Origin of the sequence: Aeromicrobium sp. Root472D3 (assembly GCF_001426485.1) — a bacterium.
In the GTDB taxonomy this organism is placed as follows: Bacteria; Actinomycetota; Actinomycetes; order Propionibacteriales; family Nocardioidaceae; genus Aeromicrobium.
Map to the genome: position 1 here is coordinate 352508 of NZ_LMET01000001.1, position 56420 is coordinate 408927.

Here is a 56420-nt window from a genome sequence, read left to right on the forward strand (position 1 = left end):
CCTCGACGATGCCGGCGCCCTCGTGCCCGCCGACCATCGGCAGGTCGACGGCCAGGTCGCCGGTGACGAAGTGGTCGTCGGAGTGGCACAGGCCGCTGGCCATGACCTTGATGCGGACCTCGTTGTCGCCGGGCTCGTCCAGGTCGAGCTCCTGGACCTTCCACTCCTCGCCGACGGCGTGGATGACAGCTGCGTTCGTCTTCATGATGGTGACCTTTCGAAGGGGGTTCGGGGAGGGGGGCGGGACTGTGGTCAGGCCGGGACGTCCGGCCGGACCTCGGCCTGACGGCGACGCTCGCCGCGCGTCTTGACGAGCTTGGACATGATGACGGCCACGACCAGGGCACCGCCGTAGAACAGCTGCTGGACGTACTGCTGGGCGCCCATCAGCTGGAGACCCGTGATGCCGGTGACGAGGAAGTAGACCGCGATCAGGGTGCCCCACGGGTTGAAGCGGCCGATCTTGAGGACCGTCGAGCCGAGGAAGCAGGCCGCGAACGCGGGCAGCAGGAACGCGGCACCGGACGTCGGGTCGGCGCTGGCCGTGGTGCCGGCGTAGATGACGCCGGCCACGCCGGCGACACCGGCCGAGATGATCATCGACACCCACCGCAGGCCTGACACGTTCACGCCGTTGAGGCGGGCCACGTCGCGGCTCTGACCGGCGAACAGCAGCCGCTGGCCGAAGGCGGTGTGGTCGAAGACGTACCAGACGAGGACGCACAGGGCGATCGCGTAGTAGAAGTCGACGGGGATCGCGAGGAACGGCTGCGTCAGCATCGTGTCGGACAGCTTGCGGTCGACGCCGGTGATCGTCACCGAGTTCGAGATCTGGTAGATCAGGCCCTGCACGACCGTGCCGACACCGAGCGTCACGATGAACGGGTCGATGTCGAAGCGCGTGATGATGAACCCGTTGACGACGCCCACGACCATGCTCACGAGGATCGCGGCGATCACCGCCGCCCAGATGTTCCAGCCCTGGTTGACGTTCAGCACCGCCACGACGACGGCCGACAGGTTCAGCGTCGACGCGACCGACAGGTCGTAGTCGCCGGCCCGCAGGGGCACGATCAGTCCGAGCGCCAGCACCAGCAGCACGGCCTGCGAGCCGAGCATGTTGGAGATGTTCGCCGTCGTCGGGAACGTCTCGGGGACGATGAGGCTGAACACGAGGAACAGCACGGCCCACACGCCGAGCAGCGCGAAGCGCTCCGGCTCGGCCGGCCGCTTCGTCGTCCTGCGCGACGCCTTCGGGGTGGCGGTGGTCTTCACCGGATCAGTGGTGGTCATGACGCTTCCTCTGCATAGACGGCGGACGCGAGTGCGTCCTTGGTGATGTCGTCCCCGTGGATCTCGGTGCGGATGCGGCCCTCGTCGAGGACGATGACCCGGTCGGCCATCTCGACGAGCTGCTCGTAGTCGGAGGTCGCGCACAGGACCGACATGCCCTCGGCCACGGCGGCGCGGATGAGCTTGAAGATCTCCCGTCGGGCACCGATGTCGACGCCCTGCGTCGGCTCGCTGAGCAGCATCACCCGCGGCGCGGTGTCGAGCCACTTGCCGAGCAGCGCCTTCTGCTGGTTGCCGCCGCTGAGGTGGCCGAACTGCGCGGCGGGCCGGGGCGGGACGACGTTGAGCCGGTCGCACGCCTCCTGCGCCTGCACCTGGATGGCCTTCCAGTCGATGCGGAAGCCGCGGGCGCGGCGGGTGAGGAACGGCAGCGACATGTTCTCCATGACCGTCAGGCCCAGCACGCCCCCCTGGCCCTTGCGGTCGGCGGGGATCAGGATGACGCCGCGCGCCATCGACGCCGCGGGGCGCAGGTCGGTGATCGTCGTGCCGTCCTGCACCACGGCCCCGGCGCGGGGCGCCGTGACGCCGTAGAGCAGCTCGGGCAGCTCCTCGAAGCCAGATCCGGCCAGACCGGTGATGCCGACGACCTCGCCGGCGTGCAGGTCGAGGTCGAGGTCGACGATGCGGTCGCCGGTCAGCCCGCGGGCGGACAGCAGCGGCGGACGGTCGTCGCGGATGACGGCCGCGCCCTTGGCGACGTGCTCGTCGCGCGCGCCGAGGATCAGCTGCACGAGGTCGTCGCGGGTCGAGCCCGCGGTGTCGCGGGTCCCGGCGGTCTCGCCGTTGCGGAACACCGTGATGCGGTCGGTGACCTGCAGGATCTCGTCGAGGTCGTGGCTCACGAGCAGCACGGCGTCGCCCGCTGCGCGGAGGCGGTCGAGGAGGGCGAACAGCATGCCGACCTCGTGGCGGGGCAGGAAGACCGTGGGCTCGTCGAGCACCAGGATCTGGCCACGGCGCTCGCCCCCGGCGATGCGCTCCTGGCCCCCGACGGCGCGGACGACCGCGACCATCGCGCGCTGGACCGGCGTGAGCATGTCGATCGTCGCGTCGACGTCGACCTCGACCTCGAAGCGGTCGAGCAGCTCCCGCACGCGGGTGCGCTCGGCGGACCAGTCGACCCGCCGGAAACCGCTGGCGTGGCCGACGTTGTCGAGGGCCATGTGCTCCAGCACGGTGCCGGCCGGCGCGAGGCCGAGGTCCTGGTGCACGAAGCCCATGCCCTCCTCGCGGAGGCCGCGCGGGCCGAAGGGGCTGCTGAGCTCGCGGCCGTGGATGCTGACCGTGCCGCTGTCGGCGTCGTGGAAGCCCGCGAGCACCTTGATGAGGGTCGACTTGCCGCTGCCGTTGGCACCGAGCAGGCCGTGCACCTCACCGGGGCGGACGTCGAGGTCGACGCCGCGCAGCGCGGGCACCCCGTTGAAGGACTTGTGGAGACCGGTGACCCGGAGCAGCGGGGCGGGCGTCGCCGCCCCGCTGCTCGCCACGGTCGTCGTGGGAACCGTCATGGACTACGCCAGGCCCCAGAGCTTGAGGAACGCGGTCGGGTACTCGTCGCCGAAGCCCTTGCCGCTCTCCGGCGGGTTGCCGGTCTCGTCGACGTTGGAGGCGTCGATCAGGCGCAGCGGCCCGGTCTCGCCCTTGATCGGCGGCGCGCCGAGCATGGCGCGGAACGCGACGTCGAGGTTGACGTACGAGACCCAGTCGGGGTTCTCGGCGACGTTGACGGCCACGGAGCCGTCCTTGACCATCTTCAGGATCGCCGGCGTGCCGTTGAACGAGTAGATCTTGACGTCGCGGTTGGGCGCGGCCTGCTTGATGCCGGGTGCGGCGTACAGCGCGATCGAGTCGTAGATCGGCAGGACCGCGTTGATCTTCGGGTCCTTCAGGAGGGCCGACTGCACGAGGCCCTGGACCTGGGTCGACCACTGGGCGACCGGCGCGTTGACGACCGTCGCCTTGGAGCCGGACGGCGCCTCGTTCTCGAGGGTGTCCTCGATCGTCTTGACCATGCCCTCGGACGGACCGGTCTCGGAGACCTGGATGACGAGCGCGTGGACGGGCTCACCCTTCAGGTTGGCGATCGCGTACTGCGTGAACAGGCGGGCGGCCTGGTTGAACGGGGCGAAGGCCTCGTAGTCGAGCCCCGGGGTGCCCTCGCCCTCGCTGTCGCTGAGGTGCAGGGGGATGACCGGGATGCCGGCCTTCTTGGCGGCGTCGATCTGGGGTCCAAGGGTCTCCGCCAGCGGGCCGTTCAGCATGATCGCGCCGGCCTTGGCGTTGATCGCCTGCTGGATGCCCTGCTGGAACGAGGTCTGCGTGCCGTCGGACGGGAAGGTCACGAAGTTGATGCCCGCCTCGGCGGCGACCTTCTTCATCGCCTTCTCGCCGACCGAGTAGAACTCGGCCTTGCTGTCGATCGGGATCGAGTAGATGGTCTTGCCCTTGAGCGACGCGACGTCGATCGGGTCACCGAGGTCGTCGGTGCCCGGGATGGCCTTGGCCTCGTCCACGGCCTTCTGCGCTGCCGCTACCTCGGCCTTGCTGTCGCCGGACGACCCGGATCCGCCGTCCGAGGAGCTGCTGCCGCAGGCTCCCAGCATGAGCAGGGCGGCCGCGGTGACCGCGACTGCCGAGAACTTCTTGGTGATCATCAGTACTCCAAAGGGGGTGGGGGTGGGGGTGAGGCGGTGACGCTGCGTGCTCGCTCGGGTCTCGGATGGTCTGCTATCGGTTCGCGAGGCTGGGGTCTTCCATCAGGTCGTCGTAGATGACGGTGATCGACCGCCGCTGGAACATCTCGACGAGCGAGTCGGGGTAGCCGACGTAGTCGTCCGTGTCGACGTGGATGTTGTCCTCGAAGCGGATCTCGTCGCACGCCTGGTCGCGGTCGTGACCGGCGGCGATCGCCGCGGCCACCTCGGCCACGACCTCTCGGCCGAGCTGGCGGTAGTGGTCGACCACCGCGCGGTCGGCCACCTCCCCGTGACCGGGGACGAGGAACTCGAAGTCGTGCTCGGCGACCGCGTCGATGGCGTCGAACCAGTTCGACAGGCGCGAGTCCTGGAACGACGGCAGGCCGGCCTCGCACACGATGTCGCCGGTGAAGATCACGGCGTCCTGCGGGAACCAGGCGAGGAGGCTGTTGGCCGTGTGGCCGGGGCGGAACGTCAGCTCGAGGCTCGCCCCGCCGACGTGGACGTCCAGGCGGTCGCTGAACACGACGTTCGGGACGCGCACCGTGTAGTCGTCCACGAGCGCGACGGCGTCGGGGTCGATGCGCGAGAACAGGTCGCGCAGGTACTCGTCGCTGGGGGCGTCGGTCAGCAGGCGCTCGCGGGTGCCGCGGTGCGAGACGACCTCGCCGCCCATCCAGAAGTTGCCGATCGTGTGGTCGGGGTGGTGGTCGGTGTTGACGACGAAGCGGGTCTCGCCGAACGCCGAGACGGTCTCGTTCCACCGCATGGCGTCGGTGGGACGGTGCGGCGAGTCGACCAGGACGAGTCCGTCGTCGCCGACGACGATCGAGTTGTTGCTGCCCAGGTGTGCGGTCTCGACGTGGACGCGTGAGGTGATCTGCTGGAGGGTCATGCGGTGGTCTCCTGCTTCGGCATGGACGGTCCGCCGAGGAAGCCGACGAGGTTCTCGATGCGCAGGGGCGCGAACACCTCGACGAACACGGCCTCGCCCTCGATGCTGTGGCCGCCGTGCACGGAGCCGCGCGGCACGATGCAGACGTCGCCGGCCGTCAGCTCCAGCTCGGCGCCGTCGATCGTGAACGCGATGCGGCCGCTGAGCATGACGATGGCCTGCTCCGCGTCCTCGTGGGTGTGCGGCGGGAGCTCGGTCGGGTGGACCCAGCGGATCTGGTTGACGCCCATCTCCCGGCCCGCGACGGCGGTGCGGAAGTTGTTGGGCAGACCCTCGACCTCGGGGAGCTGGTCCCATGCGCTGGCGTACATGCATCTGCTTCCGGTCGACGGACTATGACGCGAGTCACGCTAGCCGCGTTAACTGCAAACTGTCAACAGTTCTCAGTAAACGTTGTGTAACGGTCTCTCGCACCGTCCGGACACGACGAAACGGCCGCCCCTCGAGAGGGGCGGCCGGGTGTCCGGCGACGTCAGGACTCGACGCCGGCCAGGTGGTAGACGTGCGACTCGGCCGAGTCGTGGCGCAGGCCGATCACGGCCTGGTAGTCGGGCGAGTGGTAGAACTCCGTGACCCGGTCGAGGCTGTCGAACTGCACGATCACGAGGCGCTCGAACGTGCGACCGCCCTCCTTCACGACCAGCTCGCCGGCTGCCGGGAAGGCGTGCGCCAGCAGCCGGGCGCCGTACTTCTCCAGCACGGGGCCGCTCCGCTCGACGTACTGGTCGTACGTCTCGGCGTCGTGCACCGTGACCTCGGCGACGATGTAGCCCGGCCCGGACGTCACCGGTCGCCGATCTCTCGCAGCGAGGCCAGCAGGTCGGCGGTCGTCGACACGTCGGCGTACTTCTGCCCCATGTCGAACAGGTTGACCTCGTGCACGAGCGGGCTGCGGTCGTAGACCGCGTCGGACGGCACCGCGACCTTGTAGTTGTACGAGAACGCGTCGACCGCGCTGCCGCGGACGCAGCCCGACGTCGAGCAGCCCGTCACGACGAGCGAGTCGATGCCGGCCTGCACCAGGTAGCTCAGCAGCGGCGTGCCGAAGAAGGCGCTGGGATGACGCTTGGGCAGCAGGATCTCGCCCTCGAGCGGCGCGATGTCGGGGTGGAACTCGTACCCCTTGTCGGGGATGTCCATGATCCCCGGCACCTTCGCACCCAGCGCTCCGGCGTCGAACGCCTTCTTGGGGGCGACGTACGGGTAGAGGACCGGCCAGCCCTTCTCGCGGAACAGCGCGAGCAGCTGGGCGATGTTGCCCACGGCGTCCCACGCGACGTCGCCGCAGCTCGTCGTGAACTCGCCGATGGCCTCGTCGAACGGCACGGGAGCCGTGCCGGTCGTGCGGTACTGCACGTCGATGATGAGCAGGCCCGGGCGCTTGCCGAGGCCGACGGGACGACCGAAGCCCGCCGCGTCGTAGCGCTCACGCGTCAGGGGGTCGATGGGGTCCGTGTCGATGGTCTCGGTCATGCGTCGGCATCCTTCTCTGCGGCGGCGAGGGCGTCGGCACCGCTGCGCTCGCGGCGCAGGTACCGTCCGGTCGTCCGGTCGGCCAGCTGACCGTCGCGCACGGCGAACACCCCGCGGACGATCGTGTGCACCACGCTGAGGGGCACCTCCGTGCCCTCCCACGGCGTGTAGTCGGCGCCGGAGTGCTGCGTGGCGGCGTTGATCGTGTAGCTGCCGTCGAGGTCGACGATCGCGAGGTCGGCGTCCGAGCCCACGCGGATCGTCCCCTTCTGCGGGTACATCCCGAACAGCTTCGCCGAGCGCGTCGACGTCGCGTCGACCAGCCGCTCGAGCGGCACCCCGCGCCGCAGGCCCTCGGTGAGCGTCAGCGGCAGGACGCCGCCGGTGCCGGGGAAGCCGGCCGACGCCGTCCACACGTCCTTCTCCTTGAACGAGCGGTGGCGTGCGTTGTGGTCGGACCCGACCGTGTCGACGCGCCCCTCGGCCAGACCCGTCCAGAGGGCCTCGAGGTCGGCGCGCTCGCGGATCGGCGGGTTGACCTTGCCGTAGGTGCCGCACTGCGCGTCCGTCGTCAAGGTCAGGTACTGCGTGCAGGTCTCGACGAAGAGGTTCTCGTACGAGCGACGCTGACGCTCCATCGCCTCGAGCGCGAGCTGGCTGCTGGTGTGCACGGCGTAGACCGAGGCCCCCGTGATCTGGGCCATGTAGGCGACGCGCTGCACCGCCTCGGCCTCGACGAACGAGGGACGCGACTGGTTCCACGCGCTGAGCGGTCCACGCGACTCGTCGATCGGCCGGTTCTTGAGCTTCCAGACCAGCTCGATGTTCTCGGGGTGCGGGTTGATCATGGCGCCGTTGTCGGCGGCCATGCCGAGCACGTCGTACATGTACCCGTCGTCGTTGCCCGGCAGCCCGAGGTACTTGCCCTCGTCGCCCTTGAAGTTCATGAAGAACTTGAAGCTCGAGATGCCGAACTCGCGGATGTAGGCCGGGATGTCGTGCACGTGGTCGTCGGTGCCCACGCAGATGTGGAAGCCGAAGTCGACGTAGGAGTCCTGCTCCATGACGGCCTGGGCGCCCGGCACGACGGTCTCGTACGGCTCGCCGCTCATCAGGTAGACCAGCATCGAGGTGATCCCGCCGGCCGCGGCGGACGCGGTCTCGAGCCGGGCGTCGTCGGGGTCGCGCGGGACGCGGATGTCCTTGCCCAGGTGCACGTGGGGGTCGATCGCGCCGGGCAGCACCAGCTTGCCGTCGAGCTGGACGGTCTCGCGCGCCTCGGCGTCGGAGTCGCGCGAGACGATGCCCGCGACCAGGCCGTCGGTGACCAGCAGGTCGACGTCGGCGGTCCCGGTGCCGTGCAGGTAGACGCGGCCCCCCGAGAGGCGCAGGTCGTGGATCGTCATGCGGTCACCCCCTGCGCGGGCAGGTCGGCGGCGTAGCGGCGGTCGAGCTCGTCGAACTCGGGCTTGCGCACGAGCGCCTGCCGGTCGGACCAGCTGATCATCAGGTCGGCCGCGGCGAGGGTGTCGCCGTGCACGCGCAGGTGGTCCATGACCTGCCGCATGCCCGAGACCGCTCCCCGCATCGCGGCGTTGGCGTACAGGGCGATCGAGAAGCCGAGCTCGCCGAGCTCGTCGCGGGACGTCAACGGCGTGAGCCCGCCCTCGACCATGTTGGCCATGTGGATGCCGGGCACGGTGCGCACGATGTGCGCCATCTGCTCGGTCGTGGTGGGTGCCTCGATGAACAGGATGTCGGCGCCGGCCTCGGAGTAGGCCGCGGCGCGCTCGCAGGCGGCGTCGAGGCCCTCGGTCGACAGCGCGTCGGTGCGCGCGATGATCAGCAGGTCGTCGTCGAGACGCGCGTCGACCGCGGCCTTGACCTTGCCGACCATCTCCTGCATCGAGACGACGTCCTTGCCGGCGAAGTGCCCGCACTTCTTCGGGCTGACCTGGTCCTCGAGCTGGATCGCCGAGGCGCCCGCCCGCTCGAGCTGGCGCACCGTCCGCTGCACGTTGAGCGCGTTGCCGAAGCCCGTGTCGGCGTCGACCACCAGCGGGATCGAGACCGACTCCGCCATCGCGGCGACGTGGCCGACCAGCTCGGTGACCGACATCAGCCCCAGGTCGGGCATGCCCAGGTAGGTGTTGGTGACCCCGGCCCCGGAGACGTAGACGGCTCCGAATCCTGCCTGCTCGATGACGCGGGCCGTGAGCGCGTTCGGCGCTCCCGGCAACAGGATCGGTGAGGTGGCCTGCTCGATGAGCGCGCGGAGGCCGGGGGTGTCGGTCATGGGGTCTCATTCCCCTTTCGAGGATCGTCGGTGAAGCCGAGGGCGGCAAGGGCGCCGCTCCGGGCGTGCTCGAGGTGTTGCTGGACCAGGCGCACCGCGACGTCGGGCTCGCGGCTGCGCAGCGCGTCGACGATCGCCTGGTGCTCGTCGAGCGCAGCCTTGGCGCGGCTGGGCGCCTGGGCCGACATCGATCGGGCCAGCGATATCTGGGCCTGGGTGTCGAGGGCGGCGCGCTCGAGGGTCGTGTTGCCGGCCAGCGCCAGCAGGCGGCGGTGGAAGTCGCGGTCGGCGGGGTAGCGGCCGTTCGAGTCGTCCATCGCGAGCCCCGTGTCGGCGACGAAGGCGGCCAGGTCGCCGAGCTGCTCGTCGTCCGCGCGCCGGCAGATCAGGCGCACCGCGTACATCTCGAACGCGCACCGCATGTCGTACAGCTCGTCGAGCTCGCGGGCCTCGAACGTCCGGACGAAGGCGCCTCGGTGGCTGATCACCGTCAGCAGGCCCTCACCGGCCAGTCGCTGGATCGCCTCGCGCAGCGGGCCGCGGCTGATGCCGAGCGCGGACGCGAGCGCGACCTCGTTGAGCCGCTCGCCCGGGGGGATCGTGCCGTCCAGGATCATGTCGCGGATCACGATCTCGGTGCGTCGGGAGAACGTGCCATCGCGCGTCAGGGCCGCGCCGGCTTCATCACTCACAGTTGCTCCTCACGGACCGTCCGGGGACGGCCGATGGCTAGGGGACATGTCGTTCGATTCTGCCCTCAAGCCGTGACCACCGCGGTCTGGACATTCCCGCGCTCGTCCTATTGTGACGCCGATCTTTGTCAACTGTCAACAGTTGGACGGAGACGGTCCTAGGACCCCAGCACGCGCTCGGACGCCAGCCACGCCAGGGCCATGACCGGGGCCGCGGAGTTGCCCGACACCTGGTGGGGCAGGACCGACGCGTCGACGACCCGCAGGCCGCGGACGCCCCGCACCCGCAGATCGGCGTCGACGACGGCGTCGTCGTCCGGGCCCATCGCGCACGATCCCACCGCGTGGTAGATGCCGCCCCCGTGGGCGCGGGCGTGCTCGACGACCTGCGCCGGCGACGAGACGTCCGGGCCCGGGAACACCTCGCGCTCCACCACGTCGGCCAGGGCGGACGCCGCCACCACGGCCCGGGCGTGGGCCAGGATCCCGCCCGTCGTCGCCTGCTCGGCCGGGTCGAGCAGGTAGCGCGGGACGATGACGGGGCCCGCCGATCCCGCCGGCGCCAGGTGGATCGAGCCGGGCGTCGTCGGGCGGATCGCCCAACCCGTGAAGAGCAGGCCCGAGTACGGCGCCAGCTGCATGCGGTCCGACGTCTCGTCGAGGGCCATCGGCACCCAGACGCCCTGGGCGTCCGGGCGCTCGCTCCCCGGGTCGGACCGGAAGGCACTGACGACGTCGTAGCCGCTGGACGCGATGGGCCCGCGCCGCGTCGCGAGGTACGAGAGCGCCTCGCGTGCCAGCCGCGGCCGGGTGTTGAGCCGCTCGGTGAGCCCGCGACGGTCGGCGAACCTGACCTGCATGCTGACGGCCCGCTGCTCGATCACGCCCTCGCCCACGCGGGGCCGCTCGACCCGCACGCGCACGCCGGCCTCCGCGAGCACCGCCGGGTCGCCGATGCCCGACCGCTCGAGCAGCAGGGGGCTCTCGATCGTCCCGGCGGCCAGGACGACCTCGCGACGCGCCCTCACCTCCTCGCGACGCGTGCCCCGGACGATCGACACCCCGACGGCGCGGTCGCCCTCCAGGAGGACGCGCTCGACGCGGGCGCCGGTCACGATCGTCAGGTTGGGGCGCCCGCGCGCCACCGACAGGAAGGCGGTGGCCGCGCTGACCCGGCGGCCGCGCAGGATCGTGGCCGGCGCCCGGCCGATGCGCTCGTCGTCCGAGTCGTTGAAGTCGTCGACCTCGCGGAGCCCGACCGCCCGGGCACCCGCCAGCACGGCGTCCGTCACGGTGTCGGGCACCAGCGGGACCGACACGTGGACCGGACCGCCCGCGCCCCGCGTCGCCGAGGCACCGAGGGCGTGGTCCTCGATGGCGCGGTACGCGCGCAGGAAGGCGTCCGGCCCCCACCCGGGACCGCCCGCCCGCTCGAGCGTCTCGAAGTCGGCGGGTGCGCCGCGCACCCACATCAGGCCGTTGACCGACGTCGACCCGCCGAGCCCGCGGCCCCGGGTCCAGGCCTCGGCGGGCACTCCCGCCGACGGCCCCGTCGGATACGTGCGCGCGTGGCGCGCCGACCGCAGGGTCACGGGGAACGCTCGCGGCACCGTGAGCAGCGGATCGCGTGCGCGTCCACCGTCCTCGACCAGCAGCACCCGCACCGACGGATCGGCCGAGAGCCGCTCGGCCAGCACGCAACCGGCCGCGCCGGCGCCCACCACGACGACGTCGTGGCTCATGACGGCTCCGCGCGCCGCGACGACACCCGCCGCGGGGTGATCCACTGCGGCAGCAGGCAGCGCACGGACCGGTCGCGGGCCGCGCCGCTCCACACGCCCGTGCCGTACGCGACGTCGTCGAGACGCCGGGCGAGCGCGAACCGGCCCACGCCGAGCGTGGTGTCGGCCCGGGCACGGGCCAGGACGGCGTCGGCCGCCCCCGCGACCGCGACGAACCGGCGGGCCCGGCGCGAGACGACGCACGCCGCGGCCGCCACGGGCCACCAGTGGCGCAGGGCCAGGGCCGCACCTTGGGCGGACGTGGTGCGCACCGAGCCCGCGACGATCGCGACGCGCTCCGTCGGCGTGACGCCCGCCGCGATCGCGGACGCCCAGCGGCGCTGCACCAGCGCGGCACCGATCAGGGTGGCCGCTCCCGGCGTCAGCACCGCGGGGGTGACGAGCTCGCCGTGCCGCCGCGACAACGACGCCGCGCTCGTCCCGTAGAACCACTTGCGTCCCAGCCAGCTCGGCAGCGTCGTGCGTCCGTGGTGCCACACCACGACGTCGGACGCGTGCCGGACCCGGCGTCCCTCCCCCAGCAGCCGCCACACCAGGTCGACGTCCTCGCCGCTGGTCATCTGCTCGTCGAAGCCCGCGCCCAGCGCGTCGACGCGCGCCAGCAGGCACGCGGTGGGCACGTAGGAGACGGCCGACCAGGGCCTGACCGTCGCCGGCACGGGTCCGAGGTCGAGCGATCCGTGCGCGTCCTCGTACCGCTCGAACCACCGTTGCCCGCCGCGCGAGCGCACCCGCGCCGAGACCGCGGCCAGGGCGGGATCGGCCGTGTGGGCCACGAGCCCGGCGACGGCGTCCGCCGTCACCTCGACGTCGGAGTCGACGAACGCCACGAGCGGGGTCGCCACGATCCGCAGGCCGGCGTTGCGTGCGGCGGACGGCCCGCGGTTGACGTCGAGCCGCAGCAGCTCGGCGCCGTGGCGACCGACGACGTCCGCCAGCGCCCGGGCGTCGAGCGAGCCGTCGTCGACCACGACGCAGCGCAGCGCCGGTCGCAGCGACGACAGCAGGCGGTCGACGCCAGCGGGACGATCACGCACCGGCACGACCACGGTCACCTGCGTCAGCGCCGCGGCGACGTCGCCCCCTGCCCCGTCGAGGACGGGGACCGCCAGGTCGAGGTCGAGCAGCCGCCCGGCCAGCGCCGCGCTGCCGGCATCCGCCACCGTGACCGTGCCGCCCGACGTCATCGCGAGGGCCGCCGACGACATCCGCAGCACCCGCGTGCCGCGGCGGAGCACCGCGCCCGGGACGACGTCGTCGTGCAGCCGCACCACGAACCCCGCCGGGAGCTCGACGCCGCGCGGCTCGGGGCTCACGACGTCCGCTCGGCGAGCCCGATCCTGCCCCGGGCGTCGACGACGCCGTCCGACAGCGCGTCGACCGTCTGGCGCACCATCGTCGCGAGGACGTCTGCGCCGCGCTCGGCGTCGGCACCGGTCGGGTCGCCGAGGACGCCGTTCGCCGAGACCGCGGCCACCCCGCCCTGCATCAGGGTCGGCAGGATCTCGCGCAGGGGTCGGGTGTCGCCCGGCTCCGCGCGGTCGAGCCGCACCGACCCGGGGCGCAGGCACAGCATCAGGGAGGTCTCGGTGAGGCCGGCGTGCAGGTCGACGTCCTCGGTGGCGCACGGCAGCCACGAGACGTCGTGCCCCTCGTCGCGCAGCTGCACGACGGCGGTGGTCAGCGCCATGAGGTTGCCCCCGTGCGCGTTCACGAAGACGACCGGCCCCGCCCAGGTCGACAGCGACCGCACGAGCTCGACGACCACGTGGTGCAGCGCCTCGGTGCCGATCGAGCAGGTGCCGGCGAAGGCCTGGTGCTCGCCGCTCGACCCGTACGACAGCGCCGGCGCGACGAGCACGTCACCGCCCACGGCGTCCGCCGCACCGCGCGCGACCGCCTCGGCGATCACGGTGTCGGTGTCGAGCGGCAGGTGCGGACCGTGCTGCTCGATCGAGCCGACCGGCACCAGGACCAGCGGACGCGCCGGGACCTCGGTCCACGTGGTGTCGGCGAGCCTCGTCATCTCAGGCCGTTGCCGTCGCCGCGATGTCGTCCGGGACGGCCGAGGTGACGGCTGCACCGAGGTGACGCTCGAAGCCCTGGGGGACGACGAGCATGTCGCGGTCGAGCTGGTCGATCGAGGACAGTCCCATGCCGAGCAGCGACGAGTCGATGCCGCCGCGCAGGATGTCCAGGACGTTGCCGACGCCGGCCTCGCCGTTGGCCGCGAGGCCCCACAGGTAGGCCCGGCCGATCATGACGGCGCGGGCGCCCATCGCGACGGCCTTGACGACGTCGCTGCCGCGGCGGATGCCGCCGTCGAGCAGCACCTCGATCTGGTCGCCGACCGCGTCGGCGACCGCCGGCAGGGTGCGGATGGGGGCCGGGGTGCCGTCAAGGTTGTTGCCACCGTGGTTCGACACCGAGATCGCGTCGACGCCGAGGTCGACCGCGCGGCGGGCGTCGTCGACCCGGCACACGCCCTTGAGCATGAACGGCATGCCGCTGAGCTGGTACCACTGCTCGCGCATCCACTGCACGTCGTCCCACGTGGGCGGCGGGGTGCTCATCCACTCGTAGTAGGCGCCGAAGAACGTCGGGCCCTTGGCCTGGCCGGGTGCGGCGAGGTTGGGTGCCGTCAGGTCGGGCAGGTCGCTCGCGAACGACGCGAGCCAGCGCGGCTTGCGGATGACCTGGGGAGCGAACTTGAGCGCGGTCCTGAAGTCGACCTTCTCGGGGATCTCGGGGCTGCCCCAGTCGCGGCCCATCGAGAACGACCAGTCGAGCGTCGCGATCAGACCGACGGCTCCGGCGGCGTGGGCGCGCTGCATGCGCTGGATCATGACGTCCCGGTCACCCGTCCAGTACATCTGGAAGAACGTCTGCGGGTTGGCGGCGACGACCTCCTCGACCGAGCGCGAGGCGAAGTTGCTCAGGCCGATGACGGTCCCCCGCGACGCCGCGGCCCTGGCGACGGCGACCTCGCCGTCGGGGTGCACGGCCTGCACGCCGGTGGGCGACATGATGACGGGCAGCGAGATCGGCTGACCCATGACCGACGTGGCCATCGACCGCTCGGGCTGGTGCCCGGCCACGTGCGGGGCGAAGCCCAGCTCCATGAACGCGGCCTCGTTGTCGGCGGTCGACTGACCGCGCTCCGAGCCGGCCACGAGCGCGCCGTACACCGACGAGGGCAGACGCTTCTTCGCACGACGCTGGGCGACGGCGACGGACTCGAACCAGGGATTCTGGGCCCAGGGGTTCTTCGACATCAGGTTCTCGTTTCTGGGGTCTCTAGAGGGCGAAGCCGGCGAGCGGGTTCTCGGCGCAGGCCGACACGGGAGGGCCGCTGCGCTGGACCTCGAGGGCGTCGTCGCGGCGCGACAGCGTCAGCATCACCGGCTGGTTGCGGGTGGGGTTGGCCTTGGAGTGGTCCTTGCCCTGCTCGGGCAGCACGCGGTCGCCCGAGGCGAGGGCGTCCTCGCCGAAGCCGCGGACGCACTCGGGGTCGGGGCCGTCCAGCGGCAGGCCGGTGAAGAACTTGGCGGCCATGCAGCCGCCGCGGCACGCGTCGAAGAACGCGCACGACGTGCACGCCCCGGACGTCTGCGGCGAGCGCAGCTCGGTGAACAGCTCGGACCGCTGCCAGACGGTCTCGAAGCCGCCGTCGGTCAGCACGTTGCCGGCCAGGAAGTTGTCGTGGATCGCGAACGGGCACGCGTACACGTCGCCGATCGGGTCGATCAGGCAGACCACGCGGCCCGCGCCGCACAGGTTGAGGCCCGGCAGGGCTCCCCCGCCGTCGGCCACGCCGAACGCCGAGAGGTGGAAGAACGAGTCGCCCGTCAGCACGTTCTCGCCGTTGGCGACCAGCCAGTCGTACAGCTCGCGCTGCTGCTCGGGCAGCGGGTGCAGCTCGTCCCACACGTCGGCGCCGCGACCCGACGGACGCAGGCGCGTCAGGCGCAGCGTCGCGCCGTACTGGTCGGCGATGGCCTTGAACTCGTCGAGCTGGCCGATGTTCTGGCGGGTGCAGACGACCGAGATCTTGGCGTCCTCGAACCCCGCGTCCTGCAGGTTCTTCAGCGCGGTGATCGCGGTGTCGTACGAGCCGGGGCCCCGCACGTAGTCGTTGACCTCGGGCGTCGCGCCGTCCAGCGAGATCTGCACGTCGACGTAGTCGGTCGAGGCCAGGAAGCGCGCCCGCTCGGGGTTGAGCCGCACCCCGTTGGTCGAGAACTTGACGCCCACGTCGTGCGAGACGGCGTAGTCGAGCAGCTCCCAGAAGTCGGGACGGATCGTCGGCTCACCCCCACCGATGTTGACGTAGAAGACCTGCATGCGCTGCAGCTCGTCGATGACGGCCTTGCACTGCTCGGTGCTGAGCTCGCGGGGGTCGCGACGGCCCGACGACGAGAGGCAGTGGGCGCACTCGAGGTTGCAGGCGTACGTGAGCTCCCACGTCAGGCAGATGGGGGCGTCGAGGCCGAGCTCGAACTGCTCGATCAGGCTGCCGCCCTCGGGGCGGGCGGTGACGGGACGGGATTCCAGGATCGTCATGCGACGGCACCTTCACTGGTGGCGCCGGCCGGAGCCGGGCGGGGGCGGATCATGTCGGTGGCCGCGAGGCCGTGCAGGGCGGCGACGTACCCCGGCCACTGGGACTCGGGCACGTCGGCCGCCTGCAGCGTCGACCGGACGTCGGGGCACTCGGCGAGGCCACGCACGACGTCGACCAGCTGCATCCGCTTGAGGAACGTCAGCTTGCGGTTGCCGAAGTGGTAGGCCATCGCGCCGAACGGCTCAGGTCGCAGCGCCACGGCGGGCGACAGCGCCCAGGCCTCGTCGAGCATCTCGATCGTCTCGGTCATGACGGTCGGCGACTCAGTAGACGCCGCACATGCCGTCGATCGAGACCTCTTCGATCAGCGACTCGGCGGTGACGGTGGGGTCGGTCTCGACGGTCTCGGCGACCTCGGTCGCGGGGGTCTCGATGCTCATGCTCGCTCCTCGGTAGTGGTGTGCGACACACAGTAATGACACTCAGGGCCAAAAGTCGAGAGTTTTGACGAGAAAATGCCAACTGTTGACATTTGATCGGCGTGGACGTCGGATTGGTAGGTTGCCCCGGTGGACCAGCGACCCCGACCGACCCGAGGACGTCCGGTCGCGACGACCCACGAGGAGATCGAGGAGGCCGCGTTCCGGCTGTTCGACGAGCGCGGCTTCGCCGAGACGACGGTCGAGGCGATCGCCGAGTCGGTCGGCATCGGCCGCCGCACGCTGTTCCGGTACTTCGACTCCAAGAACGACATCCCGTGGGGACGCTTCGCCGACAGCCTCGACCACTTCCGCGAGATCCTCGCCGACTCGCCGCCCGGGCTGCCGCTGCACGAGAGCGTGCACCAGGCGATGCTGCGGTTCAACGACTTCGGCCCGCACGCGGCCCCCCAGCACCGCCGCCGCATGGGCCTGATCCTCTCGACGCCGGCCCTGCAGGCGCACTCGGTGCTGCGCTACGCGCAGTGGCGGGGCGTCATCGCCGACCACGTCGCGGACCGCACGGGCCTGGCGCCCGGCGACCTGCTGCCCGTCACCGTCGGCCACGTCAGCCTGGCCCTGGCGCTGTCGGCGTACGAGTTCTGGCTCGCCCACGAGGAGTCCGACCTGCTCGACCTCCTCGACTCGGCGATGGCCGGTCTGCGCGACCACCTGGCGTGACGGCGTCGCGGACCCGGCCGGGTCGTCACGACGCCGGGCCGTACGTGCGCACGAGCTGCCTGAACGCGTCGGCCGCCCGCGCGCGCACGTCGACCCGCGGGGCGGGGGCGACGTCCCCGAACATCGCCAGCCCGCGCGTCAGCGCATCAGCCACGTACGTCCTCAGCTCGGCCGGTGCCGCGCCGATCCCCATCTCGCGCGTCCGCGACTTCACCTCGACCAGCTCGTCGACCAGGCGGACCACCGCCTCCGTCGCGCCGCTCTGCTGCAGGAGCACCTGCAGCTGCATGGGCGGGGTCGCCGCGGCGGGGTGAGCCTCGAGCCACCGCACGCACGCGGCCGGGCGCAGCGCGTAGAAGAGCCGCTTCAGCGGCATCTCGGTCTCGTCGCCGTACCGCTCCCACTGACCACGGCACACGTGGGTGTAGTGGCGCCCGACGGCCGAGCGGTCGGCGATCTCGGCGGCCAGGTCGAGCATCGCGTCGCGGAAGCCCTCGTCGCCGCGGTAGACGTGGGGCGACCGCAGCCACTCCACGGCGACCGCGTTGCCGCGCGCCAGCAGCTCGACGGCCTTGCGCACGTCCCACCCGTTGACGTCGAAGACCGCGTCGAGGGGCGTCTCGACGACGTCCCGCGGCAGCCACGGCGTGAGGTACGCGTCCTCGTCACGGACGTAGAAGAACCGGCAGTCGTAGTCGCTGTCCGGCGACGGGAAGCCCCACGCGCGACTCCCGCTCTCGATCGCCCACGGGATCCGCACGCCGTGGTCGGACTCGACGCCCGCGAGGCGCGCCCCGATCTCCGTCACGACGGACGCGTCGAAGGTGTCGGGGATCGCACGCACCCGGCCACGGTAACCGCACCGCGCGTGCTGATGCGGCTCGCCCCGACCTGACGCACGATGGACGCATGAAGGTCGGAGACAAGGTCAGCTGGGACACGCCGCAGGGTCGCACCCACGGGAAGATCGTCGAGAAGAAGACCAAGGACTTCCAGCTCGCGAAGCAGAAGTTCACGGCGTCCGACGACGAGCCGAAGTTCGTCGTCGAGAGCGACAAGACCGGCGCGAAGGCGGCCCACGCCGCCTCGGCGCTCAACGCGCTGAAGGGCTGACCCCTCAGGCGTCCAGCACGCTGGTCAGCACGAGCCGGGCCGCCTCGCCCCGCTCCACGACGACGACGGCGTTCTGCTCGTGGGCGACCGCCAGCGCGACGGCCTGCTCCTCGGGCAGGTCGAGCACGAAGAAGCCGTGCTCGGCGCGCCACGCCGGGTCCTCCCCGAAGCCGGCGTGCGGCAGCGCCACGAGCCCGTCGCTCGCGAGCGCCATCGCCATGCGGGCGTGGGCATCGGCGTTGACGTCGTCGTGGGTCGGCTCGCTGCGGGGGTTCCAGGCCGTGATGAAGACGCCCGACCGGGCCCCGTGCGCGTCCAGCACCGCGTCGACCGCGGGCACGTGCCGGCCGATCAGCGCCTCGGCCACCGTGCCGCCGTCGGCACCGAGCACGGCGTAGCGCGTCCCGCGGTACGCCGCGATGAGGTCGTCGATCATCCGACCAGGTCGGTGACGAGGTCGCGCAGGATGCCGAAACCGTTCTGGGTCAGGATCGACTCGGCGTGGAACTGCACGCCGCGGTAGTGCGGGCCGGCCACCAGGTGGATGTCGCCGGTCGCCGGATCGGTCTCGACCGTGACGCCCTCCGGCAGGCCCGCGGCGGGCACGCGCGCCACGAACGTGTTGTAGAAGCCGACGGTCTCGGGCCGCTCGAGCACCGTCAGGCGGCTCTGCGTGCCCTGGAAGACGATGTCCTTGAACACCAGGTCGAGCCCGATCTGGTGGCTCAGCGTCTGGTGGCCGAGGCACACCGCGAGGAACGGCCGATCCGCGTCGAGGAGCCCGCGCACGACGCCGTGCAGCGTCGCCATCTTCGGGTCGGCGAGGTCACGGGGGTCACCCGGCCCGGGCCCCACGACCACCAGGTCGTAGCCGTCGAGCGCCCGGTCGCCTCCCTGCTGGAGCGATGGCGCGTCGTGCCGCACGATGTCGGTCGTCATGCCCAGCACGCCGAACACGTGCGACAGCATGTTGACGAAGTCGTCCTCTCCGTCGACGATCACGACCCGCTTGCCGACCAGCGACGGCACCGGCGCGGCGCCCGACTGGTCGGTCAGCCAGAACTGGCTGAGCCGCTGGTTGCGCGACCCCAGCGCGATGATGACCTCGTCCTCGCGCGTGAACGCGTCGAAGCCGTCGACCGGCTCGGGAGCCGACTCGACCAGGCCGAAGGCGCTGAGGATGCCGCCCGCCTTGGCCCACGTCTCGGTCGTCTCGTAGGCCGCGTCGGAGTCGCGCACGAGCGTCGCACCCGCCGTGACCTTGAGGTTGCCGTCGAGGTCGACGTCGGCCGTGCGGATCAGGATCGGGGCGTCGGCGCGCTGCTCGCCCTGCTCGTCGCGGCCGATCAGTGCCGCGACCGACGCGTAGTAGCCGCGCCCCTCGGGCTCGTACTGCTTGATCAGGCGGCAGGCGTTCTCGACCGGGCTGCCCGTCACGGTCGCGGCGAACATCGAGTCGCGCAGCACCTCGCGGACGTCGCGGTGCGTGCGGCCCGCCAGGAGGTACTCGGTGTGCACGAGGTGCGTCATCGGCTTGAGGTACGGGCCGAGCACGAGACCGCCCTCGTGGCAGATGTCGCACATCATCTTGAGCTCTTCGTCGACGACCATGAAGAGCTCGTAGATCTCCTTCTCGTCCTGCAGGAACGACAGCAGCTCGCGCTTGCGGTCGGCGTGCGTCTCGAGCCCGCGCATGCGGAACGTCCCGCTGATGGGGTTCATCCGCACCTGGCCCGCCTCGAGGCTGACGTGCCGCTCGGGGCTCGCCCCGATCAGGTAGCGGTCGCCCGTGAAGATCAGGAACGTCCAGAAGGCGCCGCGCTCGCGCTCGAGCAGCCGGCGGAACACCGTGAGGGCCGCGTCGTGCCCCCAGTCGGCGACCTGCGCCCGGTAGTGGCGCCCGATGACGAGGTTGGCGCCCTCGCCCTGACCGATCTCGTCGTCGATGATGTGGCGGACGATGCCGGCGTACTCGTCGTCGGACGTCTCGAAGCCGCCACGATCGGTGAACTCGACGGGCACGTCGGGCAGCAGCTCGAGCAGCTCGGTCAGCGGCACCTCGGCGCTGTGCCGGATCTCGATCGCCGACAAAGGCGTCCCGTCCTGGTGCGCCTCGAAGCCACGCTCGCGGGCCTGCGCGTACGGCACCAGCACGAGGTGGTCCCACGCGCGCTCGGCACCGGTCCGGACGGGGATGTCGGCCAGGACGTCGAGATCGGTGCGGGGCCCGCCGACCAGCGTGACGGTGTCGGACTCGCGCACCCGGATCAGCGCGAACGCGGGCTGGGCGAGGGTCTCGTCGAGGGCGGTCATGTCAGGTCCTTCGGTTCATGCCCCGGCCGGACGAGGAGCGTCGTGAGACAACGATGCCCAGAGCCGGCGCGAGGCGGTCTGGGCGTGGGGTCGACAGGCCACCGTTACAGGTGGCGCCACCACGTGAGGTGCTGGGTCGACATGGCAGGAGCCTAGCGCAGCACCGCACCCCCACCGCTGACGAGACCCTTGTCGCCCGTCGACGAGGGGGTTGCGGCCCCTGCGCGGGGGCCGCAACCCCCTCCCCTCAGGGCGGTGACCCCCTCGTCGGCGGCGGTGCCAGACTGGCCGCATGGACATCGACGTCGACCTGATCAGGCGCGACCTGGCCCAGCTCGTCAACATCCCCAGCACCGGCGGCTCGGACGCCGAGGTGGCCGCCCAACGGTGGTGCGCCGCGACCCTGACGGGCCTGGGCCTCGACGTCGACCAGTGGCGGCTCGACCTCGACGCCCTGCGCGCCGATCCCGACTACCCCGGCGAGGAGGTCGAGCGCGAGGAGGCGTGGGGTGTCGTCGGCACGTCCGGCCCCGGCACGCCGGCGCTGATCCTCAACGGCCACGTCGACGTCGTCCCGCCGGGCGAGCCCGACTCGTGGACCAACTCCGACCCGTGGCACGTCCGCGAGGTCGACGACCGCTGGTTCGGCCGCGGCGTGTGCGACATGAAGGGCGGTGTCATCGCGATCATCGCGGCGGCCCGGGCCGTCAGCGGCCTCGAGCTGTCGAGGCCGTTCGCGGTGCACACGGTCGTCGGCGAGGAGGACGGCGGCATCGGCACGTTCGGCACCCTGCGCCGCGGCCACACCGGCGACGCGTGCATCATCGCGGAGCCGACCGCCGGCCAGGTCGTGGCGGCCAACGCCGGCTCCCTGACGTTCCGCCTGCAGGTGCAGGGCCGCTCGACCCACGGATCGATGCGCGCGACGGGCCACAGCGCGATCAGCGCCTTCGAGCTGGTGCACCGCGCGCTCGCCGAGCTCGAGGACGTCCGCAACACCGCCCCGCCCGAGCCCTTCGGCATGCTGCCGTGGCCCATCAGCGTCGGCATCGTCCGCGCGGGCGACTGGGCCAGCACGGTGCCCGACCAGCTCGTGGCCGAGGGACGCTACGGCGTCATGCCGGGCGAGACGTTCGCCGACGCCAAGACCGTGTTCGAGAAGGCCGTGCAGCGCGTCGCGCAGACCGATGCGTGGCTCGCCGAGAACCCGCCCGTCGTCACGTGGCCGGGTGGCCACTTCGCCGCCGGGCGCCTGCCCACCGGCGACCCGTTCGGCGACCAGGTCGCGACGGCCGTCGTCGCGGCGGGGCAGCCCCTGCCCGAGCTCGTCGGCGCCCCGTACGGCTCCGACCTGCGCCAGTACGCGGCCGCGGGGGTCCCGACCGTCCAGTACGGTCCGGGCGACATCGCCGACGCCCACGCCGTCGACGAGGCCGTCAGCATCGCCGAGGTCATCGCCTGCGCGACGGCCTACGCCGAGCTGATCGTCGCCCGCTGCACCTGACCGCCCCCACCCGTCAGGGGGTGGTGGGGAGCTGCTCGGGCTGGGCCGTCTCGTCGGCGCTGGGGTCCTCGACCGGATCGGGCGCGGCCTGCTCGGCACCGGCGGACGGCAGCGGGAGCGTCGTGTAGTCGCCGACGTCGATCGTCTTGGACGGGTTGAACGACACGACCTGGAGCCCCACGGGCACGCCGTCGGCGTCGAACGTCACGATCGACACCTGCGCCTGGCGCCGCAGGCTGCTGCCGAGCGCGATCGGCAGCACCGCACCGCCCGTCGAACCCGTGGTCAGTCGGGTCGTGGTCGTCAAACCCGGCCCGTCGATCGCCTTCGGACCCACCTGGTAGTGCAGGTGGCCGGTCAGGACGAGGTCGACGCACCCGCTGGCCGCGACCTCGCTGCCCGACGACCACGAGTGGACGGCCAGCACGCCGACGCGCTCGCCGGCCTCGTCGGCCGCGCACGCCGCGTCGCGCAGGGCGGTGTCCTGCTCGGCCAGACCACCGTTGCGGGTCTCGGCGTCCTCGGTGTAGCCCGTGAGCTTCGTGCCCCGGGGATCGCTGGCACCGAGGAAGCGCACCCCACCGACCTCGACGGGCTCGCCGTCGAGCACCGTGAAGCCCTTGTCGGCCATCTGCTCGGCCACGGAGTCGGTGTCGTGGTTGCCGGCGACCGCGACGGTGTCGAAGCCCTCGAACTCCCGGGCCAGCGAGTTGATGCTGAACGACTCCCACGACGCGCCCTGACCCGTGTCGTCGCCGAGGTCGATCAGCAGACGGGCCTGCGCCCGGTCGGCGATCGTCCGGACCACGGGGTCCATGCCGATGTTGTCGTGGCGGTCGGTGACGACGAGCGCGGTGGTCTGCCCCTCCTCGGGCGTGCGCACCACGGCCTGCTGCGCCCTCTCGTCGAGCGCCTCGTAGAAGCTGACGGAGTCGCGGTACAGGTAGAGGGCACCCTCGACGAGTGCCCGGCTCGAGCTCGTGGCCGACCCCTCCGCGAGCTGGATCGTCTTCAGCCCGGCGTTGTCGGCGGGCAGCTCGGGGAAGGCCTCGGTCAGCGACACCCACCGCCGCGTCGGCTGGCCGTCGTCGCCCGGCACGATGACGAGCACCAGCGACCCCACCACGACCAGCGCCGTCGCCGAGGCGATCAGCACCTGCGAGCGGGCCGGACGCGTCAGGCGCGACCCGAGCTCGTCGCGACGACGGGACCCGACGGCGACCCAGGCCAGGACCGTCGCGGTCCCCACCAGCAGGCCGACGCCGAGCCCCCGCAGGGCCGCGGACGTCGCCATCGAGACCATCGCGGCGCGCACGGCGCGGATCTCGCCGTCGGGCTGGCTGGCGATCACGGCGTCGCGCGCGAGCATCTCCTCGAGCCCCGCGCCCTGGCTGTCGCCCAGGTCGATCGACACGCCGAGGTCGCCGGGGACGTCGACCGGCACCCTGACCTGGGGCAGGAGGGCGCCGAAGTCGAGCGTCGCGTGCCCGTCCGTGGCCGGACGGACGGTCGCCTCGTGCGCCCCCAGCACGAGGTACCGGTCGCTCTGCAGGAAGAGGGTCCACGCCGTGGGGGCGGCGACCACGAGCACGACGGCGAGGACGCCGACGATCTTGACGAGCGTCCTCACGAGATGCGCTGCCTCCAGCGCTCCGTCGTGCCGACCGTCGTGAGCAGCTGCGTGGCGCGGGTCAGCACGACGTACAGCGTCCGCCAGCCCGCGCTCGACTCGTCGGTGATGCCGTCGGGCTCGACGACGACGACGCCGTCGAACTCCAGGCCCTTGGTGTCGAGCCCGTCGAGCACCTTGAGCCGGTCGGGGTGCTCGGCGACGAGCGTCGCGAGATCGGCGCGCAGCCCCTCGAGCGAGCTGCGCGGTGCGACGACCGCGACGGTGCCCTCGACCCGGCCGAGGACGTCGCGGGCGCTGCGGCTCACGGCCTCGACCAGCGCGGGGCCGTCGACCACGAGGTGCTGGGGCTCCTCGCCCGTGCGGCGCACCGCGTCGGCGAGGTCGGGGTCGGGGACGCCGATCGCGGCGACCTTGGCGGCGAGCTCGTAGATCTCGGCGGAGTTGCGGTAGTTGGTCGACAGCCGGAACGCGTGCTCGGGCTTGCCGTCGAGCGCCGCCTTGCGGGCCGCCGCCGACTCGCGCGGGTGCGGCCACGACGACTGGGCCTCGTCGCCCACGATCGTCCAGCTGGCGTGACGGCCGCGGCGGCCGAGCATGCGCCACTGCATCGGCGAGAGATCCTGCGCCTCGTCGACCAGCACGTGGGCGAACCCGTCGTCCTCGATGCTCTGCGTCGAGCGGAACCGGTCGACGCGCTCGTCGCGCTCGCGCCGCTCGAAGCTCATGAGCTGCTTGGGGGCGTCGTCGTCGTCGTCCGAGACCTCGGGCAGCTCGCCGATGACGTAGCGCAGCTCGTCGACGAGGGGGACGTCCTGGATGCTCGGCTCGCCCGCGGCCCACGACGCCTTCAGCGCTGCGACCTCGACCCGGCTGAACGTGCCCTGCGACAGGCGGTCGATGACGTCGGGGAGGGTCCGCCAGATCTCGACGGGCTCGACCGGCGGCCACCACTGCTCGACGAAGTCGACGAAGCGGTCGTCGGTCGTGACGATCTCGACGAAGTCCTCGCGGCCCTTCTCGAGGGCGCGCTCGCCCCGCACCTGACGCCACAGCGCCTCGACCAGCACCGCCGGCGCCTGGGCGTAGGCCCGGTTGCGCTTGGCGTTGGACAGCAGCTGGCGACGCAGCCTGTCGAGCTGTGCCGCGTCGAGGCGCAGGACGTCGTCCTTGAAGAAGTAGCGGAACTCCGTCGGGGTGCCCGGCATCGGCGCCGCCGCGGCCTTGGCCAGGAACCCGACCATGCGCGACGAGCCCTTGGCCGCCGCCGCGACCGACTCGTCGTGCCGACCCGCGCGGATGCCGTCGACGACCTCGCCGAGCGACCGCAGGGTCACGCTGGTCTCGCCGAGGCTCGGCAGGACCCGCTCGATGTAGTTCATGAAGACGTTGGACGGTCCGACGACCAGCACGCCGCCGGACTCGAACCGCCGGCGATCGGTGTAGAGCAGGTAGGCCGCGCGGTGCAGCGCGACGACGGTCTTGCCCGTGCCCGGACCGCCGCCGATCGTCGTGGCGCCACGGCTGGGGGCGCGGATCGCCTCGTCCTGCTCCTTCTGGATCGTCGCGACGACCGAGTGCATCGTCGTGTCGCGCGCCCGGGTCAGGCTCGCGAGCAGCGCGCCCTCACCGACGACGACCATGTCGTCGGGCGCGTTGTCGCCGTCGAGCAGGTCGTCCTCGACACCGATCACGGTGTCGTTGGCGCACCGCAGCACACGGCGTCGGACGACTCCGGCGGGCTCCTGCGCCGTCGCCTGGTAGAACGTCGCGGCCGCGGGGGCGCGCCAGTCGATCAGGAGGATCTCGCGATCGGCGTCGCGCACGCCGATGCGTCCGATGTAGCGCGACTGGCCGTCGATCATCGAGAGGCGACCGAACACCAGCCCGTCGTGCGCCGCGTTCAGGGCCGACAGCCGCCGCTGCGCCTGGAACACCATGGCGTCGCGCTCGACGAGACCGCCCTCGTTGCCGACGTGGCCACGGGCCATGCCCTCGACCACGAGGGACTGGGCGACCTTGGCGGATGCGTCGAGTCGTTCGTAGACCGTGTCGACATATGCCTGCTCGGCCTCGATCTCGCGCTGTTCCGCGTTGTGTGAGCTCACCCCACTCCTTCACTGCTGGAGAACGCACCATTCTATGGCGTGGCGGAATCGCGGCGCAGGCGGATGCTCGCTCCGCGGACGTCGCCCGGATCACAGGTCGGCTGGCCGACCCGGCGCCGGCGACGTACCGTCGAGACAGGACTTTCGACCTATGGGGGACACATGCGCAAGATCCTGATCGCCATCGCCACCGCGGCTCTGGTCGCCGCACCGATGACCGCCGCCGAGGCCGCGTCGTCGTACCGCGTCTCGGCCAGCAGCAGCGACAACAAGCTCGACCTGACCTCGCACGACGGCAGCAACCGCAGCACCGTCATCAAGGGCACGGTGCGCGGCGGCAAGGTCAAGGGTCAGAAGGTCTACCTCTACGCGAGCAACACCAGCGCCCGCAACCAGAGCTACCGTTACATCGGCTCGGACCGCCTGTCGTCGTCCGGGCGCTTCGCCAAGAAGTGGAAGCCGAAGGACGGCGGCCTGTACCGCGTCAAGGTCGTCAAGCGGGCCGGCCAGGGCAAGCGCGCCGGGCAGGACGTCACCAAGGTCTACGTGTACCGGTTCACCAATCTCGCCCGATTCTTCGCCGGCGGTGCCGGTGTGACCCGTCCCGACAAGGCCACGTCGGCCGGCGGCGGGTACTGGTCGACGGCCTACGAGATCCCCGCCGGGTCGTCGGCCACCTTCGCCACGCAGGGCTACGCGTGCTTCCGCATCAACTTCAAGATCGGCGTCTCGGACCGCACCGGCGGATCGGGCTCGTACCGCGTGAGCCAGGGCGGCCGCACCATCAAGGCCGGCAGCCTCAGCCGCGGCGACCGGTTCGTCGAGCCCACCAAGACCGAGACCAAGCGGATGCGCGCCAACGACCCGGTCGTCGTGACCGCCACCGGCACGACGATGGTGCTCGGCAACCCCAAGGCCGCGTGCACCTACCCGGCGAAGTCCGCCGCGGTGCGCTGACGGGCGATCTCGCCGGAAATCGTGCCGCGCGCCGGCGGGCGCCGTAGTCTACGAGGACCTTAGTCCTGTCGTGGAGAGTGCCTGCCGTGCGAAAAGTCCTGGTCCTGCTCATCGCCGTCGTGGTGTCGAGCGCCCTGCTCAGCCCTGCCGGGGCCGCCCGCTCGCGGTCGTTCTCGATCGCGGCGTCGATCGACAACCGCAAGATGGACCTCGACTCGTCCACGGGCGGCAACCGCACGACGCTGGTCAAGGGACGGGTGAAGGCCGGCTCGTCGCGCCTCGCGGGCAAGAAGGTCCGCATCTACGTCACGAACGTCCACACCCGCGCCCAGGTCCGCCGCTCCCTCGGCACCGCCCGGCTCGACCGCAAGGGACGCTTCTCGAAGCGGTTCGCGCCGTCCGAGGGCGGCACGTACCGGGTCGAGATCGTCAAGTCCGCCGGCAACGGCCGCAGGACGACGACGCGCACGGTCACGGCGCACGCGTACGAGTGGCCTCTCCTGGACCGGTTCCACGACGCCGCGGCCAGCAACCCCGACCCGTCGGCTCCGCTCGTCGTCCGCTCCGACAAGGAGCAGACGGGCAACGGGCGCGACGCCACCGCCCGCTGGTCGCTGTCGTACGCGATCTCGAGCGGTGGCAGCGCCGTCTTCGGCATCGCGGGATACAACTGCTGGCGCTTCAACATGAAGCTCGCCGTGTCGCAGTCGTCGCGCGCCGCCAGCGGCACCGTCACGGTGTCGCAGGGAGCGCGGGTGCTGGCCCGCGAGACGCTGCAGCGTGGCGGGGGCTACTGGGAGCCGTCCCGCGGGCTGTCGGAGAGCCTCGACCCGAACCTGCCGGTCGTCGTGTCGGTCCCGCCGGCCGATGTCGCGTCGGGCGAGCCCGTCGCCCGCCTCGTGCTCGGCAACCCCAAGGCGTCCTGCACCTACCCGGGCAGGAGCACGCCGTACCTCTGACGTCCGGGGATCAACCCGGGTCGAGGATGCGCTGCAGGAACTGCCGGGTGCGCTCCTGCGTCGGGTCGCCGATGACCTGCGCGCTGGAGCCGCGCTCGACGATGACGCCCTCGTCGAGGAACAGCACCTGGTCGGCGACCTGCTCGGCGAAGCGGATCTCGTGCGTCACGATGACCGTCGTCCACCCCTGCGTCGCGAGGTCCTTGATGACGGCCAGCACCTCGCCGACCAGCTCGGGGTCGAGCGCCGACGTCGGCTCGTCGAACAGCACGACCTTGGGCCGCAGGGCCAGGGCCCGCGCGATGCCCACGCGCTGCTGCTGACCGCCGGACAGCTCGAAGGGGTGCTGGTCGGCCTTCTCGGCCAGCCCCACCTGCTCGAGCAGCTCGCGCGCGTCGGCGACGGCCTCGTCGTTCGGCCGCCCCTGCACCTGGACGGGACCCTCGATCACGTTCTCGAGGACGGTCTTGTGCGGGAACAGGTTGTGCGACTGGAAGACCATGCCGCTCTGCGCCCGCAGACGTGCCGTCCGCTCGCGGACGTCCCTGCGTCGCTGCGGCAGCGCGCCGAAGTCGACCTCGACGTCACCGATGCGGACGACACCGGCGTCGGGCGTCTCGAGCACGTTGAGGGAGCGCAGCACCGTCGTCTTGCCCGAGCCCGACGGGCCGAGCAGCACCGTCGTGGTGCCGCGGTCGACCGCGAAGTCGACGCCTCGCAGCACGTGGTTGTCGCCGAAGGCCTTGGCGAGGCCGCGGACGTCGACAAGGGGTGCGGTGGGATCGGTCATCGTGCCACGAACCTGTTCAGTCGGGTCTCGATCCTGCCCTGCCCAGCCGCGAGCGCGGCGCAGACGACCCAGTAGTAGAGGGCGGCCAGGAGGTAGAGCGGGAAGAACACCTGAGCGGCCGACGCCGCGATCTGGGCCTGTCGGAACAGCTCCGTCACGAGGACGACCGACAGCAGCGACGTGTCCTTCAGCAGCGAGATCAGGGTGTTCGACAACGGCGGGACGGCCGTGCGGGCCGCCTGCGGGAAGACGATGCGCCGCAGGCTCTGCCAGTAGCCCATGCCGATCGTCGCGGCCGCCTCGAACTGCCCCTTCGGCACCGAGAGGATCGCCGACCGGACGATCTCGGCGGCGTAGCCGCCGACGTTGAGGCTCAGGGCGAGGATCGCCGACGGCCACGGCGGCAGGTCGATGCCGATCTCGGGCAGGCCGTAGAAGACGATGAACAGCTGCACCAGCAGCGGCGTGCCGCGGATGATCGAGATGTAGGTGCGGGCGATGCCGCGCAGCACCCGGCTGCCGGAGATGTTCGCGAGCGCTGCCGCGACCGCCAGCACCAGGCCGAGCGCGAAGCTGACGACCGTGATCGGGATCGTCGCGATCAACAGCTTCTGGAGCATCGGCCAGGCGGCGTCCTTGACGATGTCGGCGTCGCTGCGGACCGCGCGCCCGCCCGACAGGTCGGCCTCGCCGCTGTTCTCGGTGCTGACGTCGATCTTGAAGTACTTCTCGGAGATCTTCGCCAGCGTGCCGTCGGCCTTGAGCGCCGCGAGCGCCTCGTTCGCCTGCTGCAGCAGGGCCGTGTCGTCCTTGCGGAACGCGAGCTTCTGCTGGCTGACCTCGTCGCCTGCGTCGCCGGTGATCTCGATCGCGTCCGACCCGGTGGTGTTGAGGTAGTCGAGCGCCGCGAGGTTGTCGTTGATCAGCGCGTCGACGCGGCCCTGCACGACCAGCGCGGCCGCCTGGGCGAACCCCTCGACGCCCTCGACCTTCGCGCCGGCCTCGCGCGCCAGCTCGGCGTAGTTCGTGGTCAGCGACTGCGCGGTGGTCTTGCCCTCGAGGTCCGCGAGCGACGTGATGCCCGTCGTGCCCTTCTTGACCACGATGACGCCGCGCGAGTACGTGTACGTGTCCGACAGCCCGTAGCGGGCCTGCCGCTCGGGGTTGTCGGTGACCTGGTTGGCGACGACGTCGATGCGGTCGGCGTCGAGGGCCGCGAAGATCGCGTCGAACGTCGTCTCGACGAACTGCAGCCGCCAGCCGGCCTTCTCGGCGACGGCCTTGATGACCTCGACGTCGTAGCCCGTCAGGTCGTCGGTGTCGGAGTCGTGGAACGAGAAGGGCGGGTAGGTGCCCTCGGTGCCGACCCGCACGACCGGCCGGTCGTCAGTCGCCGCACCCGCCGAACCGGCCCCGGCCAACGGCGCGACGACCAGCGCCACCAGCAGCAGCGCGAGCACTCTCAATACGTGCCGCATGTCGTCCCCTCGTCGGCGTGTGTGCTCCGACCGTACGGTGCCACCGCCCGACGTGCACGCGGCCATCGTCCGGACGCCCGTCTGCTAGCCCCGGACGCGGACCGTCTTGGCGGTGGTGCCGAGGTTCTTCGAGCCGTCGAAGACGATCGTCAGCCGGTGCCGGCCCCGCTTCAGGCCCGTGACCTTGATCGAGGACGTGCCGGCCCTGACCGAGGCCCGCTTCAGCGTCCGGCCGTTCTCGAGCACGATGATCTTGCCCTTCGACCTCTTCGACGCCTTCGGCGACACCGCGACCTTGATCGTCACGGTGCGCTTGCGGACGCTGGTGCGCGCGGAGACCTTGCCCTTCCGCTTGGCGCGGTACGAGGGACCGGCCTGACCCGCGACCGTGGTGTAGCCGGGACGGCTGTACGTGATCGTGGCCGTGATCCGCTTCTTGTAGTCGGCCTTGGCGACGCGGTACGTGCGGGCGGTCCTGCCCGAGATCGCACGGCCGTCACGGAACCACTGGTAGCTCACGGCGGCGCCGGGCGTGAGCGCGCCGGGCGACGCCGACAGGGTGCGGCCGATGATCGGCAGGCCGCTGACCGCCGGGGTCGCGCTGAACGAGAAGGCACCGGCCCGAACGGCACCGCCGTCGGGGAAGGCGGGGGTGTAGTAGGACGCCACCCCATCGCTGGAGGCCACGATGTCGACGTAGACCGCCTTGCCGATGTCGGCGATGGTCGGGACGTAGGTGGGGCCCGTCGCGCCGGGGACGCGCGACACACCGACGAACCACTGGTAGGTGATCGACGAGATGGGCTGCGCCCACACGCCCGACGTCGCCGTCAGCGGGACGTCGAGCTGCGGGGTCCCGACGATCCTCGGCAGCACCCGGGGGCACACCCGGGTCGGTTGCGGGTCCTGCTTCGTCGTGAACTGGGGCGTGATGTTCTGCTGCGCGTCGGCGACCACGGTGACGCTGAGGGGGGCGGCGCCCTGCAGCACCCGGCACTCGTCCTGGGCCTGGACCTGGTACGTGCCCGCCGGGAGCGACACGGCGAAGGCGCCGTTGTCGTTGGTCGTGACGGTCGACGCGCTGCCGAACGTCACGGTCGTCCTCGCCACCGGAGCACCACTCGGGTCGAGCACCGTGCCGGTCACGACGCCGGTCGTGCCCGCGCTCGCCGACGTGCTCGTGGCGCCGAGGGTGCCGGCCGCGAGGGCGAGGGTCGCCACGAGCGCCCCGGCCCGGCGGAGGGGAGTGATCTTCATGGCTCGAGCTCCTGGGTGAGGGTGACGTGGTCGTGCGCAGACGACCTGACGCTAACCCACGATCCAGCTCCGCGCCCAGCACCGCGGCGGCGCGGCCACCCGGCCGCGGAACGTCCTACTTCCTGGACGGCTTCTTGAACGTGACCCACACCGCGTCGCGGGCGCCGTAGACGCTCTCGTCGCCGAAGAAGTACGCGTCGTAGCGCACCTTGGTCTTCGGCAGCTTCGAGAACCGGAAGACGGCGCGGCCGTTGCGGACCGCGGCGGTCCTGACGATCTTGCCGCGCAGGCGCAGCTGCACGGTGCCGGTGCTCGGCACGGGTCCCTGCGAGGTGACCTTGACCGTGACGGTGGCCTTCTTGCGCCCGGGACGCGACGTCGCGTCGATCTTGGTGTGCCAGCGGATCGGCCCGACCGGGTCGCTCGTGACCGACGCGGAGTTCATCGACGGCGCGTACGCCGTGACCTGCACCGAGAGCGAGGCGCCGAGGTCGGCGGCCGTGACCCGGTAGCGGGCATCCGTGGCGCCGGGGATCGGCGTCCCGTTGCGCAGCCACTGGCGGGAGAAGACCGCCGGGTAGTACGACCACGTGCCGTCGACCGACGTCATGACGGTGTCGACCGCCGGGTACCCCTCGGCGCGCGGCTTCGAGAAGTTCTGGATCGTCCGGTAGGTCGGCGGGGTGACGGGCGCCGGTGTGAGCACGGCGTCGATGCCGGTGACGCCCCGGGCGTCGACGACGACGTCCTTGGCGCCGGCGATCGACGGGGCGTCGTCCCAGAACTCCGCGCGGTAGTCGTCGTCCTCGTCGAAGAACCCGATCCGGTACGTCCCCGGCGCGACCGGCATCGAGTAGGTGCCGTCGGCCTCGACCTCGGCGAAGTACTCGCTGTCCCACCCGGTCTCGGCATCGCCCGTGACGGCGATGACGTAGGAGTACGGCACGGGAGCACCCGACGGCGTGCGGACGGACCCCTCGACCGTCGGCAGCAGCTCGAGCTCCACGGTGTCGAGCCGGACCGGCGCGTCGGACACCACGACCGACGTGGCGTGCTTCAGCCGCGTGGCGTCGTTGTAGTACTCCGACACGTACCGCTCGTCGGCGAAGACGCCGAACCGGTACGTCCCCGGCTCGAGGTCGAGGGCGTAACGACCGCGAGCATCCGTCTCGGTACCGACGACGTCGGGCACGAACGCGCCCTCGTCCTCGTCCTTGACCCACACCGCGATGCTGGCGTCGGCCACCGGCCGACCGGCGGTGTCGACGACGACGCCCGTGACGGAGAGGTCGGCGGCCTGCGCGGGCGCGGACGACAGGGGGCCGCAGACCAGCGCGACGCCGGCGAGCACCGAGACGAGCGCCGAGCGGCGGGGGAAGCGTGACAGCACGAGATCTCCATGGGCAAGAGAAGGGGGAAGAGAGCCCCCGACCCTCACCGGACACGCCGTCACCGCGCGGCCGAATGCGAGATCCCGTCTACCTCCTGCGCCGCAGGAACGCCGTCATGGCCGCGCGGGCCTCGTCGCTGCCGAACAGCTCGCCCGAGAGGGCGGCGAGGTCGTCGCCCAGCGCGTCGATGCGGGCCACGAGGTCGTGGTTGAGCAGCGTCTTGGTCTCGCGCAGGCCCTGCGGGTAGCCCTTCACGACGTCGGCGAGCGATCGCGCCACCTCGGCCTGCAGCTCGGTGTCGGGCACGGCCCGGGTGACCAGGCCGTGGTGGACGGCCTCGGTGGCGTCGAACGTCCGCGCCGTGAGGAAGAGGTCGGAGGCGGCGCGCGACGTCAGGCGGGGCAGCAGGCTGAGCGAGATCACCGCGGGTGCCAGCGCGAGCCGCACCTCGGTGAGCGCGAACGTCACCGACTCGGCCGCGACGACGATGTCGGCGGCCCCCACGACGCCGAGGCCGCCCGCGCGCACCGCGCCGGCCAGCTCGACCACGACGGGCTTGCCCAGCGTCGCGATCCGGCGCTGCAGGGCGATGAGCGCCCTCGCGCCCTCGACCATGCCCCCCTCGGCGGCCTCGGACAGGTCGGCACCCGAGCAGAACACCGTGCCGGACGACCGGACGAGCACGGCGCGGGCCGACTCGTCGGCGTCCGCCGCCGCGAGGTGCGCCATCAGCTCGGACACCAGCTGACGGCTCAGCGCGTTGCGGTTGCGCTCGCTGTCGAGCGTGATGGTCGCGACGTCGTCGGCGACGTCGAGGTGGACGAGCTCGGTCATGGTGGCTCCTAGTAGGACTTGGGCAGGCCGAGGCTGAACTGGGCCACGAAGTTCAGCGCCATCTCGCGGCTCACCGGGGCGATGCGCGACAGGCGTGACCCCGCCAGCATCTGCACGAGACCGTACTCGGTGGCCAGGCCGTTGCCGCCGTGCGTCTGGATCGCCCGGTCGACCGCGTTGCACACCGCCTCGCCGGCGGCGTACTTGGCCATGTTGGCGGCCTCCGCCGCCCGCATGACGTCGCCCGCCGCGTACAGCGCGGCGGCCTTCTGCGTCATGAGCCGGGCCATCTCGATCTCGATGTGCGTCTGCGCGAGGGGGTGCGCGATCGCCTGGTGGGCACCGATCGGGGCCTTCCAGACCGTGCGCTCCTTGGCGTACTCGGACGCCTTCGCGAGGGCGAGCCGCGCCGTGCCGAGCGCGAACGACGCCGCCATGATGCGCTCGGGGTTGAGCCCCGCGAACAGCTGCTCGATGCCGGCGCCCTCCCCGCCGATCAGCGCCTCGGCGGGCACCAGGACGTCGTCGAAGAACAGCGTGAACTGCTTCTCCGGCGACACGATGCCCATGTCGATCTCCTGGTACGTGAACCCCGCGGAGTCGGTGGGCACGAGGAACAGCGCCGGCTTGAGCGTGCCGGTGCGCGCGTCCTCCGAGCGCGCCACGACCAGCACGTGGCTGGCCTCGTCGACGCCCGAGATGTACGTCTTGGTGCCGGTCAGGCGCCAGCCGTCGCCCTCGCGGTACGCCGTCGTGATGATGTTGTGCGAGTTGGAGCCGGCGTCGGGCTCGGTGATCGAGAAGGCGAACGTCGACGTGCCGTCGGCGAGCCCCGGCAGCAGCGACTTCTTCTGCTCGTCGCTGCCGAACTGGGCGATGATCGTGCCGACGATCGCCGGCGAGACGACCATCAGCAGCAGGGGGCTGCCGGCCGCCGCGAGCTCCTCGCAGACCGCGGCGAGGTCGCCGATGTCGCCACCCCCTCCGCCGTACTCCTCGGGGATCGAGACCCCGAGGAACCCGTTGCGGCCCGCCTCGGCCCACAGCTCGGTGGTCTTGCGCCCGTCGCGTGCGGCCTCCTCGAAGTAGCTGCGGCCGTACTTGGCGCCGAGGGCGGCGACGGACCTGCGCAGCGCGAGGCGCTCCTCGGACTCGGTGAATGCGACGGTCATGCGTTCTCTCCTTCGATGACGGCCAGGACGGCACCGGACTCGACCTGCGAGCCCGCCGTCACCGACAGCTGGGTCACGACGCCGTCGGTCGGCGCGGTGATGGTGTGCTGCATCTTCATGGCCTCGAGGACGACGACGACGTCGCCCGCGGAGACCGTCTGGCCGTCGGTCACGGCGACCTCGACCACGGCGGCCGGCATCGGGGCGAGGAGCGATCCCTCGGCGACGACGTCCGACGGGTCGACGAACCGCGGCACCGGCACGAGGTCGAGCGAGCCGTGGGGCCCGTCGACGTCGACCGACCCGGCGGCGACCGCGACGTCGTAGGTCTCGGTGACGCCGTCGACGTCGAGCACGACCCGTGTCGGCGTGGCGTCGAGGACGGTCACGGTGGCGTCCGTGACGATCGCGAGCCGGCCGCCGCGGTTCTCGTACGCCACCGTGAGGACGTCGTCCCCCACGGCGTACTCGCGCACCCGCGGCGCCGACGGCACGTTGCGATAGGCCGGCGCGATGCGCGTCAGGACCTTCGCGCCGGACGCGGCGGCGGTCGCCTCCGCCAGCGCGGCCGCCCAGGCGCAGCGGTGCAGCACCTGCTCGTCCGTCGCCGGCGCCGTCCACGCCTCGAGCCGGTCGTCGAGCAGCGTCGTGCGCAGGTCTGCCGCCTCGAACGACTCGTCGGCCAGGATCGCCCGCAGGAAGGTCAGGTTGGTCGTCAGCCCGTGCACCCGCGAGCGTCGCAGGACGTCGCCGAGCCTCCGGACGGCCGTGAGCCGGTCGGGTCCGTGGGCGACGATCTTCGCGATCATCGCGTCGTAGTGGATGCCCACCTCCGATCCGGCCTCGACACCGGAGTCGACCCGGACGCCCGGGCCCGCGGGGACGTCGAACGTCCGCAGGGTGCCGGTCTGCGGCTGCCACGAGTCCGCGGGGTCCTCGGCGTAGAGGCGCACCTCGACGGCGTGCCCGGACGGCGGCGGCACGTCGCCGACCAGCGGGCGACCCTCGGCGACGGCGATCTGCAGGGCGACGAGGTCGAGGCCGAAGACCTCCTCGGTGACGGGGTGCTCGACCTGCAGGCGGGTGTTCATCTCGAGGAAGAACGCCCTGCCCTCGTCCGACCCGGTGCCGGAGACCATGAACTCCACCGTGCCGGCTCCGACGTAGTCGACGGCTCTGGCCGCCGCCCGTGCCGCGTCGTGCAGGGTCGCGCGGACGGTCTCGGACAGGCCCGGCGCGGGCGCCTCCTCGACGACCTTCTGGTGGCGCCGCTGGATCGAGCAGTCGCGGTCGCCCACGACCCAGACCGTCCCGTGGGTGTCGGCCATGACCTGCACCTCGACGTGGCGGGCGGACTCGAGGTAGTGCTCGACGAAGACCGTCGGGTCGCCGAACGCCGAGGCGGCCTCGGCGGACGCCTGCTCGATCGTGCGCTCGAGGTCGTCGAGGTCCCGGACGACGCGCATGCCGCGGCCACCTCCACCGGCGGACGCCTTCACCAGCACCGGCAGCTCGGCGGCCGTGATCGCGTCCGGCTCCAGGCGGCCGAGCTGGGGCACGCCGGCGTCGACCATCAGCTCCTTGGCGCGGATCTTGTCGCCCATCGCCTCGATCGCGGACGGCGTCGGGCCGATCCAGACCAGGCCGGCCGCCTCGACGTCGCGCGCGAACTGCGCGTTCTCGGACAGGAAGCCGTAGCCGGGGTGGACGGCGTCGGCGCCCGCCGCGAGCGCCGCCGCGACGACGAGGTCACCTCGCAGGTACGTGTCGGACGGCGCGTTGCCGGGCAGCCGGACCGCGACGTCCGCCTCGCCGACGAACGGCGCGGACCCATCGGCGTCCGAGTACACGGCGACCGTCCGGATGCCGAGGTCGCGGCACGTGCGGAACACCCGCCGCGCGATCTCCCCCCGATTGGCGACCAGCACCCGCGAGATGTGGGCAGCTGATGTCGATCTCGCCGGAGTGGACCGACCGAAGGTGCCCACTTCTCGTGCATTGGTGGCGTTCACAGGCGGAACACTCCGTATCCCTCGGTGCCGTGGACGGGTCTGGTGTTGATCGCGCTCAGGCAGATGCCGAGGATGGTCCTCGTGTCGCGCGGGTCGATGACGCCGTCGTCGTAGAGCATCCCGGACGTGAAGTACGCCAGCGACTCCTTCTCGATCTGCTCCTCGATCATGGCGCGCATCGCCGCGTCACCGTCCTCGTCGTACGGCTGTCCCTTGGCCGCGGCGGCACCGCGGGCGACGATCGAGATGACGCCGGCCAGCTGCGCCGGGCCCATCACGGCCGACTTGGCGTTGGGCCAGCTGAACATGAAGCGCGGGTCGTACGCGCGTCCGCTCATGCCGTAGTGGCCGGCTCCGTACGAGGCGCCCATGACGACCGACAGGTGCGGCACGGTCGAGTTCGAGACCGCGTTGATCATCTGAGCGCCGTGCTTGATGATGCCGCCCTGCTCGTACTCGGCGCCGACCATGTAGCCCGTCGTGTTGTGCAGGAACAGCAGGGGCGTGTCGGTCTGGTTGGCGAGCTGGATGAACTGCGCCGCCTTCTGCGCCTCCTCGCTGAACAGCACGCCCTGCGCATTGGCCAGGATGCCGATCGGGTGCCCGTGCAGGCGGGCGTAGCCCGTGACGAGCGACGTCCCGTAGAGGGGCTTGAACTCGTCGAAGGGGCTCGATCCGTCCGTGGTGCCGTCGACGACGCGGACGATGACCTCGCGGGGGTCGAACGGGATCTTGAGATCGGTCGGGACGATCCCGAGCAGCTCCTCGGGGTCGTGGGCGGGCTCGGCGTACGTCGGTGCGGGCGTCGTGCCGGCCTTGCGCCAGTTGAGGTTCTTGACGATCGAGCGCCCGATGCGGATCGCGTCGTGCTCGTCGACCGCCAGGTAGTCGGCCAGGCCCGACGTGCGGGCGTGCATCTCGGCGCCGCCGAGCGACTCGTCGTCGGACTCCTCCCCCGTGGCCATCTTGACCAGCGGCGGGCCGCCGAGGAACACCTTCGCCCCCTCCTTGACCATCACGACGTAGTCGCTCATGCCCGGCACGTACGCGCCGCCGGCGGTCGAGTTGCCGAAGACCAGCGCCACGGTCGGACGCCGGTCGGCGCTGGCGCGGGTGATGCTGCGGAACGAGCCGCCGCCGGGGATGAAGATGTCCTTCTGCGTCGGCAGGTCGGCACCGCCCGACTCGACCAGGTTGACGGTCGGCAGCCCGCACTCGTCCGCGATCTGCGCGGCCCGCTGGCTCTTGCGCAGGGTGCTCGGATTGCTCGAGCCGCCCTTGACCGTGGGGTCGTTGGCCACGATCAGCACCTCGACGCCCTCGACGACGCCGATGCCCGTGACGACCGAGGCGCCGACCGTGAAGTCGGTGCCCCAGGCCGCCAGCGGCGACAGCTCGAGGAACGGCGCGTCGGCGTCGACGAGCAGCTCGATCCGCTCGCGGGCCGTCAGCTTGCCGCGGCGGCGGTGCCGCTCGATGCTGCGCTCGCCGCCCGCGTCGACCGCCAGCCGGTGCTGGGCGGCGAGGTCGGCGACGCGCTCGAGCATCCGCTCGCGGTTGGCGCGGTACGTCTCGGACGTCGTGTCGACGGCGGTCCTCATCACAGTCCCATCAGCTTGGCGGCCAGATCGGTCATGACCTCGGTGGCGCCGCCGCCGATGCCGAGGATGCGGGCGTCGCGGTAGTGCCGCTCGACCTCGGACTCGCGCATGTAGCCCATGCCGCCGAAGATCTGGACGGCCTCGGAGACGACCCACTCGCACGCGGCGACCGAGACGTTCTTGGCGACGACCGCCTCGAGCAGCGGGCTCTGCCCGGCCGCGGCCAGCTCGACGGCCTCGCGGGTCAGGGCGCGGGCGGCCGCGGTGCGGCTGTGCATCTCGACGAGCTTGTGGCGGATGACCTGACGCGTCACGAGCGGCTTGCCGAACGTCTCGCGCTGCTTCGCGTACTCGGTCGCGAGGTCAAGGGTGCGCTGCGCCGTCGCGTAGGCCTGCGTCGCGAGGCTCAGCCGCTCGTTGACGAACTGGTCGACGATCAGCGAGAACCCGCCGTCGACGTCGCCGACGATGTTGGACGCCGGCACCCGGACGTCGTCGAACGTCAGCTCGGCGGTGTCGGAGCAGTGCCACCCCATCTTGCGCAGCGGCTGGGACACCGTGAAGCCCGGCAGCCCCTTGTCGATCACGAGCAGGCTGATGCCGGCGAAGCCGGGCCCGCCCGTGCGCACCGCGGTCGTGACGAAGTCGGCGCGCACGCCGGACGTGATGAACGTCTTGGCGCCGTTGACGACGTACTCGTCACCGTCGCGGACGGCGCGGGTCGTGAGCCCCGAGACGTCCGAGCCGCCACCGGGCTCGGTGATGCCGAGCGATCCGATCGTCTCGCCGGCCAGGGTCGGCCGGACGTACCGGTCGACCAGGTCGGCGCTGCCCCTGTCGACGATGTGCGGGATCGCGATGCCGTGGGTGAACAGGCTCGCGAGCAGGCCGGTCGACCCGCCCCCGGCCATCACCGCCTCGGTCATGATCGTCGCGTCGACGATGTCGCCCCCGCTGCCGCCCAGCTCCTCGGCGAAGCCGATGCCGAGCAGACCGACGTCCGCGGCCTTGCGGTGCAGCTCGCGCGGAAGCACGCCCGCGTCCTCCCAGGCCGGCAGGTGCGGGGCGATCTCCTTCTCGGTGAAGGACGTGACCATCTCGCGCAGGGCGAGACGCTCGGGGGTGGTCCAGACGGTCATCGGGCGGCCTCCGCGGCGGTGTCGGTCGAGTGGTCGGTCAGCAGGGCCGTCGGCACGTCGACGACGCGGGCGCGCAGCCACTCGCCGACGCCCTTGGCCTGCGGGTCGAGGCGGGTCGACGACGCGACGCCCTCGCCGAGCAGGCCGTGGACGACGACGTTGACGGCGCACAGCGTCGGCAGGAGGTGGACGTCGACGTCGAGCCCGGCCGCCTCGGGCAGCAGCTCGCGCACCGTCGCGACGTCGAGCAGGCCGACGAGCCAGGCGTAGGCGTCGTCGCGGGCGGGGTGGTCGGCCGGGATCCAGACGCCGATGTTGGCGTCGCCGCCCTTGTCGCCCGACCGCGCGTGCACCAGGCGTCCGAGCGGGGCACGGGTCGTCGCGGACGTCCCGCCGAGTGGTGCACTCCCGGCTGCGAGCGGTGCGGTCCGGTCGGACACGCCGTCCCAGATCGACCGATCCGCACCGTTCGCGATGTCCGGGGCGGGGACGGGTTCGCGGCGGCCGTCGGGGTGCACCACGACGTGGGGGACGTCCGACTGCTCGACGTACGCGGCGCTGTAGACGCCGTAGGGCGTCGCGGCCGCCGGGGGACGCGAGACGCTGAACCCGGGGTACGACCCGAGCGCGAGCTGGATCGCGGCATCGCTGAAGGCGCGACCGACCGGCTCGGGCGCGGCGCTGCGGACGTGCATCCGCAGCAGCGACGTGGCCTGCGCCTGCGTCGCCGGGTCGTCGACGCCCGTGCGGTCGAGGTGCCACTCGACGACGTCGGGCCGTGCGCCCGTCGCGGTCATCGCGGCCTGCATCTGGCGCTGGAGCAGCGCCGCCTTGGCCTCGACGTCGAGGCCTGTCAGCAGGAACTCGACGCTGTTGCGGAAGCCGCCGACCGAGTTGAGGCAGACCTTCGTGGTGGACGGCGGCGCCTCGCCGACGACTCCCGTGACGGCGACGCGGTCGGGGCCCTGCTGGGTCAGGACCACCGTGTCGAGACGGGTCGAGACGTCGGGTCCGAGGTAGAGCGGCGACTGCACCTCGTACACGAGCTGGGCCGTGACGGTGTCGACCGTGACGGCCCCTCCCGTGCCCGCGTGCTTCGTGATGACGACCGAGCCGTCGTCCGAGATCTCGGCGATCGGGAAGCCCAGAGGAGTCGACATGTCGACATCGGCGAATCCGGAGAAGTTGCCGCCGGTGGCCTGCGTCCCGCACTCGACGACGTGGCCGGCGACGACCGCTCCGGCCAGCCGGTCGAGGTCGTCGCGCCCCCACCCGAAGTGCGCGATGGCGGGCCCGACGACGACCGACGCGTCGGTGACGCGCCCCGTCACGACGACGTCGGCTCCCGCCTCGAGGGCTGCGGCGATGCCGAAGGCGCCCAGGTAGGCGTTGGCGGTCAGGGCGTCCGCGCCGAACCGCTCGCTCAGGTCGTCGCCCTCGACGTGCGCGATCGAGACGTCGACGCCCTGCTCGTCCGCGATGCCCCGCAGCCGCTCCGCGAGACCCGCCGGGTTGAGGCCGCCGGCGTTCGTGACGATGCGGACCCCACGCTCCGTGGCCAGCCCCATCGTGTCGGCCATCTGCCGCACGAACGTCTTGGCGTAGCCGAGCGACGGGTCCTTCATGCGGTCACGCCCGAGGATCAGCATCGTGAGCTCGGCGAGGTAGTCGCCCGTCAGGTAGTCGAGGTCACCACCCTCGAGCATCTCGCGCATCGCCGACAGGCGGTCGCCGTAGTAGCCCGAGCAGTTGCCGACACGGATCGTCATGGGCGGTCGCCCCGGTCGGCGAGGCGGACGGGATCGGCGCCCGGCATGCCGGCGAAGGCCTGGACGATCGACAGCCAGTGCGCCGCGTGCTCGCCGTGCGCGACGACGTCGACGTCGTCGAGGTGCCGGCGGCGCGTCGCGAGCAGCGCGAAGTCGTGCCCGGAGCCCGTGACCCGCTCGTCGGCGTCGGCCGGCCCCCACGTCCAGAGGTCGCCGTCGGGGCCCGTCAGCTCGACCCGGACGTCGACGCCGGGGTCGGTCTCGCCGTGCACGAGATACGCGTAGCCCCGGGCCCGCACCCCGATGTGGCACACGTGCCGGGCGCGCGACGTCGTGGGGATCGTGATGCCGAGCGCCTCGCCGATGTCGTGGCCATGCGCCCACGTCTCCATGATGCGCGCGGTCGCCATCGAGGCGGGGCTCATGGGCGGCCCGAACCACGGCACCTTCTCGCCGTCCGGCACGTCGCGCAGGGCCGCGTCGAGCTCGACCCGCCCCTCGCGCCACACCATCAGCAGGTCGCCCGGCGGGATCAGCGCGGTCTCGGCCGACTGCGCGTCGACGAAGCCCGTGGGGTCGGAGGCGGCGGCCCGCAGCATCTCGGCGAACGCCTCGGGCTCCTGCAGGGCCGTGAGCGACGCCGTGTCGGTCCAGTGCAGGTGGGCGATCTGGTCGGTGACGGTCCACCCTTCGGGGGTCGTGACGGTCGCCCAGGCGGGTTCGGCCAGCCCGGCGACCCACTGGTCGAGCTGCACGCTCTCGGCCGTCAGGTCGGACAGGACGTCGTCGAGGGTGCTCATGACATCTCCAGCTCGTGCTCGAGGACCGTGGCCCATGAATCGAGGACGGTCGCCCGTCGTCGTGCGTCGTCGGTCAGCGAGGCGGCCAGACCCAGGCCGCGGACGAGGTCGAGCGTCGCCTGGACGAGCTGGCGGTTGTCGCCCTTGGTCTCGTCGATGCCGAGCAGCTCGAGCGCGTAGGCGTGCGTCTCGCGCCCGATCCGCCGCTCCAGGGGCGCGACCGACTCGCGCAGCTCGGCGTCGGTGCGGGCCGCGACCCACAGCTCGAGCGCGGCGAAGAACACCGGCGACACGAACTGGTCGGCCAGGATGTCGAGCACGCCACGGATGCGGTGGTCGCCCGTGAGGCGGTCGGCGTGCCGCCGCATGTCGTCGCGGCGACGGTCGGTCAGGTGCTCGACCGCCGCGACCACGAGGGCCTGCTTGCTCGGGAAGTGGTGCAGCTGCGCACCGCGGCTGACTCCTGCGCGCCGGCTCACGACGGTCGTCGTGGTGCCCGACCAGCCGAGCTCGACGAGCGAGTCGACCGTCGCCTCCATCAGGCGCAGGCGCATCGCGCGGGTGCGCTCGCCCTGGGTCGCGCGCACGGCGGCTTCGGTCGTCACCCGACCAGCATGCGCCGAGAACACACAAACAGTCAAGCCTGCTTGTTTGTCTCGAGGGTGCGCGGCGAATATAAGAACGCCCTCACGGCGGTCTCACAGCGTGCTCACGTGCAGGCGGTGGGATGGGGTCATCGACACTCCCCCTCCCGCTCACCCACCCCGATCACAGGAGACACCATGCGCACCACCTCGTTCCGCCCCCGCCTCGCCGCCGTCGGCGCGATCTCGGCCCTCGCCCTCACGCTCGGCGCCTGCGGGGGCAGCGACGACGAGGCCCTGTCGTCCGGAGACCGCGAGAAGGCCTCGGCCGCGGCGCTCGCGTACGTCGGCGGAGGCGCCGTCACGGACGCCGAGCGCGGCGACGGCGACGACCGGTACGAGTACCAGGTCGAGGTCACGCTCCCGAACGGCACCGACATCGACGTCGAGCTCGACGACTCCTTCGCCGTGACCAACAGCCCGCCGAAGGCCGCCGACTTCGCGACCGACGACCCGTCGGCCACGCCGACCGGCGCGGCACCCACCGACGCCTCGCCGTCGGCCGTCGCCCCCGAGGACGACCGCGGCCTGCTCGGCGAGACCAGGACGAAGGCCGAGGCCGCCGCCCTCAAGGCCACCGGCGAGGGACGCGTCACCGGGACCAGCGGGAGCGACGACGCCGACCACGTGTACGAGGTCGACGTGCTGCTGCCGAGCGGCGAGGACGTCACGGTCGAGCTCGACGCCGACTTCGCCGTCACCACGATCGATCGCTGACAGCTGTCAGCAGGCGGTGAGACAGGGCGTCCTCCTCGGCTAGGCTCAGACGACCCAAGAATCCGCTGAGAAGGATCCCGCATGAGCGACCAGACTCCCGTCCCGCCTCCTCCGCCGCCGCCCCCGTCCGAGCCGAGCGTCGTCCGGGCTCCGTCCGCCGCCGCGGCACCGCCGCCCCCGCCGCCCCCGCCGGCGCCCGACGCCCCGGCCGCGACCGGCGGCGGCACGCGCGGTCGCGGTGCGCGCACGGCGATCGTCGGCGGCGTGGCGGCGGCGCTCGTGCTGGGCGGCGGGCTCGGCGCCTACGCGGTCTACGACCGGCTCAGCGGAGGCGGCACCCAGCCCGACGACGTCCTGCCGGCCTCGACCCAGATCTACGCGCGGGTCGACCTCGACCCGTCCGCGAGCCAGAAGATCGACCTGTTCACGCTGCTGCGCAAGGTGCCCGACCTCGCCGACGAGGCCGGCATCACGAGCGACGAGGCCGACATCCGCGAGCTCGTCTTCCCGCAGATCCTCGCCGCCTCGTGCGACGACGTCGACTACGAGAAGGACGTCGAGCCGTGGATCGGCGACCGCATCGGCGTCGGCGCCAACGTCGAGGACAAGACGGCCGTCATCGCCGTCCAGGTCACCGACGAGTCGAGGTCGCGCGACGGCATCAAGCAGCTGTTCGAGTGCGCCGGCGAGGACTACGGCCTGGCCTACCTCGACGGATACGCGCTGATCTCGCCGAAGCAGGCCGACGTCGACCAGGCCGTCGCGGCCACGAAGAAGGCGTCGCTGGCCGACAGCGAGAAGTTCTCCGAGGACGTCGACGAGCTCGGCGAGCAGGGTGTCGCCTCGGCGTGGATCGACCTCGAGGCGCTGTCGTCGATCCCCCAGGCCAAGGAGGCGCTCGGCACCGAGCTCGACCGGGTCGTCGCGATGGGCTCGGTCGCCACGGCGCTGCGCGCCGACGGCGACGCGATCGAGCTCGCCGTGCTGAGCGGCGTCGACGAGAAGCGCAGGAGCACCACGAAGGGGACCCCGCTCGGCAAGCTCCCCGCCGACACCGTCGCCGCCCTGTCGGTCGCCGGTGTCGGTGACCAGGTCTCCGAGGCGTACGACTCGTTCGTCGAGGAGCTCGACCGGCAGTTCTCCGGCGGCGCCGGTGACACGGGCCTCGACGGCACCGCGTCCGACCCGTCCGACGCCCTGGCCGACCCGGTCCTGGCGACCGTCCCGACCCCCGATGTCCCGACCGTCCCGACGCCCGACGTCCCGACGTTCCCGACGCCGACGACCGAGCCGTCGGACCCGACCGAGCCGGCCGACCCGTTCGGCTCCGACCCGACCGATCCGTTCGCGAGCCCGGGCTTCGACGTCGAGCGCTTCCTCGACAGCATCGAGGCCGAGACGGGGCTGCAGCTGCCCGCGGACCTCGAGACGCTCTTCGGCGACAACCTGACCCTCGCGATCGGCTCGAAGAACCTCGAGAAGCTGCCGACGCTCTCGGGTCCCGAGGGCCTCAGCACGCTCGACCTGGCGCTCGCACTGACGTCCGAGAAGGCCCCTGCCCTCGACCTGGTGCAGCGCATCGCGAAGCTGGCCGGCGACAATGGCATCCCCCTCGTCGCGTCGCCGACCGACGACGGCGCCGTGCTCGCGACCAACCAGGGAGCCGCCGACGAGATCGCCGATCCCGACGGGTCGCTGGGCGACCAGGACGCCTTCACGAGCGTGATCCCCGACGGCGACGCCGTCGGCGGCCTCTACGTCGACATCGGCACGATCCTCGACCGGCTGCTCGAGGCCGATCCGCCGGCCGACGTGCGCAAGGGCATCGAGTCGGCCAAGGCCCTGCGGGCCCTCGGCGCCTCGTCGACGACGGACGGAGACCGCTCGCTGACCCGCGTGCGCCTGTCGTTCAAGTAGTCACGCACCCGACGCCGGGGACGGACCGCTCGCTGCGGCTCGTCCCCGGCGTCGTCGCGTCGTGGGTCAGGCGGCCGAGTCGGGGACCATGCCCGCGATCTGCTCGGTGTGCGCCTCGGGGTCGACCGATGCGGGACGGTCGAGCTCGCCGACCGCCCGCCGGGCGAAGTCGGCCGCCAGCTGCAGGGCCATCTCGCTCTCGGGCAGGACGTCGGCCAGCACGGGGAACGCGTGCACCTGCTTGCGCCACAGGTGGGTCTCGACCTCGACCCCCCGCTGCGACAGCAGCAGCGCCATCGCCTCGACCTCGGGTCGCAGCATCTCGTCCTCGACCGCCACGAAGAACGTCGGCGACGAGATGTAGGCGCTGGCGTGCAGCGGCGAGGCGTACCCCTCGATCGAGGATCCCTCGGGCAGCCAGCGCTCACGGATCTTGGCGAGCCGCTTGACCGGCAGGTACGCGTCACGCGCCGGCGCGACCCGCACGACCTCCTTGTCCTCGCGATCGGGGTCGACGCTCAGCAGCGGCGAGAACCCCAGCAGGGCGGCGGGTGCCTGCAGGCGACGTCGGGTCGCGAGCTCGGCGATCTTCATCGTCAGGTACCCGCCGGCCGAGTCGCCCGCGACGACGATCTTGTCGGGGTGCGACGTCTCGTCGAGCAGGGCCTGGTACGCCGTGATCGCGTCGTGCACCGAGTCGGCGATCGACCCTTCGGGCAGCTGCACGTAGTCGACCGACACGACGGTCGCGCCGGTCTTGAGCGCGAGCCGCTCGCAGATGCGGCGGTGGGTCTCGATGCCGCACGAGAAGAAGCCGCCCCCGTGCAGGTAGAGGATCGTCATGTCGCTCTCGGGGCCGAAGCGGTGCGTCATCGCCTCGACGCGCACGCCGCCCAGCTCGTGCTGGACGGGCTCGACGTAGCGCGAGCGCGGGCCACGGGACGAGAACGTGTCGAGCGCCCTGATCGCCGCGAGCGAGCGGTCGTTGATCGGCGTGTACTGCAGCAGCGGCTTGAAGACGATGCGCATCGTGCGCTGCAGCAGCCGCGCGCGCAGGCTGAACGACTCGTGCACGATCGCCTCGTCGTACACGACCCGCATGGGGCCGCGGCCGCTGCGGACCGGCCGGTCGCGCTGCGGACGTTGACGTCGACGAGGCACCAGGCCCAGGAGCCGGGCCGCACGGTCACGGACGGGAGACCACCACATGACGGCCAGCATACCCGCAGTATGTGAGGGTGCAGGGGCCGAAACCCCTGCACGGCCGGGCTAGTCGGCCTGGAAGCGCGCGTCGACCTCGACCCGGACGACGATCTCGGCCGGCGTCAGGTCGAGCTCGGGACCCTGGCCGTCGGACAGCGCGAACGCCTTCGCCATCGGCGCCGCCGGCGCCTCGCCGGGGCCCGTCAGCATGCCGGGGTCGGCGAGCTGGACCGCCACGACCTTGCCGCGGCGCACCGCGGTGGCGTACGCCTGGGCCTTGACGACGGCGTCGTCGACCGCCGCCTTGCGCACCTCGGCCTCGACGACCCGGCGGCTCTTGGCGCTGACGTCCCACACGACACCGCCGACCTCGACGCCGTCGACGCTCGACCAGTGGTCGAGGAAGCTGCTGAGCCGCTCGAAGTCGGTGAACTCGGCCCGCACCCGCACCCTGGCCACGTGCACCGCGGGCCCACGCCGTCCGTCGCCGTCCCACGGCCGGTGGCTGAACACGCGCACCTGGTCGCTCGACCACGTCTCGACGGCCCGCAGGTCGGCGAGCTCCTTGAGCTGGCCCGTCAGCGGGTCCTGGATCGCGAGGGCGTCGGCGAACGCCTGCGCCTTGTCGGACCTCTCGATCGCGGCGGCCAACGAGACGGTGGCCCGTTCGGCGGGGTGGTGCTGCTCCGCGGAGCCGCGGACGGTGATGTCGAGCGTCATGGCGCCATCTTGCCCCATGCCGGGTGCCGGCACTGCCCGGATCGGGCGCCGCGGTCCCCCGCTAGGCTCGCGGCACCCGATCACCTGGCGACACGACGGCGACGACGAAGAGGCACGATGACCGAGCAGACGCAGAAGTCGAAGACCATCACGTGGGTCGACCCGCTCCCCCAGGCCGCGCTGGCACGGACGATGTCCGGGCTGGACTACCTGCAGGCCATCATCGACGGCGACGTCCCGGGCGCCCCGATCGCGAGCCACATCAACATGGAGTTCGTCAGCGTCGAGACCGGCACCGCCGTCATGGCCGCGACCCCGGACGAGTCGCACTACAACCCCATCGGGTCGGTGCACGGCGGCTTCTTCGCGACGCTGCTCGACTCGGTCTGCGGGTGCGCGGTGCAGACGACGCTGCCGGCCGGCACGGCGTACACGTCGCTCGACCTCACGGTCAGCTTCCTGCGCGGCATCACGGTCGACACCGGTCGGGTCGTCGCGACCGGCCGCGTGACCAAGCCCGGGTCGAGGGCCGCCTTCGTCGAGGCCGACATCAAGGACGCCGCCGGTCGCCTGCTGGCCACCGCGACGTCGACGTGCCTGGTCTTCCCGGTCGGCTGAGCCTGCCGGAAGGCCCGAACGTGAGGTTCTCCTCGGAGTAGGATCGCCTCGTGGTCACTCTCGCCGATCTCCAGGTCCGCTCGCTCGGTCCGTGCACCGTCAGCAGCCCGCTCGCGATGTACGTCAACGAGCGCGAGACCAACGAGTACTACGTCGGCGAGACCGACCGCGTCCTGTACGACGACACGATCGAGCTGATCACGGCCCGCGGCCTGCCGCTCGAGGAGCTGCCGACGTTCGAGGCCGGCGGGCCCCGCCGCTCGATCTTCTTCGACCCCGCCACGACCAAGGTCGGGGTCGTGACGTGCGGCGGGCTGTGCCCCGGGCTCAACGACGTCATCCGGGCGATCGTCCTCGAGCTGCACACCCACTACGGCGTGCACGACGTCGTGGGCTTCCAGCACGGCTACGCCGGCATCGTCGAGGCCAACGGGCACGCGGTCGTGCAGCTCACGCCCGAGTACGTCGCCCGCATCAACGAGCGCGGCGGGACGATCCTCGGCTCGTCGCGCGGCGCGCAGGACCCCACCGCGATCGTCGACCGGCTCGTCGAGCTCGACATCGACATCCTGCTGGTCATCGGCGGCGACGGCTCGATGCGCGGAGCCCACAACATCGGGCGCGAGATCGAGGCACGCGGGCTGTCGATCGGCATCGTCGGCGTGCCCAAGACGATCGACAACGACATCCCGCACATCGGCCAGAGCTTCGGCTTCTCGACGGCGTTCTCGAAGGCCGCGGAGTCGATCAAGGCGGCGCGCGTCGAGGTCGAGGCGGCCGTCGGCGGCGTCGGCATCGTCAAGGTCATGGGCCGCCACGCCGGCTTCATCGCCTGCTACGCCGCGCTGGCCAACCACGACGCCGACTTCGTGCTGATCCCCGAGGTCGAGTTCTCGCTCGACGGCGAGAACGGGCTGCTGCCCCTGCTCGCCCGCCGCGTCGCCGAGCGCGGCAGCGCCGTCATCGTCCTCGCCGAGGGTGCCGGCCAGGAGCTGATCCCCGCCGACGACCGCACCGACGCGAGCGGCAACGCCGTCCTCGGCGACATCGCGGGCTTCCTGCGCGAGCAGATCGGCAAGGACTTCGCGAACCGATCGCAGCCGTTGACGATGCGCTACTTCAACCCCGGCTACGCGATCCGCTCGGTGCCGGCCGACGCGTCCGACTCGGTCTACTGCGCACGCCTGGCCCAGATCGCGGTCCACGCCGCGATGTCGGGCCGCACCGACATGGTCGTCGGGCGGCGCCGCCACCGGTTCGTCAACGTGCCGATCCCGTTCGTCACGGCCGGGTCGCACAGCGTCTCGCCCGACGGCGACCTGTGGCTCTCGGTGCTGGAGTCGACCGCCCAGCCGTTCAGCATGCGCTGAGGCCGAGCGAGCTCTGCGAGCGAGCGCCGAGGCGCGCCAGCGCAGCGTGAGCGGTGCGCGGCGAAGCCGCCCTGCTGCGAGGCGTGGCGGGTGATCGAGCCCGGGTGGGGCGCCGGAGGGCGGACCGCAGCCATCAGACCTACGTCAGGGCCCCTTCGCCCCGCTCACGGTCGGCCGCAAACGGCCTCCCCAGGGGCCGGTGGCTCCGTGCCACATCGTGAGACGCCCTTGTCGTGCAGCGAGACGGTGGCACTGTCGGAGGACAGACCTTCGACCTCCCGGGAGACACCATGAGCGACACCTGGTCATTCGAGACCAAGCAGATCCACGCCGGACAGGTTCCCGATCCGGCCACCGGCGCCCGCGCCCTGCCGATCTACCAGACGACGTCGTTCCAGTTCCGCGACACCGACCACGCGGCCGCGCTGTTCAGCCTCGCCGAGCCCGGCAACATCTACACCCGCATCATCAACCCGACGCAGAGCGTCGTCGAGGAGCGCCTCGCCGCGCTCGAGGGCGGCGTGGGCGCCCTGCTGTTCGCCTCCGGCCAGGCGGCCACGACCGGCGCGCTGACCAACGTCGCCGAGGCCGGCGACCACATCGTCGCGTCGGCCAGCCTGTACGGCGGCACCGACAGCCTGCTGCGCCACTCGTTCCCGAAGCTCGGCATCACCGTCACGTTCGTCGAGGACAACAACAACCCCGAGGCGTGGCGAGCGGCCGTCCAGGACAACACCAAGGTGTTCTTCGGCGAGACGGTCGGCAACCCCAAGGGCGACGTCCTCGACCTCGAGGCCATCTCGGCGGTCGCCAAGGAGGTCGGCGTGCCGTTCATCGTCGACAACACCATCGCGACGCCCTACCTGCTCAACCCGTTGCGGCACGGCGTCGACACCGTCGTCCACTCCGCCACGAAGTACATCGGCGGGCACGGCACCGCGATCGCCGGCGTCGTGATCGACGGCGGCACGTTCGACTACGGCGCCCACGGCGACAAGTACCCCGGCTTCACCGAGCCCGATCCGAGCTACCACGGCCTCAAGTACGCCGAGGCGCTCGGACCGGCCGCCTACATCTCGAAGCTGCGCGTGCAGGTGCTGCGCAACACGGGTGCCGCGATCGCGCCCTTCAACGCCTTCCTGCTCGCCCAGGGCCTCGAGACCCTGAGCCTGCGCATCGAGCGGCACATCGAGAACACCCGCGCGGTCGCCGAGTGGCTCGAGGCCCGCGACGACGTCTCGAAGGTCACCTGGGCGAGCCTGTCGAGCAGCCCGTACAAGCAGCTCGCCGACCGGTACGTGCCGAAGGGCGCCGGAGCCGTGCTGACGTTCGAGCTGCCGGGTGGGCTCGAGGCCGGCAAGGCGTTCATCGACGCGCTCGAGCTGTTCAGCCACGTCGCCAACATCGGCGACGTCCGCAGCCTCGCGATCCACCCCGCCAGCACGACCCACTCCCAGGGATCGCCCGAGGAGCACGCCGCGACCGGCGTGACGCCCGGTCTGGTGCGCCTCGCGATCGGCCTGGAGGGGATCGACGACATCCTGGCCGACCTCGAGGCCGGATTCCGCGCCGCGAAGTGAGCCTGGCCCCCGGCATCGATCCCTCTCTCGTCACGGGCGCGTGGCGGGAGGGGGATCCCGTGGGTGGACGGACCTTCACCGATCTCGGCGACCTGACCCTCGACTCGGGTCGCGTCCTCGCGGACGTCCGGCTCGCGCACGAGACGTGGGGGACGTTCGACGGCGGCAACGCCGTGCTGGTGCTGCACGCCCTGACGGGTGATAGCCACGTCGTCGGCGACGCCGGCCCCGGACACCCCACACCGGGGTGGTGGGGGACGCTGGTCGGCCCCGGTCGCCCGATCGACACCGACCGCTTCTTCGTCGTCGCGGCCAACATCCTGGGCGGCTGTCAGGGCTCGACCGGACCGGCCTCGCTGGACCCGGACGGCATGCCGTGGGGCGGCTCGTTCCCGTCCCTGACGGTCCGCGACCAGGTGCGGGCCGAGGTCGCCCTCGCCGACCGCCTCGGCATCGACCGGTGGCACAGCGTGATCGGCGGATCGGCCGGCGGCATGCGGGCCCTGGAGTGGGCCGTCGAGCACCCGGCGCGCGTCGAGCGGCTGTTCCTGCTGGCGACGTCGGCGGCGGCCTCGGCCGAGCAGATCGCCCTGTCGCGCACGCAGGTCGCGGCGATCGAGAACGATCCCGCCTGGTTCGACGGCGACTACTACGACGGCCCCGTCGGACCCCTCGCGGGCCTCGACCTGGCGCGACGCATCGCGCACATCGCCTACCGCAGCGAGTCCGAGCTGCAGGACCGCTTCGGTCGCCAGGTCGAGGACGACGGGACGTGGTCGGTCGACTCGTACCTGCAGCACCACGGCGCCAAGCTGGTCGGACGCTTCGACGCCAACTCGTACGTCGTGCTGACCTCGGCGATGGACACCCACGACATCGGTCGCGACCGCGGAGGCGTCGAGTCCGCGCTCTCGCGCATCACCGCCCGGACGGTCGTGGCGGGCATCGACTCCGACCGGCTCTACCCGCTGCACCAGCAGCAGCTGCTGGCCGATCTGATCCCCGGTGCCCGCGGGCTCGACGTCGTGACGTCCGCGCACGGCCACGACGGGTTCCTGGTCGAGTTCGACCAGGTCGGCGAGCTCGCCCGCGCCCTCCTCGCCCGCTGACGAGGGGGTTTCCGCCCCACGACGAGAGGGTTGCCGCCCCCGTGTGGGGCGACAACCCTCTCCTGGAGGGGCGACAACCCCCTCGCGAGCGTCAGTAGAGCTGGCGCGAGGCCGCGGTCGCGTCGTAGAAGGCGGACGACTGCTTCTTCCACAGCAGCACCAGGATGAAGACGCCGAGCACGAGGTTCACGATCGACAGCACCACGCTCACCGTCTGGGTACCGCCGATGGCGAGTCCGAAGAGGGTGAACACGACGTTCAGCACGCCCAGCACCGTGGCGACGACGCGGGCCCACGATCGGCCCTGGCCGTTCTTCCAGGCCATCCAGAGCCACAGCAGCACGGTGATCGAGCCGCCCACGATGCTCGAGGCGATGCCGACGGCGTACGCCGCGTCGATCGTGGACTGCGTGACGGACGGGTCGCTCTCGCGCATCTGCCGGGCGATGTCATCCTTCAGCGAGCCGAGGCCGATGAACCCCACGACCAGGGAGAGCAGGCTGAGCGCGGCGCCCACCAGCATCAGCTTGACCGCCAGCGCGATCGACGACGGCTGCGGCGGCGCGGCCGGACGCTGCGGCGGCTGGCCGCCCGGCCCGGTCGGGTACGAGCCGTACGGGGCCGCGGGCTGCTGGGGCCCCGGGTAGGCCGGCTGACCGGCGCCGAACGGCTCGTTGGGATCGGACGGTGTGCTGGTCATGGGGTCCCCCTGGATTCGACGACGTGCCTGATGTCGCCACGACCCTATCGGAGACGGGCCGTCACACCATCCGGCGGACGACGCCGAGCGGCGCGTACTTCATGACCTGCCCGAGCGGCGCCCACGGCCACGACGGGACGGCGGCATCGACGACCTCGGCCTCGATCTTGGCCACGAGCGCCCGGCACCCGGTCTCGGTGTCGACCATCATCCGGGTCTCCTGCGTCACGCCCTCGTTCATCTCCGACGCGATGTAGCCCGGGAACAGCGTCGTGACCTTGATGTCGAGGCCCTTGCGGCCGATCAGGTCGGACCGGATGCCCTCGGCGATCATCGCGAGGCCGGCCTTCGTCGCGGCGTACGTCGTCATCGACGAGGGCATGCCGCGCATCGCCGACATCGACGAGATGACGACGAGGTGACCGGCCTTGCGCTCGTAGAAGTGCTCCATCGCGGCCTCGCACTGCGCGAGCGCCGCGACGAAGTTGGTCTCGGCGGTCTGCCGGTTGGCCTCGAACCTGCCCGTGCCGATGCGTCCGCCCTTGCCGAGCCCGGCGTTGACGATGACGCGGTCGAGCCCGCCGAGGTCGGTGATCGCCTGCTTGAAGACCGCGAAGACCTGGTCGTGGTCGGTGACGTCGAGCGCGTGGACGACGACCTCGATGCCGGGGTGGGCCGCGAGCAGCTCGTCGCGCAGCGCCTCGAGGCGGTCGACGCGCCGGGCCGTCAGGGCGAGGTGGTGGCCCTTGGCGGCCAGGATGCGGGCCATGCCGGCGCCCAGCCCCGAGCTGGCGCCGGTGATGAGGACGTTGGTGCGCACGGGATCAGTCCTTCTTCGCCATCTGGAACGAGGCCTTGCGCATCATGCGGTCGTACACCGGTCGGGCGAACCGCTTGGCGGCGTAGGCGATCCTGCCGTCGCGGTCGGTCAGGATGATGTGCCGGCCCTTCTCGACGCCCTTGACGACCTCGGCCGCGATGTCGTCGGCCGTGACCGTCGACCGGTCGATGAGCTTGGCGGCCGACTTCTGCGCCGACTCGTCCTTGCCGCGCATCGACTCGGTGAGGTTGGTCTTGAAGAACGTCGGGCACACCACCGAGACCTTGACGCCGTAGGGCGCGAGCTCGTGCAGCAGCGTCTCGCTCAGCGCGACGACCGCGGCCTTGACGGCGTTGTACTCGCTCATTCGCGGCGGGTGCACCAGGCCCGCGGCCGACGCGGTGTTGACGATGTGTCCGCTGCCCTGCGCCTTCATGATCGGCGCGAAGGCGCGGCAGCCGCGGGCCACGCCGAGCAGGTTGATGTCGACGATCCACTGCCACTGGTCCATCTCGGTCAGCTCGATGCGACCACCGGCCGCGACGCCGGCGTTGTTGAACAGCAGGTCGAGGCCGTCCCACTCCTCGACGACCCAGTCGCGCGCCGCGGCCCAGTCGACGTCCTGCGTGACGTCGAGGTGCCGGTAGGTGACGCCCACCAGCCCGTCGAGCGCGGAGGACTGCTCGGCGTGGACGTCGGTCGCGAGCACGCGGCACCCGCGGTCGACCATCTGGCGCACCAGCGCCAGGCCGAGGCCGGAGGCGGCGCCGGTGATCAGGACGCGGGAGCTCGCGGGGATCGTCATGGTCCGGATACTACCGGTATCCCGGCAGCGTCCCGGTGGCCGTCGCCGCGCGGCTAGCGGAACGTGACCATGTCGCGGGGCAGGTGGCCCGTCTCGTTGAACGCGAGGAGCCGGGCTCCCGAGGCGCCGACGATGACGGTCGTGACGCTGGCGTTCACGATGACGTCGTTGATGCGCTGGAACAGCGAGTCGTCCCCGGCCAGCAGGTGCGACGCGACGAGCGCGATGGGGCCGCCGGAGGTGAACACGGCGACCTGCCGGCCGGAGGTCGCCTGCGCGACGACGTCGTCGAACGAGGCCATCACCCGCGACCGGAACGTCTCGTACGGCTCGCCCGGGCCGGGCTCGCCGGCCATCCACCCGGTGATCGCGATGTTGAGGGTGCGCTGGAAGGCCTTGGTGTCGGAGCCCATGGCCGAGGAGTCCTGCGCCTTCGCCAGCGCCAGGTGGTCGTACTCGTCCCACCCGGGGTCGACGTCGTAGCCGTCGCCCTCACCGCTCGCGTCGATCGCCGCGATCGCGGTCTGCGCGTGCCGCTTCATGCCGCCCGTGACGGCCGACGTCGGCGCCCAGCCGGACGCCTCCCACGAGACCCCCAGCGAGGACGACTGCTCGTACCCGAGCTCGGAGAGCTGGTCGTAGTCGGCCGCGCCGAACGAGGCCTGCCCGTGGCGGATCAGGTGGATGGAGCCCATGGCGCGACCCTACCCGCGCAGACCGCGAGGCCGGCACCTGGTGAAGTCAGTGCCGGCCTCGCGGGTCGTGCGGTGCTGCGGTCGTGCGGTGCTGCGTGGCGATCAGGCCGCCGGCGGCATCAGGACCGTGTCGATCAGGTAGACCGTGGCGTTGGCGGTCTGGACGCCACCGCAGATCACGGCGGCCTGGTCGCCGACCTTGATGTCGTCGCCCGAACCGGTGATGGTCAGGTCGGCGCCGTTGACGGTCTTGAAGGTGCCGTCGATGTCCGCGGGCGCGATGCGCTCGGGGATCACGTGGTACGTCAGGATGCTCGACAGCGTCGTGCCGCCGGCCTCCTTGGCGAGGGTGTCGATCGTGTCGGCCGGGATCTTGGCGAACGCGTCGTCGACGGGCGCGAAGACCGTGAACTCGCCACCGTTGAGGGTGTCGACCAGGTCGACGTCGGGGTTGACCTGTCCGCTGACGGCCTTGACGAGCGTCGTGAGCAACGGGTTGTTGCTGGCGGCCGTGGCCACCGGGTCCTGGGCCATGCCGCTGACCGAGCCGGCGCCGTCCGGGACGGCCTTGGCGTAGTCGGCGCAGCCGGGTCCGACGAGGTCGGCCGCCGGGTCGGCGTCCGAGGAGTCGGCGGACGGCGCGGCCGAGGTGGCCTCGTCCGACGGAGCGGCGGCGTCGCCCTCCGAGTCGCTCGATCCGCACGCCGCGGTGAACAGGGCGAGCGAGGCAACAGCCGCGACGGCGAAGCTCTTGGTGTGGGTACGCATGTCGTGTCTCCTTGTGGTTGGGTTGTCGTGCTCTCGTGCGAGTCGTGCTGTGTTACTCGACGCGGAACTGGACGCTCTGCCAGCCGGTCGTACCGTTCGGGCGAATCGGGGCCCGCTCGGAAGTCTGTGTCTCGCCGTCCTTGTTGGTGGCGCGCACCTGGACGGAGTGGATGCCGGTCGTGGCGTCGTCCCACTGGTAGGACCACTGGCGCCACGTCTCGACGTTGTCCTCGTCGGCGAGCTCGGCCTCGACCCAGTCGCCCTTGTCGATGCTGAGCTCGACCTTCTCGATGCCGACGGTCTGCGCCCACGCCACGCCGCCCATGCGGACCGCGTTCTGCGGGAAGGCCTGGAACGACTTCGGGACGTCGATGCGCGAGGAGAACTTGATGGGTGCCAGCGCGGTGTAGTCGCGCGTCGTCCAGTAGCCCTTGAAGTCCGAGAACCTCGTGACCTCGATCTCGGTCAGCCACTTGGTGGCCGACACGAAGCCGTACAGGCCGGGCACCACCAGACGGGCCGGGAAGCCGTGGGCGAGCGGGAGGGGCTGGCCGTTCATGCCGATCGCGACCATCGAGTTGCGGTCGTCGGTCACGGCCTCGATCGGGGTGCCGGCCGTCCAGCGGTCGGCGCTCGTCGACTTGATCGCGTCGGCGCCGTCCTGCACGCCGGCCATCTCGAGGAGCGTCGCGGTGCGGACACCGAGCCACAGCGCGTTGCCGACGTACGGTCCGCCGACCTCGTTCGAGACGCACGTCAGGGTGACGCGGTGCTCCTCGAGCTCCATGTCCATCAGGTCGCGGAACGAGAGGTTCAGCTCCTTGTCGACCATGCCGTGGATGCGCAGGCTCCAGCCCTCGGCCGGCACGTCGGGGATGCTGAGCGCGGTGTCGACGCGGTAGAAGTCGCGGTTCGGGGTGACGTAGGGGCTGA

General features: G+C 71.7%; 54 protein-coding genes (2 of these 54 running past the window's edge). 11 read left to right on the top strand and 43 right to left on the bottom strand.

What is annotated here, in order from left to right:
- The 18 genes from ASD10_RS01765 to mftA form a co-directional block, all read right to left on the bottom strand.
- Positions 1-205, bottom strand: the start of a protein-coding gene (locus tag ASD10_RS01765) for a Zn-dependent alcohol dehydrogenase (RefSeq protein ID WP_056603730.1). Its footprint begins 905 nt before the window's first position; only the first 205 of its 1110 coding nucleotides appear in the window; its start codon is at positions 203-205; the stop codon falls past the left edge of the window.
- 47 nt (positions 206-252) lie between these two features.
- Positions 253-1293 carry an ABC transporter permease gene (locus ASD10_RS01770; RefSeq protein WP_056603733.1) on the bottom strand — a complete coding sequence of 347 codons (1041 nt, stop codon included), beginning with the start codon at positions 1291-1293 and terminating at the stop codon, positions 253-255.
- A complete protein-coding gene (locus ASD10_RS01775; protein ID WP_082555960.1) occupies positions 1290-2864 on the bottom strand; it encodes a sugar ABC transporter ATP-binding protein in 1575 nt (524 codons plus the stop codon). The genes ASD10_RS01770 and ASD10_RS01775 overlap by 4 nt, the downstream gene beginning before the upstream one ends.
- A gap of 3 nt (positions 2865-2867) precedes the next feature.
- A complete protein-coding gene (locus ASD10_RS01780) occupies positions 2868-4010 on the bottom strand; it encodes a sugar ABC transporter substrate-binding protein (protein ID WP_056603739.1) in 1143 nt (380 codons plus the stop codon).
- Between the two features lie 73 nt (positions 4011-4083).
- Positions 4084-4947 (bottom strand): MBL fold metallo-hydrolase, encoded by an 864-nt coding sequence (locus ASD10_RS01785; RefSeq protein ID WP_056603743.1) that lies wholly within the window; start codon positions 4945-4947, stop codon positions 4084-4086.
- Positions 4944-5318: a cupin domain-containing protein gene (locus ASD10_RS01790; protein ID WP_056603746.1), complete on the bottom strand. Its 375-nt coding sequence runs from the start codon at positions 5316-5318 to the stop codon at positions 4944-4946. The genes ASD10_RS01785 and ASD10_RS01790 overlap by 4 nt, the downstream gene beginning before the upstream one ends.
- 161 nt (positions 5319-5479) lie before the next feature.
- Positions 5480-5794, bottom strand: a complete 315-nt coding sequence (locus tag ASD10_RS01795; RefSeq protein WP_056603749.1) for a DUF1330 domain-containing protein — start codon at positions 5792-5794, stop codon at positions 5480-5482.
- Positions 5791-6480 (bottom strand): isochorismatase family protein, encoded by a 690-nt coding sequence (locus tag ASD10_RS01800; RefSeq protein WP_056603752.1) that lies wholly within the window; start codon positions 6478-6480, stop codon positions 5791-5793. The genes ASD10_RS01795 and ASD10_RS01800 overlap by 4 nt, the downstream gene beginning before the upstream one ends.
- Positions 6477-7886: a dihydroorotase family protein gene (locus ASD10_RS01805; protein WP_056603755.1), complete on the bottom strand. Its 1410-nt coding sequence runs from the start codon at positions 7884-7886 to the stop codon at positions 6477-6479. The genes ASD10_RS01800 and ASD10_RS01805 overlap by 4 nt, the downstream gene beginning before the upstream one ends.
- Positions 7883-8776 (bottom strand): oxaloacetate decarboxylase, encoded by an 894-nt coding sequence (locus ASD10_RS01810; RefSeq protein WP_056603758.1) that lies wholly within the window; start codon positions 8774-8776, stop codon positions 7883-7885. The genes ASD10_RS01805 and ASD10_RS01810 overlap by 4 nt, the downstream gene beginning before the upstream one ends.
- Positions 8773-9468, bottom strand: coding sequence for a GntR family transcriptional regulator (locus ASD10_RS01815; protein ID WP_056603761.1), 696 nt, complete (start codon positions 9466-9468; stop codon positions 8773-8775). The genes ASD10_RS01810 and ASD10_RS01815 overlap by 4 nt, the downstream gene beginning before the upstream one ends.
- 158 nt (positions 9469-9626) lie before the next feature.
- The gene (locus ASD10_RS01820; RefSeq protein ID WP_056609778.1) at positions 9627-11210 is read right to left on the bottom strand and encodes a GMC family oxidoreductase; all 1584 of its coding nucleotides are present in this window, start codon (positions 11208-11210) and stop codon (positions 9627-9629) included.
- Positions 11207-12586 carry a mycofactocin biosynthesis glycosyltransferase MftF gene (mftF, locus tag ASD10_RS01825; RefSeq protein ID WP_056603762.1) on the bottom strand — a complete coding sequence of 460 codons (1380 nt, stop codon included), beginning with the start codon at positions 12584-12586 and terminating at the stop codon, positions 11207-11209. Before mftF ends, ASD10_RS01820 begins: the two co-directional genes overlap by 4 nt.
- Entirely contained in the window at positions 12583-13296 is a 714-nt protein-coding gene (mftE, locus tag ASD10_RS01830) for a mycofactocin biosynthesis peptidyl-dipeptidase MftE (RefSeq protein WP_056603765.1), read from the bottom strand. The genes mftF and mftE overlap by 4 nt, the downstream gene beginning before the upstream one ends.
- Position 13297: 1 nt before the next feature.
- Positions 13298-14545, bottom strand: coding sequence for a pre-mycofactocin synthase MftD (gene mftD, locus ASD10_RS01835; RefSeq protein WP_056603768.1), 1248 nt, complete (start codon positions 14543-14545; stop codon positions 13298-13300).
- Between the two features lie 22 nt (positions 14546-14567).
- Positions 14568-15833, bottom strand: coding sequence for a mycofactocin radical SAM maturase (gene mftC, locus ASD10_RS01840; protein WP_056603772.1), 1266 nt, complete (start codon positions 15831-15833; stop codon positions 14568-14570).
- Positions 15830-16144 (bottom strand): mycofactocin biosynthesis chaperone MftB, encoded by a 315-nt coding sequence (mftB, locus tag ASD10_RS01845; protein ID WP_056603775.1) that lies wholly within the window; start codon positions 16142-16144, stop codon positions 15830-15832. The genes mftC and mftB overlap by 4 nt, the downstream gene beginning before the upstream one ends.
- A gap of 13 nt (positions 16145-16157) precedes the next feature.
- Positions 16158-16274 (bottom strand): mycofactocin precursor MftA, encoded by a 117-nt coding sequence (gene mftA, locus ASD10_RS18200; protein WP_082555961.1) that lies wholly within the window; start codon positions 16272-16274, stop codon positions 16158-16160.
- 129 nt (positions 16275-16403) lie between these two features.
- On the opposite strand from mftA, the gene mftR reads away from it, so the two are divergent.
- Positions 16404-16994, top strand: a complete 591-nt coding sequence (mftR, locus tag ASD10_RS01850) for a mycofactocin system transcriptional regulator (RefSeq protein ID WP_056603778.1) — start codon at positions 16404-16406, stop codon at positions 16992-16994.
- A gap of 25 nt (positions 16995-17019) precedes the next feature.
- On the opposite strand, the gene ASD10_RS01855 is transcribed toward mftR, so the two are convergent.
- The gene (locus ASD10_RS01855; protein ID WP_056603781.1) at positions 17020-17838 is read right to left on the bottom strand and encodes a DNA polymerase beta superfamily protein; all 819 of its coding nucleotides are present in this window, start codon (positions 17836-17838) and stop codon (positions 17020-17022) included.
- A 65-nt stretch (positions 17839-17903) separates the two neighbouring features.
- Here ASD10_RS01855 and ASD10_RS01860 point away from each other — a divergent pair, with 65 nt between their 5' ends.
- Positions 17904-18107, top strand: coding sequence for a DUF2945 domain-containing protein (locus ASD10_RS01860; RefSeq protein WP_056603784.1), 204 nt, complete (start codon positions 17904-17906; stop codon positions 18105-18107).
- A 4-nt stretch (positions 18108-18111) separates the two neighbouring features.
- On the opposite strand, the gene ASD10_RS01865 is transcribed toward ASD10_RS01860, so the two are convergent.
- Positions 18112-18543 (bottom strand): DUF3293 domain-containing protein, encoded by a 432-nt coding sequence (locus tag ASD10_RS01865; protein WP_056603787.1) that lies wholly within the window; start codon positions 18541-18543, stop codon positions 18112-18114.
- On the bottom strand, positions 18540-20420 hold the full coding sequence (locus tag ASD10_RS01870; RefSeq protein ID WP_056603790.1) for an anthranilate synthase family protein: 1881 nt from the start codon (positions 20418-20420) through the stop codon (positions 18540-18542). Before ASD10_RS01870 ends, ASD10_RS01865 begins: the two co-directional genes overlap by 4 nt.
- Before the next feature lie 292 nt (positions 20421-20712).
- Here ASD10_RS01870 and ASD10_RS01875 point away from each other — a divergent pair, with 292 nt between their 5' ends.
- On the top strand, positions 20713-21924 hold the full coding sequence (locus ASD10_RS01875; protein WP_056603793.1) for an ArgE/DapE family deacylase: 1212 nt from the start codon (positions 20713-20715) through the stop codon (positions 21922-21924).
- Positions 21925-21937: 13 nt separating this feature from the next.
- Here the strand turns inward: ASD10_RS01875 and ASD10_RS01880 are convergent, their stop codons facing one another.
- Both ASD10_RS01880 and ASD10_RS01885 read right to left on the bottom strand, forming a co-directional pair.
- Positions 21938-23554, bottom strand: coding sequence for a metallophosphoesterase (locus ASD10_RS01880; RefSeq protein WP_056603796.1), 1617 nt, complete (start codon positions 23552-23554; stop codon positions 21938-21940).
- Positions 23551-25662 (bottom strand): UvrD-helicase domain-containing protein, encoded by a 2112-nt coding sequence (locus tag ASD10_RS01885; RefSeq protein WP_056603798.1) that lies wholly within the window; start codon positions 25660-25662, stop codon positions 23551-23553. The genes ASD10_RS01880 and ASD10_RS01885 overlap by 4 nt, the downstream gene beginning before the upstream one ends.
- 162 nt (positions 25663-25824) lie before the next feature.
- Between ASD10_RS01885 and ASD10_RS01890 the strand changes: the two genes are divergently transcribed.
- The gene (locus tag ASD10_RS01890; protein ID WP_056603801.1) at positions 25825-26619 is read left to right on the top strand and encodes a hypothetical protein; all 795 of its coding nucleotides are present in this window, start codon (positions 25825-25827) and stop codon (positions 26617-26619) included.
- Between the two features lie 86 nt (positions 26620-26705).
- Positions 26706-27578, top strand: coding sequence for a hypothetical protein (locus ASD10_RS01895; protein ID WP_056603804.1), 873 nt, complete (start codon positions 26706-26708; stop codon positions 27576-27578).
- Between the two features lie 10 nt (positions 27579-27588).
- On the opposite strand, the gene ASD10_RS01900 is transcribed toward ASD10_RS01895, so the two are convergent.
- From ASD10_RS01900 to ASD10_RS01955, 12 genes are all read right to left on the bottom strand, one after another.
- Positions 27589-28368: an amino acid ABC transporter ATP-binding protein gene (locus tag ASD10_RS01900; RefSeq protein ID WP_056603807.1), complete on the bottom strand. Its 780-nt coding sequence runs from the start codon at positions 28366-28368 to the stop codon at positions 27589-27591.
- A complete protein-coding gene (locus ASD10_RS18205) occupies positions 28365-29846 on the bottom strand; it encodes an ABC transporter substrate-binding protein/permease (protein WP_082555962.1) in 1482 nt (493 codons plus the stop codon). Before ASD10_RS18205 ends, ASD10_RS01900 begins: the two co-directional genes overlap by 4 nt.
- An 84-nt stretch (positions 29847-29930) precedes the next feature.
- Entirely contained in the window at positions 29931-31103 is a 1173-nt protein-coding gene (locus tag ASD10_RS01910) for a carboxypeptidase regulatory-like domain-containing protein (protein ID WP_056603810.1), read from the bottom strand.
- A 115-nt stretch (positions 31104-31218) separates the two neighbouring features.
- Positions 31219-32493 carry a carboxypeptidase regulatory-like domain-containing protein gene (locus tag ASD10_RS01915; RefSeq protein ID WP_056603813.1) on the bottom strand — a complete coding sequence of 425 codons (1275 nt, stop codon included), beginning with the start codon at positions 32491-32493 and terminating at the stop codon, positions 31219-31221.
- A gap of 88 nt (positions 32494-32581) precedes the next feature.
- Positions 32582-33328, bottom strand: a complete 747-nt coding sequence (locus ASD10_RS01920) for an enoyl-CoA hydratase-related protein (protein WP_056603816.1) — start codon at positions 33326-33328, stop codon at positions 32582-32584.
- Positions 33329-33336: 8 nt separating this feature from the next.
- Positions 33337-34500 (bottom strand): acyl-CoA dehydrogenase family protein, encoded by a 1164-nt coding sequence (locus tag ASD10_RS01925; protein WP_056603819.1) that lies wholly within the window; start codon positions 34498-34500, stop codon positions 33337-33339.
- Positions 34497-36428, bottom strand: a complete 1932-nt coding sequence (locus tag ASD10_RS01930; protein WP_082555964.1) for a biotin carboxylase N-terminal domain-containing protein — start codon at positions 36426-36428, stop codon at positions 34497-34499. The genes ASD10_RS01925 and ASD10_RS01930 overlap by 4 nt, the downstream gene beginning before the upstream one ends.
- 80 nt (positions 36429-36508) lie before the next feature.
- Positions 36509-38113 carry an acyl-CoA carboxylase subunit beta gene (locus ASD10_RS01935; protein ID WP_056603821.1) on the bottom strand — a complete coding sequence of 535 codons (1605 nt, stop codon included), beginning with the start codon at positions 38111-38113 and terminating at the stop codon, positions 36509-36511.
- Positions 38113-39252: an acyl-CoA dehydrogenase family protein gene (locus ASD10_RS18990; protein WP_056603824.1), complete on the bottom strand. Its 1140-nt coding sequence runs from the start codon at positions 39250-39252 to the stop codon at positions 38113-38115. Before ASD10_RS18990 ends, ASD10_RS01935 begins: the two co-directional genes overlap by 1 nt.
- A complete protein-coding gene (locus ASD10_RS18995) occupies positions 39249-41021 on the bottom strand; it encodes an acyclic terpene utilization AtuA family protein (protein WP_056603826.1) in 1773 nt (590 codons plus the stop codon). The genes ASD10_RS18990 and ASD10_RS18995 overlap by 4 nt, the downstream gene beginning before the upstream one ends.
- Positions 41018-41821, bottom strand: coding sequence for a TIGR03084 family metal-binding protein (locus ASD10_RS01950; RefSeq protein ID WP_082555965.1), 804 nt, complete (start codon positions 41819-41821; stop codon positions 41018-41020). The genes ASD10_RS18995 and ASD10_RS01950 overlap by 4 nt, the downstream gene beginning before the upstream one ends.
- Positions 41818-42426, bottom strand: coding sequence for a TetR/AcrR family transcriptional regulator (locus ASD10_RS01955; protein WP_235501732.1), 609 nt, complete (start codon positions 42424-42426; stop codon positions 41818-41820). The genes ASD10_RS01950 and ASD10_RS01955 overlap by 4 nt, the downstream gene beginning before the upstream one ends.
- A 177-nt stretch (positions 42427-42603) precedes the next feature.
- Between ASD10_RS01955 and ASD10_RS01960 the strand changes: the two genes are divergently transcribed.
- Both ASD10_RS01960 and ASD10_RS01965 read left to right on the top strand, forming a co-directional pair.
- On the top strand, positions 42604-43182 hold the full coding sequence (locus ASD10_RS01960; protein ID WP_056603831.1) for a PepSY domain-containing protein: 579 nt from the start codon (positions 42604-42606) through the stop codon (positions 43180-43182).
- An 81-nt stretch (positions 43183-43263) separates the two neighbouring features.
- Positions 43264-45099, top strand: coding sequence for a DUF3352 domain-containing protein (locus ASD10_RS01965; RefSeq protein ID WP_056603834.1), 1836 nt, complete (start codon positions 43264-43266; stop codon positions 45097-45099).
- 66 nt (positions 45100-45165) lie between these two features.
- Here ASD10_RS01965 and ASD10_RS01970 read toward each other — a convergent pair whose 3' ends face one another.
- Together ASD10_RS01970 and ASD10_RS01975 are read right to left on the bottom strand one after the other, a co-directional pair.
- Positions 45166-46308, bottom strand: a complete 1143-nt coding sequence (locus tag ASD10_RS01970; protein WP_162248815.1) for an alpha/beta hydrolase — start codon at positions 46306-46308, stop codon at positions 45166-45168.
- Positions 46309-46368: 60 nt separating this feature from the next.
- Positions 46369-47022, bottom strand: a complete 654-nt coding sequence (locus tag ASD10_RS01975) for an SIMPL domain-containing protein (protein ID WP_056603841.1) — start codon at positions 47020-47022, stop codon at positions 46369-46371.
- 117 nt (positions 47023-47139) lie between these two features.
- Between ASD10_RS01975 and ASD10_RS01980 the strand changes: the two genes are divergently transcribed.
- The 4 genes from ASD10_RS01980 (at position 47140) to ASD10_RS01995 (ending at position 51699) form a co-directional block, all read left to right on the top strand.
- On the top strand, positions 47140-47640 hold the full coding sequence (locus ASD10_RS01980; protein WP_056603843.1) for a PaaI family thioesterase: 501 nt from the start codon (positions 47140-47142) through the stop codon (positions 47638-47640).
- A gap of 50 nt (positions 47641-47690) precedes the next feature.
- Positions 47691-49010, top strand: a complete 1320-nt coding sequence (locus ASD10_RS01985; protein ID WP_056603846.1) for an ATP-dependent 6-phosphofructokinase — start codon at positions 47691-47693, stop codon at positions 49008-49010.
- 290 nt (positions 49011-49300) lie between these two features.
- Positions 49301-50590, top strand: a complete 1290-nt coding sequence (locus ASD10_RS01990) for a bifunctional o-acetylhomoserine/o-acetylserine sulfhydrylase (RefSeq protein ID WP_056603849.1) — start codon at positions 49301-49303, stop codon at positions 50588-50590.
- Positions 50591-50649: 59 nt separating this feature from the next.
- Complete coding sequence (locus tag ASD10_RS01995) at positions 50650-51699, top strand: homoserine O-acetyltransferase (protein WP_235501733.1); 1050 nt, start codon at positions 50650-50652, stop codon at positions 51697-51699.
- Positions 51700-51790: 91 nt separating this feature from the next.
- On the opposite strand, the gene ASD10_RS02000 is transcribed toward ASD10_RS01995, so the two are convergent.
- From ASD10_RS02000 to ASD10_RS02025, 6 genes are all read right to left on the bottom strand, one after another.
- Entirely contained in the window at positions 51791-52399 is a 609-nt protein-coding gene (locus ASD10_RS02000; RefSeq protein ID WP_056603852.1) for a hypothetical protein, read from the bottom strand.
- A 61-nt stretch (positions 52400-52460) separates the two neighbouring features.
- A complete protein-coding gene (locus tag ASD10_RS02005) occupies positions 52461-53219 on the bottom strand; it encodes an SDR family oxidoreductase (protein ID WP_056603855.1) in 759 nt (252 codons plus the stop codon).
- Positions 53220-53223: 4 nt separating this feature from the next.
- Complete coding sequence (locus ASD10_RS02010; RefSeq protein ID WP_056603858.1) at positions 53224-54024, bottom strand: SDR family NAD(P)-dependent oxidoreductase; 801 nt, start codon at positions 54022-54024, stop codon at positions 53224-53226.
- 53 nt (positions 54025-54077) lie between these two features.
- Positions 54078-54719 (bottom strand): histidine phosphatase family protein, encoded by a 642-nt coding sequence (locus tag ASD10_RS02015; RefSeq protein WP_056603860.1) that lies wholly within the window; start codon positions 54717-54719, stop codon positions 54078-54080.
- A gap of 102 nt (positions 54720-54821) precedes the next feature.
- A complete protein-coding gene (locus ASD10_RS02020) occupies positions 54822-55487 on the bottom strand; it encodes a fasciclin domain-containing protein (RefSeq protein WP_056603863.1) in 666 nt (221 codons plus the stop codon).
- A 52-nt stretch (positions 55488-55539) separates the two neighbouring features.
- Positions 55540-56420, bottom strand: partial view of a molybdopterin-dependent oxidoreductase gene (locus tag ASD10_RS02025; RefSeq protein WP_056603866.1) — the 3' portion only. 685 nt of this gene lie beyond the right edge of the window; 881 of the gene's 1566 nt are visible here — the last part of the coding sequence; its start codon lies off the right edge, out of view; its stop codon occupies positions 55540-55542.

What these genes read in the sequence shown, in the direction of transcription:
- ASD10_RS01770 (WP_056603733.1), bottom strand. Translation starts at nt 1,293, where the DNA reads ATGACCACCACTGATCCGGTGAAGACCACCGCCACCCCGAAGGCGTCG.
- ASD10_RS01775 (WP_082555960.1), bottom strand. Translation starts at nt 2,864, where the DNA reads ATGACGGTTCCCACGACGACCGTGGCGAGCAGCGGGGCGGCGACGCCC.
- ASD10_RS01780 (WP_056603739.1), bottom strand. Translation starts at nt 4,010, where the DNA reads ATGATCACCAAGAAGTTCTCGGCAGTCGCGGTCACCGCGGCCGCCCTG.
- ASD10_RS01785 (WP_056603743.1), bottom strand. Translation starts at nt 4,947, where the DNA reads ATGACCCTCCAGCAGATCACCTCACGCGTCCACGTCGAGACCGCACAC.
- ASD10_RS01790 (WP_056603746.1), bottom strand. Translation starts at nt 5,318, where the DNA reads ATGTACGCCAGCGCATGGGACCAGCTCCCCGAGGTCGAGGGTCTGCCC.
- ASD10_RS01800 (WP_056603752.1), bottom strand. Translation starts at nt 6,480, where the DNA reads ATGACCGAGACCATCGACACGGACCCCATCGACCCCCTGACGCGTGAG.
- ASD10_RS01805 (WP_056603755.1), bottom strand. Translation starts at nt 7,886, where the DNA reads ATGACGATCCACGACCTGCGCCTCTCGGGGGGCCGCGTCTACCTGCAC.
- ASD10_RS01810 (WP_056603758.1), bottom strand. Translation starts at nt 8,776, where the DNA reads ATGACCGACACCCCCGGCCTCCGCGCGCTCATCGAGCAGGCCACCTCA.
- ASD10_RS01820 (WP_056609778.1), bottom strand. Translation starts at nt 11,210, where the DNA reads ATGAGCCACGACGTCGTCGTGGTGGGCGCCGGCGCGGCCGGTTGCGTG.
- mftE (WP_056603765.1), bottom strand. Translation starts at nt 13,296, where the DNA reads ATGACGAGGCTCGCCGACACCACGTGGACCGAGGTCCCGGCGCGTCCG.
- mftD (WP_056603768.1), bottom strand. Translation starts at nt 14,545, where the DNA reads ATGTCGAAGAACCCCTGGGCCCAGAATCCCTGGTTCGAGTCCGTCGCC.
- mftC (WP_056603772.1), bottom strand. Translation starts at nt 15,833, where the DNA reads ATGACGATCCTGGAATCCCGTCCCGTCACCGCCCGCCCCGAGGGCGGC.
- mftB (WP_056603775.1), bottom strand. Translation starts at nt 16,144, where the DNA reads ATGACCGAGACGATCGAGATGCTCGACGAGGCCTGGGCGCTGTCGCCC.
- mftA (WP_082555961.1), bottom strand. Translation starts at nt 16,274, where the DNA reads ATGAGCATCGAGACCCCCGCGACCGAGGTCGCCGAGACCGTCGAGACC.
- ASD10_RS01860 (WP_056603784.1), top strand. Translation starts at nt 17,904, where the DNA reads ATGAAGGTCGGAGACAAGGTCAGCTGGGACACGCCGCAGGGTCGCACC.
- ASD10_RS01865 (WP_056603787.1), bottom strand. Translation starts at nt 18,543, where the DNA reads ATGATCGACGACCTCATCGCGGCGTACCGCGGGACGCGCTACGCCGTG.
- ASD10_RS01870 (WP_056603790.1), bottom strand. Translation starts at nt 20,420, where the DNA reads ATGACCGCCCTCGACGAGACCCTCGCCCAGCCCGCGTTCGCGCTGATC.
- ASD10_RS01875 (WP_056603793.1), top strand. Translation starts at nt 20,713, where the DNA reads ATGGACATCGACGTCGACCTGATCAGGCGCGACCTGGCCCAGCTCGTC.
- ASD10_RS01890 (WP_056603801.1), top strand. Translation starts at nt 25,825, where the DNA reads ATGCGCAAGATCCTGATCGCCATCGCCACCGCGGCTCTGGTCGCCGCA.
- ASD10_RS01900 (WP_056603807.1), bottom strand. Translation starts at nt 28,368, where the DNA reads ATGACCGATCCCACCGCACCCCTTGTCGACGTCCGCGGCCTCGCCAAG.
- ASD10_RS18205 (WP_082555962.1), bottom strand. Translation starts at nt 29,846, where the DNA reads ATGCGGCACGTATTGAGAGTGCTCGCGCTGCTGCTGGTGGCGCTGGTC.
- ASD10_RS01910 (WP_056603810.1), bottom strand. Translation starts at nt 31,103, where the DNA reads ATGAAGATCACTCCCCTCCGCCGGGCCGGGGCGCTCGTGGCGACCCTC.
- ASD10_RS01920 (WP_056603816.1), bottom strand. Translation starts at nt 33,328, where the DNA reads ATGACCGAGCTCGTCCACCTCGACGTCGCCGACGACGTCGCGACCATC.
- ASD10_RS01925 (WP_056603819.1), bottom strand. Translation starts at nt 34,500, where the DNA reads ATGACCGTCGCATTCACCGAGTCCGAGGAGCGCCTCGCGCTGCGCAGG.
- ASD10_RS01935 (WP_056603821.1), bottom strand. Translation starts at nt 38,113, where the DNA reads ATGAGGACCGCCGTCGACACGACGTCCGAGACGTACCGCGCCAACCGC.
- ASD10_RS18990 (WP_056603824.1), bottom strand. Translation starts at nt 39,252, where the DNA reads ATGACCGTCTGGACCACCCCCGAGCGTCTCGCCCTGCGCGAGATGGTC.
- ASD10_RS18995 (WP_056603826.1), bottom strand. Translation starts at nt 41,021, where the DNA reads ATGACGATCCGTGTCGGCAACTGCTCGGGCTACTACGGCGACCGCCTG.
- ASD10_RS01950 (WP_082555965.1), bottom strand. Translation starts at nt 41,821, where the DNA reads ATGAGCACCCTCGACGACGTCCTGTCCGACCTGACGGCCGAGAGCGTG.
- ASD10_RS01960 (WP_056603831.1), top strand. Translation starts at nt 42,604, where the DNA reads ATGCGCACCACCTCGTTCCGCCCCCGCCTCGCCGCCGTCGGCGCGATC.
- ASD10_RS01965 (WP_056603834.1), top strand. Translation starts at nt 43,264, where the DNA reads ATGAGCGACCAGACTCCCGTCCCGCCTCCTCCGCCGCCGCCCCCGTCC.
- ASD10_RS01970 (WP_162248815.1), bottom strand. Translation starts at nt 46,308, where the DNA reads ATGTGGTGGTCTCCCGTCCGTGACCGTGCGGCCCGGCTCCTGGGCCTG.
- ASD10_RS01975 (WP_056603841.1), bottom strand. Translation starts at nt 47,022, where the DNA reads ATGACGCTCGACATCACCGTCCGCGGCTCCGCGGAGCAGCACCACCCC.
- ASD10_RS01980 (WP_056603843.1), top strand. Translation starts at nt 47,140, where the DNA reads ATGACCGAGCAGACGCAGAAGTCGAAGACCATCACGTGGGTCGACCCG.
- ASD10_RS01990 (WP_056603849.1), top strand. Translation starts at nt 49,301, where the DNA reads ATGAGCGACACCTGGTCATTCGAGACCAAGCAGATCCACGCCGGACAG.
- ASD10_RS02000 (WP_056603852.1), bottom strand. Translation starts at nt 52,399, where the DNA reads ATGACCAGCACACCGTCCGATCCCAACGAGCCGTTCGGCGCCGGTCAG.
- ASD10_RS02010 (WP_056603858.1), bottom strand. Translation starts at nt 54,024, where the DNA reads ATGACGATCCCCGCGAGCTCCCGCGTCCTGATCACCGGCGCCGCCTCC.
- ASD10_RS02015 (WP_056603860.1), bottom strand. Translation starts at nt 54,719, where the DNA reads ATGGGCTCCATCCACCTGATCCGCCACGGGCAGGCCTCGTTCGGCGCG.
- ASD10_RS02020 (WP_056603863.1), bottom strand. Translation starts at nt 55,487, where the DNA reads ATGCGTACCCACACCAAGAGCTTCGCCGTCGCGGCTGTTGCCTCGCTC.